Below are 57671 nucleotides of genomic sequence, written 5' to 3' on the forward strand. Positions count from 1 at the left end.
GCCTCGGGGTTCGACGTGCGGCTGCGCCGGGACAAGCTCGCCCTGCCGCTGCGCTGGCGGCGGCCCCGCCGGATCTTCGTCAACAGCATGTCGGACCTGTTCCACAAGGACGTCCCCGACGACTACATCGCCCGCGTCTTCGCGGTGATGGCCGCCTGCCCCCAGCACACCTTCCAGCTGCTGACCAAACGCCCCGCCCGGATGCGCGCGCTGCTCAACAACGACGGTTTCGCCGACCGGGCGATGGACGAGTCGCTGGTGATCAAGCCGATCGCGATGGGCGCGAAGCCGCACGGCGACATCTGGCCGCTGCCCAACGTGTGGGTCGGGGTGTCGGTCGAAAACCAGCGCTGGGCCGACATCCGGGTCCCGACCCTGCTCGACACCTGCGCGGCCATCCGGTGGATCTCGGCCGAACCGCTGCTCGGCCCGATCAACCTGGGAGCGCTGTCCACGCGGGAGGGCCCCGTCGATGCGCTGATGGGCAACCTCGACCACGCGCGCGGACCGGACGGCCGGCTGAGGGCGATGGAGAACCCGCGTCCGCTGCCGCGCCTGGACTGGGTGGTCGCAGGCGGCGAGTCCGGCCACGGTGCCCGGCCGATGCACCCGAACTGGGTGCGGTCGCTACGGGACCAGTGCGACTTCGCGAGCGTGCCGTTCCTGTTCAAGCAGTGGGGTGCGTGGGCTCCCGAATCGGTGGTCGCGAGCGAGACCGGCGCGGCGACCGCCCGCTGCGTCGACTGGGACGGCGAGGCGATGCAACGCAGCGGCAAAGGACGCACCGGCCGCACGCTCGACGGCCGCACCCACGACCAGTACCCGGCGAAGGAGGCCTGATGTTCACGCTCTACGACGAGTTCGCGGGGTTCGGCGGATCGAGCCAGGGCGCGACCGCGGTGCCGGGGGTGGAGATGCTGCTGGCCGCGAACCACGACCCGCTCAGCGTGGAAGTGCACGGGATGAACTTCCCGGACGCCGACCACTACTGCGGGGATATCGCGAAGGCCGACATCGCCGGTTTCCCGCGCGCGGACATCTTCTGGGCCTCCCCGGCCTGCCCGCCGTGGACGGACGCGCGCGGCGTGAAGCGGGATTTCGACCAGGCCACGCAGAACGCGCTGTTCGACCCCGTGACCGGGCCGCGCGCGCTGGACCCGGCGATCGCGCGGGCACGGGCGCTGATGGAAGAGATCCCGCGGTACCTGCAGGCGATGCGCCGCAAAGGGAAGCCGGTGCTGGCCGGGGTGGTCGAGAACGTCGTGCAGGTCCGCAAGTGGGCCGAGTTCTCCCGCTGGCGCAAGGAGATCGAGGCCGAGGGCTACCGCACCCGGCTGGTCGCGATCAACTCGATGCACGTGGCCGGGCCGGTCACCGGCAAGGTCGCGCAGTCGCGCAACCGGTTCTACATGCCGTTCTGGCTCGCCGACGTCGGCCGGGACCCGGACTGGGACAAGTGGCTGCGCCCCAAAGCGTGGTGCCCGAACTGCGAGGAAGAGGTGAGCGCGATGCAGTCCTGGAAGAAGCCCGGCACCGACATGGGCGTGTACGGGGTCCGCAACGGCCAGTACGTCTACCGCTGCCCGCGCGCCTCGTGCCGCAACACGATCGTCGAGCCGCCGGTGCTCGGGGCGGAAACCATCATCGACTGGACCCTCGACCCGGGGCAGCGGATCGGGGAGCGCGTCGACAGGCAAGGACGGCCGGACCCGCTGGAACCGGCGACCATCGCGCGGATCGAGGCCGGGCTGGCCCGGCACGTGCGGCCGCTGCTCGCCCCGGCCGGGGGCACCTGGCGCACCGAGGCGACGCCGCTGGACCAGCCGATGCCGACCCGCACCACGCGGGAGACCGACGGGTTGGTGGTGCCGCCGATGGTGGTGTCGGTCGCCAAACGCGCCGCCGACTCCGCCGTGGTGACCGTGGACCGGCCGTTGCGGACGCAGACCTGTCGGAGGGAGACCGCGCTGGTGGTGCCGCCGTTCATCTCGCTGCTGCGCGGCGGCGGGTCGAAGGAGACCGCCTACCCGGTCGCCGGGCCGATCCCGACCGTGTCCGCCCAGGGCAACCACCACGGCCTGGTCGGCCCGCCGGCCGGGGCACGGGACACCGCGATGCTGCTGGCCTACTACTCCAACGGAGCAGCCTCACCGGTCGATCGCCCGGTCGGCACGTTGACCACCCGCGACCGCTACGGCCTCGTCGGCGGCACCCCGCCGGTCGAGCAGTGCACGTTCCGGATGCTCGCCCCCGCCGAAATCGGGGCGGGCATGGCGTTCCGGCCCGACTACAAGGTCAAGGGCAGCAAACGCCGGATCGTGCGCGGCTACGGCAACGCGGTCACCCCGCCCGTGGCCGAAGTCCTGGTCTCGGCACTGGTCGAAACGCTGTCCGGGGAGCCGCTCGCCCCGGCCGCCTGACCAGGCCAGCCCCAAACCTTCGCTCAGCGGCACCGCACATCCACAACGCACGTCAGTGGAGGACGTTCATGTCCGCACAGCCCGACAACATCCGGAAGTTCCCGGACCGACCCGCTGGAGAGGAGGCACCCGTCCCCGTCGACCGGATCGGCGCGCCTTGGCCGGACAAACCTGCTCCGTTGTCGACCGTGCAGGCATTGTCGGTGTTTCCGCTCGCGGCGCTGCCCGCCTGGCTGGCCGACTACACCGAAGCGGTGGCCGAGATGCTGCAGGTGCCGGTCGACCTTCCCGGTTCGCTGGGCCTGGCTGTGCTGTCCACCGTGGCCGGCGGCCGGGTGACGGTGTCGGTCCGGGAGGGCTGGAACGAGCAGCCGAACATCTACACCGTGGTGATCATGGAGCCCTCGGCACGGAAGTCGCCCGCGTTCACGGCGATGACCGAGCCGATCCGCGAGCTGGAGCGGGAACTGCGGATCGAGGCCAAGCACCAGATCGAGGCCGCGCGGATGCAGCAGCAGGTCGCCCAGAGCACCCGAGACAAAGCCCAGAAGGCCGCCGCCGAGCTGATCGGTGACGACGCCGCCGACGCCGACCGGGAACGCGCGATCGCCGAAGCGGTCGACGCGGCGCTGGCCGCCGACGCGATCGAAGTCCCCGCCCAGCCCCAGCTGATCGTGGACGACATCACCGTGCAGAAGGTCGCGACCATCCTGGCCCAGCAAGGCGGGCGCCTGGCCGTGCTGTCCGACGAAGGGACGATCTTCGAGAACATCGCCGGCCGCTACTCCGGCAACGTCAACGCCGAGGTGTTCCTCAAGGGCTACACCGGCACCGAGCTGCGCGTCGACCGCGGCGACCGCAGCGAGTTCGTGTCCCGGCCCGCGCTGACCCTCGGCCTGACCATCCAGCCGACCGTGATCGAAGACCTGCCCCAGAAGCTACGCGGCAACGGGTTCCTCGCCCGGATCCTGTTCTCGCGGCCAGTGCCGATGTCCGGGCGACGCAAAGCCCGCACCGCTGCGGTCCCGGCCGACGTGGCCGCCGCCTACAACACCAAACTGCTGTCCATCGCCCACCAGCTCTACGGCTTCGACGACCCCGTCTCACTGACGTTCTCGCCCGCCGCCGACAACCTGATGGTGGAGATCCAGGAGGAGATCGAACCCAAGCTCGACCCCGCCACCGGTGAATGGGCCCACATCGCCGACTGGGCCGGGAAACTCGCCGGGCAGACCGCCCGGATCGCGGGGCTGCTGCACCTGGCCGAACACCCGCTCAACCCATGGAACACCCACGTCAGCGAGGACACGGTCGCCAACGCATGGTGCGTCGCGCGCTACTACGCCGCCCACGCCCAAGCCACCCTCGAACAGATCGGAGCCGACGGCACCGTCCGCAACGCCAAAGCCATCCTCTCCCGCATCTCCGACCCGAGCTGGCCGCTGGGCAACCGGTTCAAGCTCCGCGACGCCTTCCGCGTCACTCGCCACACGGGCATGCAGAAGATGGAGGACTTCAAACCCGCGTTCGAACTGCTCGCCGACCTCGGCCACGTCGCCGCCGAAGCCGAACCCGACCGCGCCGGGAAAACCGGCCGCAAACCCAGCCCGCACTACTGGCTCCACCCCGACTACCGCACCACCTGACCCGCACCTGCACGAACGCCCCGGGACAGAACGCACACAACGCACACAACGCGGACGCTGCCGCGTTTCCGCAGCTCACCACCTCGGGACGGGCAACTGTCACCGACGCACAGAACGCCGCACAAAACGAGCCCGTTGGACAGAACGCGCACACAACGCCCGGCAACCGGCCACCGCCGATCTCACTCGCCGTGAGCAACGAAGGCCACTGCCGGCGCTTTCGCCGCGTTCTGTGCGACGGGCCCCATTCTGTCGGCGTTCTGTGCGTCCGAACCCGACACGGCAATTACCGACCCTGACCAGCGACAACGGTGCATCCGCCACCGTTGTGTGCGTTGTGTGCGTTCTGTCCCGGACCGACCGCGTGGGCAACTGCCACGGTCACGTCACGTTGTTACCCGACCTACTGTGCGTTCTCGCGCCGGATCAGCACCGCGACGGTATGGCCGGGCGAGTGCCGGGCCCGCCATGCCGTCACCTCGACCCGCCAACCGTTCTCGCCTAAGAACACGAAATCCTCGAACGCTTCCTCGTGGAGCTGATACGGCTCGGCAACGTAAATCCACTCACCCGTACGAGAATCAGTCAGCCGGTAGGTGTGATCGCACCACGCTGCCAGCCGTGCGTGCTCAGCCTTCCCGTGGCGCTCCGCCAGAAGCGGGCCCGGACCCTCATTTTCTGGCCAGAGGCGGAACTCTCCGTCTCCGGTGTGGCACGGACACAGGGCGATCAGCCCGACTTCCGGGTCATGGTCTTGGACCGTCGATGGCTTCATAGCCGGGAGCATACCGAGAACTTTGTTGCGAACGACCGCAAATCCGACGGAACGAAAGGAAGTACAGCTCTGCCCCGTCCCGCTGCCCGCGCCGAATTAGGAAAGGTCACCACCACATGGCCAACGCCAACAGCAAACTGCTCACGCTCGCTGAAGTCCTGGAGGAACTTGGTGGAGTAGCTGTCTCGACGTTCTACGACTGGCGCGCGAAGGGTAAAGCGCCCAGGTGCGTCAAGCTGCCGAACGGCGATCTCCGTTTTCGCCGAGCAGATCTTGACCGTTGGATCGAAAGCCGTACGGAAAAGAAGGCTGCCTAATGCCAAGCTCGTACAACGTCAAGGTCTGGAACAACCAGCGGCGAAAGCATCGCAGCGGCAACTACACCTACCGGGCGCGCTGGACGGTGGACGGAAAGGAATTCAACGAGCCTTTCCGAACTTCAGGACTCGCCGATAGCTTCCGATCGGACCTCGTCACCGCTACGCGCAAAGGCGAGCCGTTCGACACGGAGTCGGGCCTGCCGCCATCGATGGTAAAGGAAGCTGCTCTCGCGGTGTCCACGTTCGCGCTGGCGTGCGATTACGCCGACATGATGTGGCCGAACGCCTCACCGAAGTACCGGAAGTCGATAGCGGGATCGCTTACGAAGCTGACAATGGGCGCGTCGAAACGCTCCCTCCCGAGGGACCCGACGTTCCGGCGCACTCTCACGAGTGTGTTCAACGCCAAACTGCGACTTGAGGCTGACCTGGAGGAGGAGATGGACATCGTCTCGAAGCTGCGTGCAGCTGGATACTCCGACGCGGCAGTGGAATGCGGCGCGGAGGCGGAGTCGAACAGTCGTCGGGCATCCGAATTCGCGAAGCCAGAGGTGCTGCGCGCGGTGCTCAACGGATTCGAGCGGAACTTGGACGGCTCGAAGGCGGCCGCCGACACAGTGCGGATCCGCCGCGCCGCTTTCAGAGGGTTCCTTGACTACGCAGTAGAGCGGGGGGTCCTGGACTCGAATCCGCTGGAGGAAGTGAAGGTAAAGAAGCGCACCTACGAACTGAAGGAGGTCGACCCGGCGTCGGTCGTCAACCCAATGCAAGGCCGCATGTTGCTGGCCGCTGTGGCCGAGCGCGATCCGGAGCTGGAGGCGTTCTTCGGCACGATGTACTACGCCGCTCTCCGTCCGGAGGAAGCTGCCAACCTCAACAAGCGCAACCTGTCGATCCCTGCGGAGGGAGCAGGCTGGTTGATCATCGACTCGGCGCGTCCCGAAATCGATGCCGGATGGACGGACTCCGGCGAAGCGTCTGAGGCAGGACCGTTGAAGCATCGGAATGTCGGGTCGAGTCGGTCAGTACCGTGCACTCCGCAGCTGACGGCGTTGCTGCACAAGCACATCGCCCGCTACGGCACCGCACCTGATGGCCGGCTCTTCCGTGGCAGCCGGAACGGCGGGCGGATCAGCAGCACCGTCTACGGCCGAGCGTGGGCAGCAGCCCGGTCATCCGTGTTCACGCCAGAGGTACAAGCCAGGCCGATCGCCAAACGCCCCTATGACCTCCGTCACGCAGCGGTTTCCACCTGGCTGTCCAGCAACGTCGAAGCCACCAAGGTCGCGAAATGGGCAGGGCACAGTCTCGGAGTCCTCATGCGCGTGTACGCGAAGTGCCTGGACGGTGGCGACCAGGCAGCTATGGACCGGATCGAGCGCGGCTACATGAGCTACTGAGCCTGCGTCCGTGATGCGTCCGCAGATCGGCCAAATCAACCGGAGTCAGCCGGAAAGAACCGGAAGAAGCAAGATCACCCCCGTGACGGGTTCGTGCTGGTCACGGGGGTGATTGGGCTGGTGTGGCAGGTGAGGGATTCGAACCCCCGAAGGCTGAGCCGTCTGATTTACAGTCAGATCCCTTTGGCCGCTTGGGTAACCTGCCATGGCCGGGCGAACCGGCCGGGAAGAAGGATACCCAACGGTCCGGACGGCCGGTCAACCGGGATGCCCCGGCGCTACGCTGGGGGTCCCTGACGAGCTGAGACAAGGTGTGAGGACACGTGGCGGATCCCTCTTTCGACGTGGTGAGCAAGGTCGACCGCCAGGAGGTGGACAACGCGCTCAACCAGGCCAGCAAGGAACTGGGCACGCGGTTCGACTTCCGCGGCACCGGAACCGGCATCAGCTGGTCCGGCGAGGAAGCCATCACGATCGAGTCGGAGACCGAAGAGCGCGCCCTCGCGGCGGTGGAGGTCTTCAAGGAGAAGCTGATCAAGCGGAACATCTCGCTGAAGGCCTTCGAAGCCGGCGAGCCCGCGATCTCCGGCAAGACCTACAAGATCAGCGGCAAGATCCTGCAGGGCATCGCGTCGGACAAGGCGAAGCAGATCGCTAAGTTCATCCGCGACGAGGGCCCGAAGGGCGTGCAGGCCCAGATCCAGGGCGACCAGCTGCGGGTGTCGGGCAAGAAGAAGGACCAGCTGCAGGAGGTGATCTCCCTGCTGAAGGGCAAGGACTTCGAGATCGCTCTGCAGTTCACCAACTACCGGTGATCCGCGGGCGCTGCGGGCGCTCCCTGTCCGCAGCGCCTCACCAGGTCGGGAAGGTCCAATCCGCCTCGAACGTTTCCACCGCCACGTAGGTGGGTCTGGCGAGCGGGAACTCCCCGGTGGTCTCGCCGATGTGGTTCACCATCAGATGCGCGTACCCGTCGGCCAGGAGCCAGACTCCGTTCGAGCCCTTCGAACCCGTGGAGAACTCTCCCCGGGCCATGCCCGGGGGCACCGCCAGCACCGCGTCGCCTTGGCCGTTGTGCGGCTTGCCCGGTTCGAGCACTGGCACTCCGCGGTAGTCGGTGATCGCCGCGGTCCCCGAGCCTGGCGGCACCGTCGTTGACGAGCAAGCTTTCCGTGCCGTCCGTGGTCACGGCGATGTGCCCGGTGCACTTCGGACAGTCGAAGGCGGTCGGGTTCGGCTTCCATCGGATACCTGATCGCCCCGACGCCAGACGGCTGCAGTGAGCACGCCGCCGTGAGCGCTACCGCCGTGCAGACAGTGGCTAGACGCCGGGCAGTGCGGCGCATCGTTCCCCTTAGCGTGCCCCGACGGGGCCTCCGGATGATCTTTCGTCACGCTCCGCCCGGTCGTTACCCGGCGGGTGCCCTGAACAGCCCAAGCGATCTCCTCGAAGGGGTGGATTCACGCGGGTGACCAGGCGAAATCGCAGGTGGCGGGGCGACCACGTGGTGTAATCGCCCGTCCGGTCGTGAGAGGAGTTTCTGGATGCGCCGCTGGACTCCCGTGCTTGCCTTCCTCACCTCGCTGGCGGTCCTCGTGACCGCGATCGCGCCCGTCGCGGAGGCCGCCGACAAGAAGCTGCTCGTACCCGGCTTCGGCTCGTACCCGCGGCTGATCCGGCTGGAGTACTCGCCGTTCGGTCGAGGGAACATCATCGCGGCGCTGACCAGCGAGGACGGCAACGGCCGGTTCGCGCCGATCCTCGAAAGCACCGACGAGGGCGCGAGCTTCCACCAGATCAGCGAGATCCGCGACCCGGACGCCAAGTTCGGCCAGTGCTGCGGAACCCTCTACGAACTGCCGCAGCGGGTCGGCCGGATGCGCGCGGGCACGCTGCTGTGGGCGGCGACCTACCGCCAAGACGCGGGTGCGCAGCGCCGGATGGGGATCAAGGTGTGGGCCAGCCGCGACGGCGGCCGCAACTGGCGGTACCTGTCCGAGGCCGCGCTGTCGCACAACCACGACGGCATCTGGGAGCCGGAGTTCACTGTGGACGCCGGCGGTACGCTCTGGCTGCACTACGCCGACGAGACGCAGGCGCCGAAGTACGGCCAGGTGCTCAACCGCGTCGCCTCGACCGACGGGATCACCTGGGGCACCAAGCAGCTCACGATGGCGATCGGGCCGTCCCGGGTCCGTCCGGGCATGCCGATCATCCGCAGGCTGCCCGACGGCCGCTACTGGTTCGGCTACGAGATCTGCAACTACCGCGACCGCTACTGCGATCCGTATTACAAAATCTCCGCCGACGGCGCGAACTGGGGCGATCCTTCCGACCCGGGCACCCGCGTCAACACCGCGAGCGGCAACTACTTCCAGCACGCCCAGACCACCACCCTCTTCCCCGGCGGCCCGAACGGCGTGCGGCTGGTGATGGTCGGCCAGATCTACACGGCCGCCGACGGCACCCCGGTGTCCGGAAACGGCCAGACGCTGCTGGCCAACGACAACTTCGGGGCCGGGAACTGGTACGAACTCCCCGCGCCGGTGCACATCAGCGGCATCTACAACAACTACTGCCCCAACTATTCGTCCACGGTGCTGCCGGTCGACGGCGGGAAGAACGTGCTGGAGATCGCCACCGAGTACGCGCACGGCTGTCAGGCGTTCTTCGGCAAGGGCCCGGCGTTCTGAGTTGAGGGAAGGTTCAGACAGCCTCGAAGCTCACTCGGTACGGTGAACGAACACCACCGCACGTGAGGAGGGGCTGTGAAGGGCATCGTGCTCGCCGGGGGCAGCGGAACCCGTCTGCATCCGATCACGCAGGCCGTGTCGAAGCAGCTGCTTCCGGTCTACGACAAACCGATGATCTACTACCCGATCTCGGTGCTCATGCTGGCCGGGATCCGGGAGATCCTGGTCATCTCGACGCCGTCCGACCTGCCGAACTTCCGCCGCCTGCTCGGCGACGGCAGCCAGTTCGGGCTGTCCTTCTCGTTCGCGGAACAGCCGAGTCCGAACGGTCTCGCCGAGGCGTTCGTGATCGGCGCGGACTTCGTCGGCGACGATTCGGTCGCGCTGGTGCTCGGGGACAACATCTTCTACGGCCAAGGCTTTTCCACGACCCTGCGCACCGCGGCGACCGATCTCGAGGGCTGCGTCCTGTTCGGGTACCAGGTGAAGGACCCGGAGCGCTACGGCGTCGGCGAGATCGACGAGAACGGCAATCTGCTGTCCATTGAGGAAAAGCCCAAGAAACCGCGCTCGAACAACGCGATCACCGGGCTGTACTTCTACGACAACGAGGTCGTCGACATCTCCCGCAGCCTGAAGCCTTCCGCGCGCGGCGAGCTGGAGATCACCGACGTCAACCTCTCCTACCTGCACCGCGACCGGGCCAAGCTGATCGAACTGAGCCGCGGTTTCGCCTGGCTCGACACCGGCACGCACGATTCGCTGCTGGAGGCCGGTCAGTTCGTGCAGGTGCTGGAGCATCGGACCGGGGTGCGGATCGCGTGCCTGGAAGAGGTCGCGCTGAAGATGGGTTTCATCAGCGCGGACGAGTGCTATGCGCTGGGCGCCAAACTGGCCAAGTCGGGTTATGGCGAATACGTGATGAATGTGGCTTCGCTCGCCGGGGCACGGCGCTGAATCCGTAGGTCCACACAGGACTGACGGGAAGGGCTCCTTGAAGGAATCAGATTCCCTCAAGGAGCCCTACCCGGACCGACGGTCAGGCCGCCTGCGGAACCTCCGAAGAAGCCGGCGTCAGAGCCAGCTCCAGCACCTCCCGCACGTTGGCCACCGCGTGCACTTCCAGCTGCGACAGCACTTCGGCCGGCACATCGTCCAGATCCGGCTCGTTCCGCTGCGGGATGATCACCGTCTTCATCCCCGCCCGGTGCGCGGCCAGCAGCTTCTGCTTGACCCCGCCGATCGGCAGCACCCGGCCGGTCAGCGAAACCTCACCGGTCATCGCGACATCGGCCCGGACCACGCGGCCGGACAGCAGCGAAGCCAGTGCGGTCGTCATCGTGATGCCCGCTGACGGACCGTCCTTCGGCACCGCGCCCGCCGGGACGTGCACGTGGATTCCCCGCTCTCGCAGGTCTCCCACCGGCAGTTCCAGCTCCGCACCGTGCGAACGCAGGTACGACAGCGCGATCTGCACCGACTCCTTCATCACGTCACCCAGCTGCCCGGTGAGCTGCAGGCCCGAAGCCCCGCTCTCCGGATCGGCCAGCGACGCCTCGATGTACAGCACGTCCCCGCCCGCGCCGGTGACCGCCAAACCCGTTGCCACGCCTGGCAAAGACGTCCGCTGGGTCGCGGTCGGCAGCGAGGATTCCGGCACGTGCCGCGGGCGGCCGAGGTAGGTTTCCAGGTCCTCGGCGGACACCGTCAGCGGCAGCGAGACCGAGCCCAAAGCCACCTTCGTCGCGATCTTCCGCAGCACCTTCGCGATCGTCCGGTTCGCGTCGCGCACCCCGGCTTCGCGGGTGTACTCGGCGGCGATCCGGCTGAACGCGTCGTCGGTCAGCACTACGTCGCCGGACGCCAGGCCGGCTCGCTCGAGTTCGCGGGGGAGCAGGTGATCCCGCGCGATGGTGACCTTCTCGTGCTCGGTGTAGCCGTCCAGCGTGACCAGTTCCATCCGGTCCAGCAGCGGGCCGGGGATGGTTTCCAGCGCGTTGGCCGTCGCGAGGAAGACCACATCGGACAGATCCAGTTCCACCTCGAGGTAGTGGTCGCGGAATGTGTGGTTCTGTTCCGGGTCCAGCACTTCGAGCAGGGCGGCCGTCGGGTCGCCGCGGTAATCGGCGCCGACCTTGTCGATCTCGTCGAGCAGCACGACCGGGTTCATCGAGCCGGCCTCCTTGATGGCCCGCACGATCCGGCCCGGCAGCGCACCGACGTACGTGCGCCGGTGGCCGCGGATTTCCGCCTCGTCCCGGATGCCGCCCAGCGCGACGCGCACGAACTTCCGGCCCATCGCCTTCGCGACGGACTCGCCCAGCGACGTCTTGCCGACCCCGGGAGGACCGGCGAGCGCGAGCACGGCGCCGGAACGCCGTCCGCCGACCGGGCCGAGGCCCGATTCCGCGCGACGCTTGCGCACGGCCAGGTATTCGATGATCCGTTCCTTGACGTCGTCCAGGCCCGCGTGGTCCGCGTCGAGCACGGCGCGCGCGGCGGCGATGTCGTAGACGTCCTCGGTCCGCTCATTCCACGGCAGCTCCAGCACCGTGTCGAGCCAGGTCCGGATCCAGCCGCCCTCCGGCGACTGCTCGGAGGTCCGCTCCAGTTTGTCGACCTCGGCGAGTGCGGCCTTGCGCACCGCGTCCGGCAGGTCGGCGGCCTCCACGCGGGCGCGGTAGTCGTCGTCGGCCGCGGTGCCGTCGAGTTCGCCCAGTTCCTTGCGGATCGCTTCGAGCTGGCGGCGCAGCAGGAATTCCTTCTGCTGCTTCTCCATGCCGTCCGCGACGTCCTTGCGGATGGTCTCGGTGACCTCCAGCTCGGCCAGGTACTCCCGGCTCCACTCGAGGGCCTTCTCCAGCCGGACGCTGACGTCGAGCGCGCTCAGCAGCTCCAGCTTCTGGTCCGTGGACAGGTACGGCGCGTTGCCGGCCAGGTCGGCGATCGCGGACGGCTCCTCGACCTGCTGGACGGCGTCGATCATCTGCCAGCCGCCGCGCTGCTGCAGCACGGAGATGACCACGGCCTTGTACTCCGAGGCGAGCTGTGCGGTGCGGTCGTCGGAGGCTTCCTCCGCGGCGTCGGCGTGCACCCAGCGGGCCGCGCCGGGTCCGTCGGCGATCCGGCCGACGACGGCGCGCGCGGTGCCGCGCAGCAGCACGGCGGACTTGCCGCCCGGAACGCGGCCGATCCGTTCGACGGTCGCGACGGTGCCCAGTTCGGCGTACTCGCCGTGCACGCGCGGGACGATCAGGACTTCGGCCTTGCTCGCCGCGCCCGAGCGGATCCCGGGGAACGACGCGGTCGCGGGGGTCTTGGCTTGTGCGGACTCCACTGCGGCCCGGGTCTCTGCGTCGCCGAGGTCGAGCGGGACCACCATGCCCGGCAGCACGACGTCGTCATCGAGCGGGAGGACGGGCAGGAGGCGGGGGTCGGACATGTGCACTCCTCGAATAGTTGAGTCTGAGGTGCTCAACTCTCCGAAGGGCGGGTTTGTTTCCCAGGGAGTGTTCGCTGGGAGAGAAGTCAGGGTTTGCGCGCGACCGCACCCCACGCGAACGGCCGGACCTCCGCCGCGAACGCGCGCACTTCGGCGGCCCGCTCCGGCGGAGCGTCGTCCCGGCAGGTGGCGACGTCCACGCCTCGCGGCGCGTCCGGCGCGGTCATGGCTTGCGCGCCACCCCGCACCAGGCGAACGGGCGAGCCTCCGCCTCTACCGCGTTCAGCTCGCGTTCCGGCCGCCAGTCCGGCAGATGCGTGATCCCCGGCTCCAGCAGCGGCCAGCCGCCGAAGAACGGCTCGATCTCTTCCCGGTCGCGCAGCCACACCGGGTTGCTCGTCTTGCGGTACTGCTCGACGAACCAGCGCAGGCCTTCCAGCGCCGGACCGCTGCCGTCGCCCTCGCTCATCTGCGAGATCGCCAGCCAGCTGCCGGACACGAGCTTGTCGCGGTAGGCGCGCACGATGGCGTCCGGATCGTCGTCCGGGCCGACGAAATGCAGCACCGCCATCAGCATCACGCACACCGGCTTGTCGAAGTCGATCAGCTCGCGAGTGCGCGGGTCGTTCAGCACGGCCCGGGGATCGCGCATGTCCGCCTGCACGATCCCGGCCCAGTCGGTGGCCGCCTCGTCCTCGAGGATCAGCGTCGCGTGCGCCACGGCCACCGGTTCGTAGTCGACGTAAACCACGGTGGCCTGGTCGTCGTCGCCGAGCGCGGCCTCGACCACCTCGTGCACGTTGCCCGCGGTCGGCACGCCGGAGCCGAGGTCGAGGAACTGACGGATGCCCGCGTCCAGCGCGGCGCGCACCACGCGGTTCATGAACTCGCGGTTCTGCTTCGCGCCGGGCCGGGCGAGCGACCACATCTTTTCGACCTTGCGGCCGAATTCCCGGTCCACGGCCCAGTTCTGCGTGCCGCCCAGGTACCAGTCGTAGACCCGCGCGGCCGAGGGTTTCTCGACATCGACGCCTTCCGGCGCTTTCGGTGCGGCGTCGGGCTTTTCGGTCACTGGGACTCCCCTCGGATGGCCTGGCGAACGCCAGACTAGCGAGAACGCACGGCGGGCCGACGCTGCCAGCCGGTCCACAGCGGCCGATAGCCCTGCGCGTACCAGAACGGCGTCGACCGAGGGTTCGCCACGGCGTGGTGCAGCAGCACGACATCCGCCCCCGCCTCGTCGAAGACCTGGTGCGCGTGCGCGGCCAGCGCGGTGCCGACACCGGACGACCGAGCCGCCTCGGAAACCGCCAGCGACGACAGGTAACCCACGCGGGAAGCGGCGACCCGGTGCCGGATCCAGCCGGTCTCGTCGGGCATCTGCAGCACGACCATGCCGAGCGGCCGGCCGTACAGCTCCGCGATCCACACCTGCGGTTCGGGCCGTTCGAGGTGATGCAGCAGTTCCTTGGTGATCAGTTCCTCGACGCCGGGACGGAGCGTGATCCGGCCGAACTGCGCGTCGTACCGCTGCAATTCGAGCTGCAGCGTGACCGCGGTGGAAAGGTCGTCCGGAGTCGCGTGCCGGATGCAGACGCCCGGCGTCGTGTCGGGTCCGGCGGCCATCCGCTGTGCCGGACGGACCGCGAGCACGCCGACCGGGGCGAAGCCGTGCCGGAGGAGTTCGGTGGCCCCGGCGGTGTCGCGGCTGGGCCGCGAGAGCACCGCGGCGCACTCCGTATCCCCCACTTGGGCGAGGGACCGCAGGTGTTCATCCCATCGAGTGAGCAGGGCGTCGAGTCCGGCAGCCGGGTCAGGACCGGCGAGCTGCACCTCCAGCCGGTGTTCGACGAGCGCCCGCCACATCGAGCGCGGGCTGTCCGGGCCGAGTCCGGTGCAGGTGCTCAGCCCGGCCGCGGTGGTGTCGCCGACCTCGGCGGAAAGCAGGACGGAATCCCCGCCGACCTCGAAGGGGAGTGGCGCGGGAAGCAGCGCGTCCACCGTGGCGATGCGCGCCGCATGGCCGGTGGCTGTCACGTCGTTGTGCATACCGCCATTGTCCGCCGATCGGGTCGGAAAAGACCCCCAGAACACTCCCCGGCAGGCGGGTTCCGGGGTGAACCGGGAGTTTCACTCCTTGGTCCACGCAGGTCAGAGAAGAACGCCCATTGTTAACCCTGGGGTGATCTCCTACTGTCTCGAAAGGGACGTCGGTACGCCCTACGGGGTAAGGTGGCGCCCTCGCCCACACCTGACGTCACGGACGAGCGCGACCGGGCAGCCGGGAAGGAAGGTCGGATGCCGGACAGCAACGCCCATCCCGGTACCGCGCCGGAGGCGATGGGCTCGGGAGGTGCTGGCTCCGCACCGGCCGAAGGCCGCTCGGACGAGAGCCGCTTCCGTATTTACACCTTCTTCGTCCTGGGTCTCGGCCTGCTCGCGGCCTTCGCCGTCGGCGCCTGGCTGCCGTTCCACGGCTCGGCGAAGCTCTGGTGGATCGGCCCGGTGCTCGCGGTCGCCTTCCTGCTCGCCGAGCAGCTCGGCATCAACGTCGACGTGCGCAGCGGCATCTCGTGGACGATCTCGTTCACTGAGATTCCGCTGGTAATCGGTTTCTTCGTCGCCCCGTTCGAAGTCGTGCTCGCCGCGCATCTCGTGGCGGGCATCGGCACGCTGCTGGCCCGCAAGGTCGCCGGCCGCGTCCTCTACAACGCGGGCGCGTTCCTGCTCGAAATCACCGGCGCGTTCGCCGTCGCCGGGGTCGTGCACCTGGCCATGGGCGGCGGGCCGACCATTCCGTGGGTCGCCGCGCTCGCCGGGACGCTCACCGCGCCGCTGGTCAGCACGCTGCTCGCGCTGGCCGCCGTGCGCGTGCTGCGCCGCCGGATGCGGGTGAGCACCGCGATCCGGCTGACCGGCCGCATCCTCGTGGTCGGTTTCGTCAACGCTTCGGTCGGTCTCACCGGCTACCTCGTCATCGCGAGCACCCCGCAGGCCTGGCCGCTGGTGCTGGCGGTGTTCCTCGGCCTGACCGCGCTGTACTGGGCTTACTCCGATCTGCTCCGCGAACAGCGGGACATGGAGGCGCTGTCGGACGTCAGCCTGATGGTCGCGCGGTCCGGGCAGCAGGCCGCGGCTCGTCCGGCCAGCCGCGGCGAGGAGCTGGTAGGCGGCGTCGACGTGCGCGAATGGGCCACGATCGCCGAGCGGATCAAGGACCAGCTGTCCGCCGGACGCGTCGTGCTCCGGCTGCGGCTGGAGCCCGACGATCCGATGCGCGTCGTGGTCGCGGGCAACGAACTGCCGCCCGCCGACCCGGCCAACGACGATCCGCTGCTGCGCCTGCCCGGCGCGCACGTCCGGCACTTCCGCATCACCGAGGCCAACCCGGACGTCCGCGCGGCGCTGCTCGAGCGCAGTGCGCAGGAAGCGCTCGTGGTGCCGCTGCGCAGCGCGAACCGGCTGCTCGGCGTCGTCGAAGCGCACGACCGGCTGTCGCGCTGGCGGGGCTTCGGCAAGTACGACGTCCAGCTGCTCGGCACGATGGCCAGCCACCTCGCGACGTCGCTCGACAACCGGCGGCTGCTCGCCACGCTCCGCCACGACGCCTACCACGACCCGCTCACCGGGCACCTGAACCGGCCCGGATTCCAGCAGGTCTCGCGGGACCCGCTGCGCGAATCGGCGGAGGTCGTGGTGCTGCGGATCGACCTCGACGTCTTCTCCACGGTCAGCGACGCGCTCGGGTACTCGTGGGCGGACCGGATGGTCGTCGCCGCGGGCACGCGCATCCGCGGCGCGCTCGGCCCGGACGTCCCGCTCGCCCGGCTCGAAGGCGCGTCCTTCGCCGCGCTGCTCGTGGACTGCACGGTCGACGACGCGCATCGCGCGGCCGAGCGGCTCCGCGTGCAGCTCTCCGAGCCGTATCCGGTGGACCGGCTCTCGGTCGAGGCCAACGCGATGATCGGCTACGCCAGCTCGGTGGACGACGCCGGCGAGGTCGACGTCGACGGCCTGCTGCAGCGCGCGGACGTCGCCGTACGCGCCACCCGCGGCGGCGAGGAAGTGCGCGGCTACGTGCCGAGCATGGGACAGATCTTCCTGCGCCGGTTCCAGATGGTCACGCAGTTCCGGCAGTCGCTCGAGGACGGCCACGTCTCCGTGCACTACCAGCCGAAGGTGACGCTGCCGAACCGCCAGGTCCAAGGCGTCGAGGCGCTCGTGCGCTGGGTCCACCCGGAGTTCGGCAGGCTCGGCCCGGACGAGTTCGTGCCCGCGATCGAGGCGGCCGGCCTGATCGGCGTGCTGACGTCGTTCGTGCTGGAACAATCGCTGAAGCGCGTGCGCAAATGGCTCGACGAGGGCCTGCGGATCTCCGCGGCGGTCAACCTGTCGGTGCGGAACCTGTCCGACGACGACTTCCCGGCGAAGGTCCAGCGCGAACTGGAACGCTTCGACGTGCCGCCGGAACTGCTGACCTTCGAACTGACCGAGTCCGGCGTGATGTCCGACCCGCAGAAGGCGCTGCCGATCCTGCGCGAACTGCACTCGCTCGGCATCGTGCTCGCGGTGGACGACTTCGGCACCGGCTACTCGTCGCTCGCGTACCTGCGCCAGCTGCCGGTCGACCAGGTCAAGATCGACAAGAGCTTCGTGCTCGGCATGGGAACCGATCTCGGCGACCTCGCGGTGGTGCGGTCGATCGTCGAGCTCGGCCACTCGCTGGGCCTGACGGTGGTCGCGGAAGGGGTCGAGGAGGACGTGGCGCGCGATCAGCTCGAGGCGATGGGATGTGACGTCGCCCAGGGCTACCTGATCTCGCGGCCGCTGCCGGAGGACCGCCTGGAGGCGTGGCTGCAGGCCCGCACGGCACGTTCGCCGGGACGCCACTCGGAGACCGTGCTGACCCTCCTGACCTGAGGTTTTGCGGTTAACCGACCCCGGTTGCACGGGTCGCCCAGGCGGGTTGCTAATCTTTCCCAGTCCTCGCGAGAGGCAAGGCCCCTTTAGCTCAGTCGGCAGAGCGTCTCCATGGTAAGGAGAAGGTCTACGGTTCGATTCCGTAAAGGGGCTCGCGAGTCCGCGAGCTATGTCCGCAAAAAACGCGGACCTGGCTCGCTTCGCGGCGTCCATCTGGGGGTCGAACCCCCAGACCCCCGCCAGGGGGCGAGCCCCCTGGACCCCCGGCCGGGTCGAGTTCGGCTTGGCGGGTTGCAGTGGGGTGGGTGTCTGAGTGGGGCGGTGTAGCTCAGTTGGCAGAGCAAGCGGCTCATAATCGCTGTGTCGCCGGTTCAAGTCCGGCCACCGCTACGCGGTAACGACGGGGCTGGCCCCCGGATCTGAGAGAGAAGGAAACGCTGTGGCTGCCACCGACGTGCGACCCAAGATCACGCTGGCGTGCGAGGAGTGCAAGCACCGCAACTACATCACCAAGAAGAACCGGCGCAACAACCCGGATCGCCTGGAGATGAAGAAGTTCTGCCCGAACTGCGGTACGCACCGGACTCACAAAGAGACCCGCTGACGCAGGCGGTCTTTTACCAGCTTCGCAAGAGCCGCCCCGGCCCACGCCGGGGCGGCTTTTCGCTGTCTACTGACCGGTTCAGGCACCCGCGCGGGGCGACGCCGGTGTTCGGTTAGCCTCTTCGCGTGCCTTTGGACCAGTCGTTCACCGGGCGGGAATACCCGTCGGACAGCAAGTACTTCGTGAGCCGGGAAAAAATCCGCGAGTTCGCCGACGCCATCGAGGACCCGAACCCGGTCTACCGGGACCCGGAGGCGGCCCGCGCCGCCGGCCACCCCGACGTGCTCGCGCCGCCCACCTTCCTCACCATCCTCAACCTGCCGAAAATCAACGGCATCGTGACCGACCCCGCGCTCGGCCTCGACTACTCCCGGATGGTCCACGGCGACCAGGGCTTCCGCTACGAACGCCCGGTCCACGCCGGCGACGAACTGGAAATCTCCGCCAAGATCGAGTCGATCATGGCGCGGGCAGGCAACGACTTCATCAACCTCCGCGCCGAAATCACCGACGCGGACGGCAAACTCGTGTGCACGACGCGGGCGCAGCTCGTGGTTCGGGGGGCGGAAGCGTGAACGTCGGCGACGAACTGCCTCCGCTGGAGGTCCGCATCACCCGCGCGCAACTGATCCGCTACGCCGGAGCCTCGCTCGACTTCAACCCGATCCACTGGAACGAGAACTTCGCGACCAAGGTCGGCCTCCCGGACGTGATCGCGCACGGCATGCTCACCATGGCCGTGTCCGGCCGCATCGTCACCGACTGGCTCGGCGACCCGGCCCGCCTCGTGGACTTCAGCACGCGCTTCACCCGCCCGGTCGTGGTGCCCGACACCGACGAGGGCGCCCTGGTCGAGGTGACCGGCAAGGTCGGCGCCCTGACCGACGAGGGACTCGCCCGGATCGACCTCACGGTGAAGTTCGAGGGCAAAACCGTGCTGGGCAAACCGCAGGCCCTCGTCCGCCCCTGAAGCCCGGCTCGGCCTTCTGGTCCGGCAAAGGTCCGTGAAGGACCCCTCGAAGGAATCTGATTCCCGCAAGGGGCCCTTCACGGACGGAACCGCATCGGGGCGGCCTCAGTGCACGCCCAGCACCGACTCCACCACGCCAGCCATCCCCGCCTCGCCCCGTGCGTTCGGATGCAGGGCCGCCGCCGAGGACGTCGGGACCAGCCCCTCGATCCACTTGACGTCCGAGTTCGCGCAGACGTCGTGGCCCTTGCTCGGCTCGGCCGTATCCGCGAACCCGGCGTCGTGAGACTTGGCCTGGTCGGACAGGACGTCGTTGAGCTTCCCGAGCGCGTCGCGCAGATACGTCACATCGCCGGTGCCCAACGGCAGGACCGGCCAGCAGCCGTCGCCATCCGGGAGGACCGTCGGGTAGCCGACGACCACCACCCGCGCCTTCGGGGCCTTCTGGTGGATCTCGTCGAGCGCCGTGCCGACCTTCTTCGCGGTCTCGCTGATCCGGTCGGCCAGTTCGTCCTTGCCGCCCGCGGTGAGCCGGTCCTTGCACGGCGAGGCGCTCTGGTGGGCGGTCACGCAGGTCTGCGCCAGTGCGATGAATCCCACATCGTTGCCGCCGATGCCCAGGGTGACCAGCGTCGTGTCCGAGGTGACCGAGTCCAACTGCGGCGGGTTCGCGCCGTTGCGCGTCGACTGGGCGTCGGTCAAGTCCTCCGTCGTCGCTCCGCTGCAGCTGACGTCCACGAACTTCGCCGGCTTCAGCTTCGCCGACACCAGATGCGGATAGTTGTTGTCCGATCGTGCGCATCCGGCCGGCGAACCCGACTGCTTCCCGGTGCGCGGCGCCGACGTATACGAGTCGCCGAGTGCGACGTACCGGCCGGTGCCGCCGCCGGTGTCCGCGCCGGACGGCGGTGCGGTCGACGAGTCGTGCTTCGACTTGTAGTAGCCGACGGCCAGCAGCGCCCCCACGACAACGAGGACGAGCAACCCGCAGCCACCGCTTTTGTTTGCCCCCACCCGACCGTTCTACCGGTCCGGCCCCTTGCCGACGACCCGCTTACGGGTGATCACGCAAAGACAGCGGCGTGCAGCTCGCCGGCCAGTTCCAGCGCGTGCGGGACGGTTTCGGCCACATAGTGCACATCGACCAGCGCCTCGGTGATGCCGTCGGCTTCGGCGGCCTTCAGCTGAGCCGCGACGTCCTCGACGGTCGCGGTGGCCGAGCCCGGCATCGGATTGATCCGCAGCACCCGGCGGAGCGACTCCGGATCCCGTCCGGCCTTCTCCGCGGCTTCCACGACCACGGCCCACTTCTGCCGCAGCATCGGGATCGGGAGCCCGGCGGGCAGCCAGCCGTCGGCGATCCGGCCGACTCGCCGCAGCGCCGCGTCCGACGCCCCGCCCAGCAGCACCGGCGGACCGGGCTGCTGCAGCGGACGCAGGCCGATCAGGGAGTCCGGGATGTCCCAGCGTTCGCTCCGGTGCCCGGCCGGGTCCGCGGTCCAGAGCGTCCGCAGCACCTTGACCAGTTCGGCCAGCCGCGCGCCGCGGTGCTCCCACGGCACACCGGCGGCGGTGTACTCGTCGCGGAGCCAGCTGAGCCCGAGGCCGACGTCGAGCCTGCCGCCGGACAGCAGGTCCAGCGACGTCAGGGAGCGGGCCAGCAGCACCGGCGAGTAGAGCGGCCCGTTGAGGGTGCTCGACCCGAGCCGCGCGGTCTCCGTCGAATTCGCGGCGATGGTGAGCGCCAGCAGCGGATCGACGAAGCGGACGAACTCCGGCGGGTACGGCCGTTCAGGTGTACCGGACGGGTAATAGGTCTTCGGGGAGACCGGGGTCAGCACCCGGTCGCCGACCCAGAGGGAGACGAAGCCCATGCGCTCGGCTTCGGCGGCGAAACCGGCGATGGCGGAGGGGTCGGCGAGCTTGCCGTACTGCGGCAGGGCCAGCCCAAGCTGGAATATGGTCACCGAGGCTCCTTGATCATCAGTTTCGCTTGCGAGTCAACGAAGATCATCTTCCGCCAGTCCGGTCTTGGCTTCCTGGCGGGAAAATTCGCCGGGGCGAAAGCGATTTCGCTTGCCGTGCCGGGAATCCGAAGCGGTCGCGAAACCGGGCGAGGCGACGGGCGCCGACGGCTTTGCGATTAATCGGATAACGGCCACGGGCCTATGTTCGCACGAACAGGTGATCTTCGCCGCGAGTTCCCGGGTGCTGTCCGAACGGCCCGGAACGACGGCCTCCGGGGTGCCGCGGGGGCGTCGAGGGGGCTGGGTTGCAAGGCGGCATCCGGCTTGCCGTAGACTTCGGAACTCGGAACGCACTACGGTCATCCCCGCCGGATGGTGGGGACGATGGAATGCGTCCTCCGGAGCCAGGGTGACCCGGCTCCACAGGGGTGTAGCTCAATTGGCAGAGCAGCGGTCTCCAAAACCGCAGGTTGCAGGTTCAAGTCCTGTCACCCCTGCGTACGGGAACTGGTGGAGCGGAGGAGTGGTCGTGAGCGACAGCGACGCCAGCGGCGAGCACGAGCAGGGCGATTCGGGCAAGCAGCCCGGAGTCGAATCCCGCCCGGTGTCCGCCGCGGCTCGGCGCGAACGCCGCGCTTCCGCTCGGCCGGCAGGCAAGTCCGAGGCACGGCCGGGCTCGACCCGTCCGTCCGGCAAGGCGGGCGACAAGGTCGCGAAGCCCGCCGACGCCAAGGGCGCGCCCACCCCCAAACGGGACCGGAAGCCCAAGAAGGCCTCCCTGTTCGCCCGGTTCACGCGGTTCATCCGCGAGGTCTGGGCCGAACTGCGCAAGGTCATCTGGCCCAACCGCAAGCAGATGGTCACCTACACCGCGGTCGTCCTGGTGTTCGTGGTGTTCATGGTGGCCCTCGTGAGCGGTCTCGATCTCGGCTTCAAGGAGCTGGTCGGGCTGGTCTTCGGCTGACGCCCGACGGGCGCGCCACCGCGCTGGCCGGGCCCCGGTCCGGCCCGGCAAGCGATCAACTGAGAGGACGGAACGTGACCTCCGACAACGGCACCGAAGCCGGTCGCGACCTGACCGAGCTTTCCGACGAGCAGGTGCAGACGGCACCCGGCGACGAGGAGTCCGCCGAGCCCGTCGAGGTGCCCGTCGCCGAGGACGAGGTCGCCGCCGACACCGACGAGTCCGCCGCCGCCGAGGATTCGGACGACGCCGACGTGACCGAGCCCGCCCCCGAGGCGGACGACCCGGTCGCCGCGCTGCGCGCCGAGCTCAAGGCCGCGCCGGGCGAGTGGTACGTCGTGCACTCGTACGCCGGTTACGAGAACAAGGTCAAGACCAACCTCGAGACGCGTACCCAGACCCTGGACGTCGAGGACTACATCTTCCAGATCGAGGTCCCGACCGAAGAGGTCACCGAGATCAAGAACGGCCAGCGCAAGCAGGTGCAGCGCAAGGTGCTGCCCGGCTACATCCTGGTCCGGATGGACCTCAACGACCAGTCGTGGAGCGCGGTGCGCAACACCCCTGGCGTCACCGGGTTCGTCGGAGCCACTTCGCGGCCGTCGCCGCTGACCGTGGACGAGGTGCTGAAGTTCCTCGCCCCGCAGGTCGAGAAGGAAGCCCCGGCCAAGGCCGCCAAGGGCGGCGAATCCGCCGCGGCCGCCCAGTCCGGCGCGCCCGCCGTCGAGGTCGACTTCGAGGTCGGCGAGTCGGTCACCGTCATGGACGGCCCGTTCGCCACGCTGCCCGCCACGATCTCCGAGGTCAACGTCGACGGGCAGAAGCTGAAGGTCCTGGTGTCGATCTTCGGCCGGGAGACCCCGGTCGAGCTCTCGTTCAGCCAGGTCTCCAAGATCTGACGGCCGGGCCATCCCGGTCGGCAGTCCCCGCGTACTGGCAGGTGTGCGGGGGACTCACGTCAGTTAAGAAGGACACAAGGTAATGCCACCCAAGAAGAAGAAGCTTGCGGCGATCATCAAGCTGCAGATCAAGGCGGGTGCGGCCAACCCCGCGCCGCCGGTCGGCCCGGCGCTGGGTCAGCACGGCGTCAACATCATGGAGTTCTGCAAGGCCTACAACGCCGCGACCGAATCGCAGCGCGGGGACGTCGTCCCGGTCGAGATCTCCGTGTACGAAGACCGGTCGTTCGACTTCAAGCTGAAGACGCCGCCGGCCGCCAAGCTGCTGCTCAAGGCCGCGGGCGTGGAGAAGGGCTCCGGCGAGCCGCACAAGACCAAGGTCGCCAAGGTCACCTGGGACCAGGTCCGCGAGATCGCGAAGACCAAGGAGACCGACCTCAACGCGCACGACATCGACCAGGCCGCGAAGATCATCGCCGGCACTGCCCGCTCCATGGGCATCACCGTGGAGTAATTGCCTCGACTTCGTTGAGGCGGCGCGATTTCGCGCTAGCTCGAGTGGGAGAGCCATGTGCTGGCTCTGCAACACCACACTGATCCACCTGACTTAAGGACAGAAGCATGACCAAGCACAGCAAGGCCTACCGCCAGGCCGCGGAGCTGATCGACAAGGCGCGGCTGTACGCGCCGCTCGAGGCCGTGAAGCTGGCGAAGGAGACCTCCAAGACGAAGATGGACGCGACCGTCGAGGTCGCGATGCGTCTCGGGGTCGACCCGCGCAAGGCCGACCAGATGGTCCGCGGCACCGTGAACCTGCCGCACGGCACCGGTAAGACCGCCCGCGTCATTGTTTTCGCCGTCGGCGACAAGGCCGCCGAGGCCGAAGCCGCTGGCGCCGACGCGGTCGGCACCGACGAACTGATCGAGCGCATCCAGGGTGGCTGGCTCGACTTCGACGCCGCGATCGCGACGCCGGACCAGATGGCCAAGGTGGGCCGCATCGCCCGCATCCTCGGCCCGCGCGGCCTCATGCCGAACCCGAAGACCGGCACGGTGACCCCCGCGGTCGAGAAGGCCGTGAAGGACATCAAGGGCGGCAAGATCAACTTCCGCGTCGACAAGCAGGCGAACCTGCACCTGGTGATCGGCAAGGCGTCGTTCGACACCGAGAAGCTGGTGGAGAACTACGCGGCCGCGCTGGACGAGATCCTGCGCGCCAAGCCGTCGTCGGCGAAGGGCCGCTACGTCAAGAAGGTCACCTTCACCACGACGATGGGCCCGGGCATCCCGGTCGACCCGGCCCGGACTCGCAACCTCCTCGCCGAGGAAGCCGCGGTCTGAGTCGCACATCACGCGAAAGGGTGGTCACGCTTCGTGCGTGACCACCCTTTTTTCGTGTCTCATGGAGATATGCCAACGACGTTCATCGCCCCCGACGGGCTCCAGCTGAGCTACACGGTCTGGGAGGGCGACGGACGGCACCGGCGTCCCGTCGTGCTGCACCACGGTTTCGCGGCCGACTCCCAGGTGAACTGGGTGAACCCCGGCGTGGTGGACGCGCTGGTCAAGGCTGGCTTCACGGTGATCGCGCTGGACGCGCGCGGGCACGGCGCGTCGGAGAAGCCGCACGACCCGGCGGCCTACGGCGAGGACATCATGGCCGCGGACCTGACCGCGCTGTTCGACGAACTCGGCCTGGACGAGGTGTGCCTGGCGGGCTACTCGATGGGCGCGATCGTCTCGCTGCTGGTGGCTACGCGTGACCGGCGGGTCCGCTGCCTCGCGGTCGGCGGCGTCGGCGCGGGAATCGTGGACTTCGGCGGCGTGGACGCCCGGGTGATCAACCGGAGCCAGATCGCGGAGGGACTGCTGGCCGAAGACCGGTCGAAGGTGCCCTCGGCGGCGCGCCCGTTCCGGCGGCTGGCCCGCCGGGCAGGCGCGGACGTCGAAGCGCTGGCCGCGGTGATGCACGCGACCCCGCACGGACCGATGCGGCTGACGAACCTCTCGGCGGCGACGCTGATCCTGGCCGGGGAATCTGACGAACTGGCGACGCAGCCAGAACGCCTCGCGGCGGGCATCGCGGGCGCGCGGCTGGTGCGGGTCCCGGGAAACCACATGGAAGCGGTGGCACACCCGGCCTTCGCGGCGGCGCTGGTGGACTTCTTCGCGTACTCGGACACGGGGGAGACCCGGTTGCCGATCAGCTCGCCCGCCTGACGAAGATCAGCCCGGGGTGGAGGTCGCCGTCGGCGGCGCGGGGCATTTCTCGGGGCCGGGCGAGTGGCCGGTGATCAACCATTGGCCTTTGTCCACTTTGGTCACTTGGAACACGCCCAGCGCCGGGCCGCCCTGCACGCTGAACGTGCAGGAATCGATCGTCACGACCGGCGGGGGAGTCGGGCCGGAAACATAGGACGGGAGCGATTCGGCGTAGTCGTTCATGTTCTTCACTTGCGCGTGGAGCTTCTCGACCGCGACCTTGCAGTCCGGCTGACCGGTGGTGTCCTTGGCGAACTTGTCCTGGATGTCTTCGCGGAATCGTCCGCAGGCGTCGTCGACCCGGCCCTGGGCGATGTTGTGGTAGACGAACCGCACCGCCTCGTTCGGATTGGTCGAGAAGATGTGGTTCGTGTGGTAGGTCCCGCCGCCCTCAGCGGCGATCTGGGCTGAGCTTTTGCCCTCGTTGCTGGGGAAGATCTGGTGGTAGCCCCAGTTGACCAGGATGCCGAGGATGACCAGGGCGATCACCCAGCCCAGGATCTTCCCGCCGAGGCGCTTCACCCAGCGCGGCACCGGGCGGCGGTTGCGGGGCGGTTCCTCGTACTCGGTCAGCGCGCCGGGCTGGTTCGGCGGGGATGGCGGCTGTCCGCCGGCGAGCGGCTGGCGGTTGCCCGCCGGGACCAAGCCCGCGTCCGGGTGCGGGGCCGGTTCGGTGCCTTGCTGGGCCTGGGTGAACCGCAGGTACTCCTGGAATCGCTGGAATTCCTGGAACTGGCGCAGCTGTTCGGGATCCAGCTGCGGCTCGGTCCCGTTCGACTGCGGAAGATTCGGTGCGGCTGGTTGGGGCGCGGTCGGCTGAGCGGGAGTGCGCGGGGCGACCTCGCCCCCGCCGGGCTGCGGCGGTGCGGGCGGTTGCGCCGAGGATCCGCCCGAACCGGGAGAGGGCGTTTCTTCCGGCTTTCCGTGATCACGCTGTTCCGCCACGTCACCAATGATGCCCGCTCCGCCGCGATTTCCCGAGACTGCCCCGGTTCTCGCAGCTCAGCAAGGGGGTGCCCGCGAACCCCGCGGAGCCATCCCGTATGCTGGTCGACGGTTCTACCAAAGACCGCTGGTTCTCTCCGGATCTCCGGGGAGCGAAGGTTCCGCAGCACGGCGGACGGCCTGCGCAGGAGGAACGAGGCTTTCACCCCAGTCGTCAAGGCTGGGCAACGCCCCGCGTCTGCTGCGCGTGGGCGTTTTTGTCGTTCGGGGGCGCCTCCGCCGAAGCCAGTGGTGACACTAGCCAAGAGAGGAGGCGACCATGGCGAAGCCCGACAAGGTGGCGGCCGTCGCCGAGATCGCGGAGAGCTTCCGCAGCAGCTCGGCCACCGTCGTTACCGAGTACACCGGCCTCTCCGTGACTCAGCTGTCCCAGCTGCGCCGCGCTCTCGGCACCAGTGCCAAGTACCGGGTCGCGAAGAACACCCTCGTCAAGCGTGCCGCTGAGGACGCCGGCCTCGAGGGGATCGAAGACCTGTTCGTCGGTCCGACCGCGATCGCCTTCGTGCAGGGCGAGGCAGTCGACGCCGCGAAGGCGCTTCGCGACTTCGCGAAGGAAAACAACGCGCTTGTCATCAAGGGCGGCTACATGGACGGCAAAGCGCTGTCCGTGGACGAGATCACCAGGATCGCCGATCTCGACAGCCGCGAGGTGCTGCTCGCCAAGGCGGCGGGCGCGTTCAAGGCGAAGCTTTCCCAGGCCGCCGCGCTGTTCCAGGCGCCGGCGTCCCAGGTGGCCCGCCTGGCTGCCGCGCTGGAGGAGAAGCAGCGCAACGCCACCGGTACCGAAGCAGCCGAAGCACCCGCCGAGAGCTGAACCACCCCACCCCGAACGTCTCGTTCGTTTTTCTGAGAGGAAGCCATCATGGCGAAGCTGAGCACCGCCGAGCTGATCGACGCCTTCAAGGAGCTGACCCTCCTTGAGCTGTCCGAGTTCGTGAAGGAATTCGAAGAGGTCTTCGACGTCACCGCCGCCGCCCCGGCCGCCGTCGTGGCCGCCGCCCCGGGTGCCGCCGCCGGTGGCGCCGAGGCCGCTGCCGAGCAGGACGAGTTCGACGTCATCCTCGACTCGGCCGGCGACAAGAAGATCCAGGTCATCAAGGTCGTCCGCGAGGTCGTCTCCGGCCTGGGCCTGAAGGAGGCCAAGGAGCTGGTCGAGGCCGCTCCGAAGGCGCTCCTCGAGAAGGTCGACAAGGAGGCCGCCGACGCCGCCAAGGAGAAGCTCGAGGCCGCCGGCGCCAAGATCACCATCAAGTGATCCCGGGCGCGCAAGCGCCTGCAGTTCCACCGCGAAAGGGGTGGGCATCCGATCCGGGTGCCCGCCCCTTTCGCTGTCCGCGGCAAAAAAATTCGCACAGTCGCCGAACCGGGCCGCAAGCGTCCTCGTTCAGGCGAACGAGTGGCCTGCCGAGCAACCTCGGGTCACCCCCTGTTTGCCGTGTTTCCGCCGGTTAACCCGTCAGGGTGAGCGGCGGTCGGCCATCTGGATCTGCGGCCGAACGTGACGTGCACTACGGTGCTGCCAGCGGTCGCCGTACTGGATCCCCGTCGCGTGAGGCGTGCACGGGGGCTGGCCAGAGTACAAAACTGGTGAGTAACCTGTTCGCGCTCAGCTCGTTGCACCTGGTTGAAGCGGAGTTCGCCGCGCGAGCTCCGCCGCTGCCAGCGGCGACGGGGCGGCGGTGCGCGACGACGCGGAACAGCTCCTGGAGGTGCGATGGGTGCCGAGGTGGTCATCGAAGGTCTGACGAAGTCCTTCGGAAAGCAGACCATCTGGCGGGACGTGACGCTGACCCTGCCTCCCGGCGAGGTCTCGGCGATGCTCGGCCCGTCCGGAACCGGCAAGTCCGTGTTCCTGAAGTCGATGATCGGGCTGCTCAAGCCGGACCGCGGACGGTGCGTCATCAACGGCGTCGACATCGTCACCTGCTCCGAGCACAAGCTGTACGAGATCCGGAAGCTGTTCGGCGTCCTGTTCCAGGACGGCGCGCTGTTCGGCTCGATGAACCTCTACGACAACGTGGCCTTCCCGCTGCGGGAGCACACGAAGAAGTCCGAGACCGAGATCCGCCGGATCGTGCTGGAGAAGCTCGAGATCACCGGTCTGGCCGGCGCGGACAAGAAGCTCCCCGGCGAGATCTCCGGCGGTATGCGCAAGCGCGCCGGCCTCGCCCGCGCTCTCGTGCTGGACCCGGAGATCATCCTGGTCGACGAGCCGGACTCCGGTCTCGACCCGGTCCGCACGACCTACATCTCGCAGCTCTTCCTGGACGTCAACGCCCAGATCGACGCGACGTTCCTGATCGTGTCGCACAACATCAACCTCGCCCGCACGGTGCCGGACAACCTCGGCATGCTGTTCCGCAAGGAACTCGTCATGTTCGGCCCGCGCGAGGTGCTGCTGACCAGCGACGAGCCGGTGGTCGAGCAGTTCCTCAACGGCCGCAAGCTCGGCCCGATCGGCATGTCCGAGGAGAAGGACAGCGCCCAGATGGCCCGCGAGCAGGCCGAGGCCGCCGCCGGGCACGGCGACGTGCTCAACGAGGACGTGCGCGGCGTCGTGCCGCAGATGCAGGTCAGCCCGGGCGTTCCGGAGCGGGCCGGAGCGAAGCGGCGGATGGACCGCGTCATGCGGATCCTGCACACGCTCCCGCCGAGCGCGCAGGAGGGGATCATCGAATCCCTGACGCCCGAGCAGCAGCGGTACTACAACGTGCGGCCCAACCCCGGCGCCTTCCACCACCAGCGCGGCCCGGAGGACACGCAGCAGCTCCCGCCGGTCAGCGCGCCGGGCCCGGTGCCCGACCAGCACCAGGGACAGCTTCCCGCCGACCAGGTCGCGCGCATTCCCGGCGCGGACGGCCGGTCGCCCCGGCACGGGCAGGGTGGCGCGTGACCACCACCTCGGCCAAGATCCCCGGCTACGGCATGCTGCGGGAGACCGGGAACCTGTTCGCGCTCGGCCTCGACATCATCCGCGGCATCTTCCAGCGCCCGTTCCAGTTCCGCGAGTTCATCCAGCAGGCCTGGTTCGTCGCGAGCGTGACGATCCTGCCGACCGCGCTCGTCGCGATCCCGTTCGGCGCGGTCATCTCGCTGCAGTTCGGCGCGCTCGCCCGCCAGCTCGGCGCGCAGTCCTACACCGGTGCGGGTTCGGTGCTGGCGACCGTGCAGCAGGCCAGTCCACTGGTCACCGCGCTGCTGGTGGCCGGCGCGGGCGGAAGCGCGGTCTGCGCGGACATCGGCGCGCGGACCATCCGCGAGGAGATCGACGCGATGGAGGTGCTGGGCGTCTCCGCGGTCCAGCGCCTGATCGTGCCGCGCACGCTCGCCATGATGCTCGTCGCGCTCCTGCTCAACGGCATGGTCAGCGTCATCGGCGTGCTCGGCGGCTACTTCTTCAACGTCGTGCTCCAGGGCGGCACCCCGGGCGCGTACCTGTCCAGCTTCTCCGCGCTCGCGCAGCTGCCCGACCTCTGGGTCGGCGAGATCAAGGCGCTGATCTTCGGCTTCATCGCCGCGGTCGTGGCGGCTTATCGCGGCCTGCACCCGAGCGGCGGCCCGAAGGGCGTCGGCGACGCGGTGAACCAGTCGGTCGTCATCACGTTCCTGCTGCTCTTCGTCGTGAACTTCGTGATCACGCTGATCTACCTGCAGCTCGTGCCCGGAAAGCTGGACTGACCATGACGTTCCTCGCGGGGGCGAAGCGGATCGCCAACCGGCCGCTCGAGACCCTGGACACGCTCGGCGACCAGATGTCGTTCTACGGCCGGGCTTTGCTGTGGACGCCGCGCACGCTGCGCCGCTACACCAAGGAAGTGCTGCGGCTGCTGGCCGAGGTGAGCTTCGGCTCCGGCTCGCTCGCGGTCATCGGCGGCACGGTCGGCGTGATGGTCGGCCTGACCCTGTTCACCGGTGTTCTCGTCGGCCTGCAGGGCTACTCGGCGCTGAACTCGATCGGCACCTCGGCGTTCACCGGCTTCCTCACCGCGTTCTTCAACACCCGCGAGATCGCGCCGCTGGTCGCCGGGCTGGCGCTGTCGGCGACGGTCGGCGCGGGCTTCACCGCGCAGCTCGGCGCGATGCGGATCTCCGAGGAGATCGACGCGCTCGAGGTGATGGCCGTGCCGAGCCTTCCGTACCTGGTGACCACGCGGATCATCGCCGGGTTCGTGGCCGTGATCCCGCTGTACGTGATCGGCCTGCTGAGCTCGTACCTCGCCTCGCGGCTGGTCGTTATCTATATCTACGGACAATCCGCGGGTACCTACGACCATTACTTCGACCTGTTCCTACCACCACAAGACGTGCTCTATTCGTTCATCAAGGTGCTGATCTTCAGCGTTTTGATCATTCTTTCGCACTGCTACTTCGGGTACCGGGCCAGCGGCGGGCCCGCCGGGGTGGGCGTGGCCGTCGGCCGCGCGGTGCGGCTTTCCATCGTCACGGTTTCGGTCGTGAACTTCTTCATCGGTTTCGCGATTTGGGGAACCGACGTCACGGTGAGGATTGCGGGATGACCACACTACGGCGCAGGTTGCTCGGCCTGCTGCTGGTGGCGGTGCTCGTCGGCGGGATCGCGCTCAGCATCGCGATGTACGACAAGGCGTTCAGCAAGTTCGTCACGGTGAAGCTCGACGCGGGCAGCATCGGCAACCAATTGCTCAAGCAGTCCGACGTGAAGGTCCGCGGTCTGATCGTCGGTTCGGTGCAGGACATCAAGGCCACCGAGAACGGCGCGGAACTGACGCTGGCGATGGACCCGGAGTCGGTGAAGCTGATTCCGGAGAACGTGTCCGCGCGCTTCCTTCCGAAGACGTTGTTCGGCGAACGCTACGTGTCGCTGGAGATTCCGAAGGACCCGTCGGCCAAAACGCTTTCCCAGGGCGACGTGATCACCCAGGACCGCACTTCGAGCGCGATCGAACTGGAGCAGGCGCTGGAGCACCTGATGCCGGTGCTGCAGGCGGTTCAGCCGCAGAAGCTGTCCAGCACGCTCAGCGCGATCTCGACCGCGCTGCAGGGCCGCGGCAAACCGCTCGGCGAAACGCTTTCGCAGCTCGGGCAGTACATCGGCGACCTGAACCCGCACGAGCCGGAACTGCAGCACAACCTGCAGGCGCTCGCGGAGTTCTCCGGGCACCTGAGCAACGCGACGCCGGATCTGGTGCAGAGCCTGGACAACCTGAGCACGACGACGCGCACCGTGGTCGCCGAGCAGGCGAACCTCTCGAGCCTCTACGGCAACCTCACCACGGCGTCGCAGGACCTGCAGTCGTTCCTGGAAGCGAACTCGCAGAACCTGATCAGCCTCGCCAGCACCGCGCGCCCGACCGCGGAGCTGCTCGCGAAGTACTCGCCGGAATACCCGTGCGTGCTGAAGCAGATGGCGAAGGTCGTGCCGGTCGCGGACGCGGCGCTGGGCAAGTACAACGGCAAGCCCGGCTTGAACGCGACCATTGAGGTCGTCGTGAACCGCGGGCCGTACAAGCCGGGCGAGGAACCGCGGTTCGAGGACAAGCGCGGTCCGCGCTGCTACGACCTCAACCCCGCGCCGGACCCGTTCCCGCAGGAGCCGCCGGACGGCCCGTTCAAGGACGGCACCAAACAGGGTCCGGCTCCGAAGACCGTGGGCGAGGGCCTGAACCCGGCCAACTTCAAGGGTGACGCGGCCGGGCTCAACGGCGGCGGAGCCTCGGGCGGCAACCCGGTCAACACCGCGGCCGAGAACAACTTCCTCGCCGCGCTGGTCAGCCCGGAGATGGGGATTCCGCAGGGACAGTTCCCGGGCTGGGGCTCGCTGCTCGTCGGCCCGCTCTACCGGGGCACGGAGGTGACGGTCAAGTGAGGGGACTCGCCGCACCGCTGATCAAGCTGTCGATCTTCGTGGTCGTCACGGTGCTGTTCACGACAGTGCTCGGCATCAGCATCGCGAACATCAACACCACCAGCACCAGCACCTACTCCGCGCGGTTCACCGACGCCACGCTCCTGCTGCCGAACGACGACGTGCGCATCGCGGGCGTCCGCGTCGGCCAGGTCAAGGACGTGAAGATCGTCGACAAGCGCCAGGCGCAGGTGGACTTCGAGGTCGACTCCGGGCGCAAGCTCCCGGCAGGCGTCACGGCGCAGATCAAGTTCCGCAACCTGGTCGGCCAGCGCTACGTCTCGCTCGGCGAGGGCGACGACACCAGCGGCGCGACGCTCAAGCCGGGCGACACGATCCCGCTCGAGCGCACCACGCCCGCGCTGGACCTGACCGAACTGTTCAACGGGTTCAAGCCGCTGTTCACCGCGCTGAACCCGGACGACGTCAACAAGCTGTCCTACGAGGTCATCCAGGTGCTGCAGGGCGAGGGCGGCACGGTGGAAAGCCTGCTGTCCCACACAGCCTCGCTGGCCACCACGATCGCCAACAAGGACCAGGTGATCGGCGAGGTCATCGACAACCTCAACTCGGTCCTGGACACGGTCAACCAGCACACCCCGCAGCTCAACGACCTGATCGTGAAGCTGCAGCAGCTGGTGTCCGGCCTGGCCGCGGACCGCAAGCCGATCGGCGACGCGATCGAGGGGCTGGGCAACCTGGCCACCACGACCGCCGGTCTGCTGACCGACGCGCGGGCGCCGTTGAAGGACGACATCGCCGCTCTGGGCAAGCTCACCACGAACCTGAACCAGAACGAGCCGCTTGTCGAACACTTCATCCAGTTCATGCCGAAGAAGGTCAGTGCGCTCACGCGCACCGCCGACTACGGCTCGTGGTTCAACTTCTACTCCTGCGAGATGACCGGGACGGTCGGCGCGCCGCCGCTGCTGCCGCCGACGAACTTCACGCTCGCGCCGGTGAGTCGGGACAGGTGCAAGCCATGAAGTCCTTCCAGAAACGCAATCCGATCCCGATCGCCCTGGTCGGCATCGCGGTGATGGCGCTCGGCCTCGTCGCCGCGCTGAACTCCGACGACCTGCCGGTGATCGGCGGCGGCACCACCTACAGCGCGGACTTCTCCGAAGCGGCCGGGCTGCAGAAGGACAACGACGTGCGGATCGCCGGCGTGAAGGTCGGCAAGGTGTCCGACATCAAGCTCGACGGCCCGAACGTCAAGGTGTCGTTCAAGGTCAAGGACGCCTGGATGGGCGACAAGACCACGGCGGCGATCAAGATCAAGACGCTGCTGGGCCAGAAGTACCTCGCGCTCGACCCGCAGGGCAACGGCACGCTCGACCCGGGCAGCCCGATCCCGCGCGACCGCACGATGTCGCCGTACGACGTGCTCGACGCGTTCCGCGGCCTGTCGCAGACGGTCGACGCGATCGACACGAACCAGCTGTCCAAGAGCTTCGAGGCGATCACCCAGACGTTCTCGAACACCCCGCAGGACGTGAAGGGCGCGCTGTCCGGGCTGTCGAAGCTGTCGGACACGATCGCCAAGCGCGATTCGCAGCTGGCGAACCTGCTGGCCAACACGCGGGAGGTGTCGCAGACGCTGGTCGACCGCGACGCCGAGGTGCAGAAGCTGATCACCGACGGCAACCAGCTGCTCGACGAGATCGGCAAGCGCGAGCAGGCGATCAAGACGCTGCTCGACGGTTCGAGGCAGCTCTCGACGCAGTTGCAGGGCCTGGTCGACGACAACGACGGCCAGCTGAACCCGGTGCTCACCCAGCTCGACCAGCTCACGTCGATGCTGCAGCGCAACCAGGACTCGCTGGCGCAGGGAATCCAGAAGTTCGCGCCGTTCATCCGGGTCTTCAACAACACGATCGGCACCGGGCACTGGTTCGACAACTACATCTGCGGCCTGGTGCTTCCTTCGGTCGGCCCGCTCAATCCGGAGGGGTGCAACTCCAAATGACCGACACCCGCTTCGGCCAGTCGCTCATGCGCGGCATGACGATCGCGATCGTGCTCGCGCTCGTGGTGGCGGGCGCGCTCTGGTGGACCCTCAAGGACGCCGGCCGCAACCACCTGACCGCGTACTTCTCCGGCGCCGTCGGCCTCTACGAGGGCAACAGCGTCCGGATGCTCGGCGTGGACATGGGCACGGTGACCAAGATCCAGCCGATGGGCAACCAGGTCCGGGTCGACCTCGAATACGACCGCTCGGTCGCGGTGCCCGCCGACGCGAAGGCGCTGATCGTGGCCCCGTCGCTGGTCAGCGACCGCTACATCCAGCTCGCCCCGGCCTACACCGGCGGCCCGCGGATCTCCGACGGCGCGACGATCGGCCTCGACCGCACCGAGGTGCCGCTGGAGGTCGACCAGCTCGCCGCCAGCCTCGCCAAGGTCAGCGAGACGCTGGGGCCGAACGGGGCCAACAAGAACGGCTCGCTGTCGGACCTGCTGAACACCGCGGCGAACAACCTCGACGGCAACGGCAAGGCGCTGCACGACACGATCACCAAGCTCGGGCAGGCGTCCGGAACGCTGGCGGGCAACAAGGACGACCTCTTCCAGACGGTGCAGAACCTGGGCAAGTTCTCCCAGACGCTCGCCAACAGCGACGGCCAGGTGCGCCAGTTCGAAAGCCAGCTCGCCGACGTGAGCGGATTCCTCGCCGGGGAGAAGGACAATCTCGCCCAGACGGTGCAGCAGCTCGGCACCACGCTGCAGTCGGTGCAGGGTTTCATCGAACGCAACCGCGGCCGATTGAAGTCCAATGTGGACAAACTGGCCAGCGTGACGAAGGTGCTGGTGGACCAGCGCAGCTCGCTCGCCGAGATCCTCGACGTCGCGCCGGTGGCACTGGAGAACATCGTCGGCGTCTACAACGGCTCGTCCGGCACGCTCGACACGCGGCCGAACCTCAACGAGCTGACCCAGCCGCCGCTGGTGATGGTCTGCAGCCTGCTCAAGCAGACCTCGGTGACCAAGCAGCTGCTCGGCAACGCCTGCGACGGCATCGCCAAGGTGGTCGACGGCGCGGTTCCGCTCCCGTCCACCGCGCAGGTCATCCAGGCGATGCAGAACGGCCAGCTGCCGCCGCTGCCGCTCCCGCTGCAGGGCCAGGTCTACGGGACGCAGGGGAGCTGACGTGAAGCGACTGACGAAGTTCGCCGCGGGCGGGGCGCTCGCCACGGTGACCGCGCTCGTGCTGAGCGGCTGCTCGTTCAACGGCGTCTACGACGTCCCGCTGCCCGGCGGGGCCGACCTCGGCAGCCATCCGTACACGGTGAAGATCCAGTTCAAGGACGTGCTCGACCTCGTCCCGCAGTCCGGGGTGAAGGTCAACGAGGTGCCGGTCGGGCAGGTCAAGTCGATCGGGCTGACGCCGGACGGCTGGCACGCCGAGGTGACCGTCGAGGTCAACGGCGACGTCAAGCTGCCCGCCAACGCGATGGCCAACGTGAAGCAGTCGAGCTTGCTCGGCGAGAAGTACGTGGAGCTGGCCTCGCCGGGCGGGAACGAGGCGACCGGGCAGCTGGCGAACGGGGCGACCATCCCGCTCGCGCGCACCGGCCGCGACGTCGAGGTCGAGGAGGTGCTCGGTGCGCTGTCCCTGCTGCTCAACGGCGGCGGCGTGGACCAGCTCAACACGATCACCAAGGAGCTCAACAACGCCACGTCCGGCCGCGAGCCGGACATCAAGGCGCTGCTCAACAACGCGAACGAGCTGGTCACCAACCTCGACAACCAGTCGGCCAACATCACCCGCGCGCTCGACGGCCTCAACCGGCTGTCCATGACGCTGCGTGACCAGAAGGACAAGCTGGTCGGCGCGGTCGACAACCTCGGGCCCGGGCTCGGGGTGCTGGAACAGCAGCGTGGCCAGCTGGTGACCATGCTGAACGCGCTCAACAACCTCTCCGGGGTCGCGACTGACACGGTGAACCGGAGCAAGGCGGACCTGGTGGCGGACCTGAAGGCGCTCACGCCGACGCTGCAGAAGCTCGGCGAGGCGGGCAACGACCTGCCCAAGGCGCTGGAGATCCTGCTGACCTACCCGTTCACCGACCAGGCCTACAACGACGTCAAGGGCGACTACTTCAACCTGTTCGCCAAGATCGACTTGAACCTCAAGGACGTCATCGACAACCTGGGCCGCAGCAGGCAGAACGGGCTGAACGGCCTGATCCCGGCTCCCGGGCTGACCGGCGGCGTCGAGGGCACGCCGTCGAACCAGCCGCCGCCGCTGTCGTTCCCGGGCAGCCAGCCCGCGCAGCAACAGCAGCCGGCTCCGTCTTCGACCGGCGGCCAGGGCGGCGGACAGCCGTCGCAGGGCGGGTTGTCCGGCCTGTTCGGGGTGCTTTCCGGAGGTGCTGGCTGATGTTGCTGCGCAGGACGAAAATCCAGCTGGTGGTCTTCGCGATCATCTCGGTCGTGGCCATCGTGTACGCGCTGATCCGGTTCGCCGGCCTCGGCACGGTCTTCGGCAGCAGCGGCTACACGGTCAAGCTGCAGCTCAACGAATCCGGCGGGATCTTCACCAACGCCGAGGTGACCTACCGCGGGTTCAACGTCGGCCGCGTCGGGCAGCTGCGGCTGACCCAGACCGGGCTCGAGGCGGACCTGAACATCGACCCGTCGGCCCCGCGCGTGCCGTCCGACCTCGACGCGGTCATCGCCAACCGGTCCGCGGTCGGCGAGCAGTACGTGGACCTGCGGCCGAAGAACGACCAGGGCCCGTACCTGGCGAGCGGTTCGGTGATCCCGGCCGCGCGCACCACGACCCCGGTCAGCACCGACCGGCTCCTCGGCGACCTCGATTCGCTGTCGGCCTCGGTGCCGACCGACTCGCTGCGGAAGGTCGTCGACGAGTCCTACGACGCGTTCCGCGGCACCGGCGGCGACCTGCAGAGGCTGCTCGACACCGCGCGCAGCTTCACCACCACCGCGCAGCAGTACCTGCCGCAGACCGTGCAGCTGCTGCAGGCCGGCGGCCAGGTGCTGGACACGCAGAACGACGAGGCGTCGAACTTCGCGTCCTTCTCCAAGAGCCTCAACCAGCTCAGCGGGACGCTCAAGAACTCCGACGGCGACCTGCGCAAGCTGATCGGCGTCACCCCCCAGGTGGCGACCCAGATCAGCGAGGTCGTCAAGGAGACCGGGCCCGGTCTCGGCGCGCTGACCGCGAACCTGCTGACCACGGCCAACCTGACCGTGACCCGGCTGGACGGTCTCGAACAGGGCCTGGTGACCTACCCGGCACTGGCGGCCGCCGCGCCGTCGGTGGCCCCCGGCGACGGGACCGCGCACCTCGGCCTGGTGCTGAACCTGTTCAACCCGCCGTCGTGCACGAAGGGCTATCTGCCCTACAGCCAGTACCGTCCGGGGTCGGACACCTCGCCCCGGCCGGAGGACGACAAGGCCTACTGTGCGGAACCGAAGGGCAGCCCGATCAACGTCCGGGGTTCCCAGAACGCGCCCTACAACGGCGTGCCGGTGCAGCCGTCGCAGCAGGACATCGCGGCGAACCAGAACCGGCCCGCGCAGCAGCTGCAGGAGCAGCGCGACGCTCAGGTGCCGGGCGTGGTCGGCAGCCCCGGGGTGTCCCTGAACAGCATGGGCTCGCTGCTGGGGCTCGGCTGACTGGGATTTGATGACTGTTACCTACTCTGGAGTGTTATGAGTGCCGAGCACGCGGTCGCCGAGGAAGAGGTGACCGCTGAGACGCCCGAACCGGCAACGGCGGCGGCGAAGGAAAAGTGGACGCTTCCCGGATCGCCGCGCGTCTGGCTGCTCGGGTCCGGGGCGTTCGCTCTCGCCGCGCTGGTGGTGGCGATCGTGTTCGGGATCATGTGGCTGGTCGCGGAGATGGACGGCGACCGGGACCTCGCCGCTGCACGCGACGACGTGCTCAAGGAGGGCGCCGCCGCGGTGCTGGCCTACACCCAGGTCGACTACCAGCATCTCGACGACTACTTCGCCAAGCAGAAGTCGGTGTCGAGCGACGACATGGCCAAGCAGATCGCGCAGGCCCAGCCGAACTACTCGAAGGCGCTGACCGACCAGAAGGTCAAGGTCACCACGACGATCCAGGACATCGCGGTCGAGGAGCTCAACGACCACGACGGCAAGGCCAGCTTCCTGGCCGCGATCAGCACGGACACCTCGGCGGGCGGCAAGAACGCCACCAAGGCGCTGCGGCTCGAGGTCCAGATGACCCGGGTCGGCAGCGACTGGAAGCTGTCCGGGATCGACCAAGTGCCGCTCGTCGCCGCCGGCCAGTAGCTTCACCCGCAGATCGGAGTTCCGCAGTGCCCCCCTCCCGTCGCCAGCCACCGCGCAGCAGCACGCCACCGGCCCGCAGGCCGAAGGTCGCCGGGCTGCGCAAGCCGTCGGACCCGGCGGCGCCGGCGGCCTCGCCCACACCGCGCCCCCGGCCGCGGCCGCTCCCTGACGCCGACCCGGCCGAGGTGACCCAGGAGCTGCGGATCCCCCGCGGCGGACTGGCGCGTCCGGCGGAGCCGGAGACCGAACCCGCCGAAACCGAGGTCGCGGGGACCGCAGTCGAGGAAGACGCCGCTGAACCCGAGGCTTCCGCGGTCGCCGAGAAAGCCCCGGCCGAAGAGATCGACGCGCTCACCGGCGAGACCGTCGAGGAAGAGAAACCGGCCCGGCCGAGCCCGCGACGGAAGAAGCGGGACACCGGTTCGGAGAAGCCCTCGGACGTCGAGGAGGCCGAGACCAAGGCACGCACGCGCGAGGACGCCGCAGCCGCGGTTCCGGCGCAGCGGTCCGTGGTCAGCCGCAACACCGTGCGGGTCGCGCTGCTGCTGGTCGTCGGACTGGCTCTGGTGGCCGCGGCGGTCATCTTCCAGGTCAAGGGCTCGGACGCGGCCGATTCGACGAGCAACCGCGCGGTGCTCGACGTGGCGAAGACCGCGCAGGTCAAGGACCAGGTCTCGAAGGCCATCGAGACGCTGTTCTCCTACGACTTCAACAACATCAAGAAGACCGAGGACGCGGCCAACCAGCTGCTCGCGACCGACCAGGTCAAGGCCAGCTACAACGCGCTGATGGGCCAGGTCAAGAAGCTCGCGCCGGAGCAGAAGGTGGTCGTGACCTGCAAGGTCACCCGCAGCGCGGTGATCCGGCTGAACGGCGACCTCGCCCGGGTGATGCTGTTCATCGACCAGACGTCGACGCGCGCGGACACCAAGCAGACCGCGGCCGGCACGGCGCAGATGCACGTGGACGCCCAGCTGCAGGGCAACACCTGGAAGATCACCGACATGGACACCTACAAGGCCGCCGGACCGGCCGCTGGCGCACCCGCGCCGTCCGCCCCGGCTTCGGCCCCGCCGTCGAAGTAGAGGCGGTCTCAGCCAGGCGTCACGGCCCGTTCCCGGAAGCTCCGGGGGCGGGCCGTTGGCGTGCCAGCGTCCGGTAGGCCGTCCGGAGCGGCTCCTGCGTCAGCTCGTGCGGGGTTTCCGGCGGGGTCAGAGGTTCGGGGACGGAAGCGGCCAGCCGGTCCAGCAGAGCGACCGTGAGGCCGTCCAATTCGGCGCGCAGCACAGACAGGTCGGGGCCGGCGGACGGCCGTTCGTCGGGATGCGCGGTCCAGCGCGCGAAAAGCCGATGCTGCACCTGCTTGCTCGCCGCGATCTGGTCGGAGAGGAAGTCGGCGGCGAGGTCCGGGTCGAGGCCCAGGTCGCGGGCGAGGGCCCGGACGCGGGCGAGCTCGCGCTCTTCGCGGACGGGATCGTCGACGGGCCGTCCAGCCCCGAACTTCGCGGCGGCGACCTGCTCGCTGATCACCAGCCTGCGCAGGATCAGCTCGGGAAGCGAGTCGGCTGTCACCGTCGTGCACACCCCCGCCGGAACTCGTGATCCATTCGGCAGTTTACCCAGTGAAGGCGTGAAGAAGTGGCTACTCTTCGCCGGTGAACGCGGATCTTGCCTTGGCCTGTCTGCGCGGTTTAGCCCTGGGGGACGCCTTCGGCGCTCGCTGCACTTTGCCCGGAGACCACCCCGAGGTGGTCGCCCGCAAGCTGCCCGAGGAGCCGTGGCTCTGGACGGACGACACCGAGATGGCTTGCTCGCTGTACGCCGTCCTGCGCCGCTGCGGCCGCGTGGACCAGGACGCGCTCGCGGCCTCGTTCGCCGCGCACTACGACCCGGACCGCGGGTACGGGCCGGGAACCGAACGCCTGCTCGCCCACATCCGCCGGGGCGAATCCTGGCGAGCGCTGGCCAGCCAGTCTTTCGGCGGCGGCTCGTGGGGCAACGGCGGAGCGATGCGGGCGGCGCCGCTGGGCGCGTTTCACGGCGCGGACCTACCCCGGGTTTTGCAGGACGCGGAACGCTCGTCGGTCGTGACGCATTCGCACTTCGAAGGCGTCGCGGGGACGGTCGCGGTGGCTGTGGCGGCGTCGCTCCGCGCGGTGACACCTCAGTTGGGCGGGGCGGAGCTGCTGCAAGGGGTGTTGCCGTTCGTGCCGCCGGGAAAGGTGCGTACGGCGCTGGAAACGGCTGTGCGGCTGATCGACGCGGATGCCCGGACGGCGGCCGCCGAACTCGGCGTCGGGCGCGAGATGGCCGCGCACGACACGGTGCCGCTGGCCTTGTGGGCCGCGGCTCGGCACCACCGCAGTTACGAGGACGCACTCTGGACGGTCGCGCAGGTCGCGGACGACGTGGACACCGTCGGCGCGATCACCGGCGGAGTACTGGCGGCGGGGGAGCACCGGTTGCCTGAGGAGTGGGTGCGGCGGGCCGAGCCGCTGCCTGGGTGGCTGTAGAGCATTGGCGGGCTGGAAGCTCAGCCGGTCCGCGCGAGGCCTGCAGAGCTCAATCCCGCGGCCTTCGTTCCCAGATCCGGCAGATGGAAACGCCGCCGAAGCCCAGTCCGTTTCCCGAAAGAACCCCACTCTCCCGGCCAACATCGGGCCCGCGACCGCTCGTGGAATGTGATCCATCCCGCGCCCGCCACACCGATGCGGAAACCGCCGCCGGAAACCCGGCAGGGCCGCCCACCTGCACCGCAGCCCGGCCGACCTGGGCGACCGTCCGCGGGTACCCGGCGGTAACCTCGACGCCCGCGGGAACGGTCACCCTGTGCTGTCCGCCTTCGACGCTGCGCCAACCGGCGGGACCGCCGCGCGGCATCTTGACTCCAAAGCCGCGTGGGTTCACGCTTACTGCCAACGGTCACGGCCGGGGAACGCGAACCTTGCGGGAGGGGCGCGAAAACCCGGTGCGAACCGGGAGCCGAGGACGCAGTGACGCTCAGGGAGACGCACTGCCCGAAGGTGACGCGATGCAGGCTGGGCCCCGTCTGGAGTGCCCCCTGGACAGACCGCGCCATCCGGGCTAGACTGCCTCTTTGCGCTGCCCTCTTTCAGGCTGCCCGGAGCCGGTAGTTAGGATAGTGGGCACACGGCACCCCTGACAGTCCGCGACAGCTGTTGCCATCGCGGCTGCTCACCGCTCATTGTCCCCGGAAGGACGCATCTTGGCAGTCTCTCCCGCGAACCAGGCCACTGCTGCGACCACCTCGGCTGAATCCCGCGCGCAGGCCACGGGAATCCCCGGAGCGCCCAAGCGGGTCTCCTTCGCGAAGATCCGCGAGCCACTCTCCACCCCGAACCTGCTTGACGTCCAGATCCAGTCGTTCCAGTGGTTCACCGGCCACGAGGCGTGGTTCGAGCGCCGCGTCAACGAAGGCGAAGAAAACCCGGTCGGCGGTCTGGAAGAGGTCCTCAACGAGATCTCGCCGATCGAGGACTTCTCGGGCTCGATGTCCCTGTCCTTCTCCGCTCCGCGCTTCGACGAGGTCAAGGCCTCGATCGAGGAGTGCAAGGACAAGGACATGACGTACGCGGCCCCGCTGTTCGTCACCGCCGAGTTCGTCAACAACAACACCGGCGAGATCAAGAGCCAGACGGTCTTCCTGGGCGACTTCCCGGTGATGACCGACAAGGGCACCTTCATCATCAACGGCACCGAGCGGGTCGTCGTGTCCCAGCTGGTGCGTTCTCCGGGCGTGTACTTCGACAGCAGTGTCGACAAGACGACCGACAAGGACGTCTTCAGCGTGCGCGTGATCCCGAGCCGCGGCGCGTGGCTCGAGTTCGACGTGGACAAGCGCGACACCGTCGGCGTCCGCATCGACCGCAAGCGCCGCCAGCCGGTCACCGTGCTGCTGAAGGCGCTGGGCTGGTCCACCGAGGCGATCCGCGAGCGCTTCTCGTTCTCCGAGACGCTCCTGGCCACCCTCGAGAAGGACCACACCGCGGGCACCGACGAGGCGCTGCTCGACATCTACCGCAAGCTGCGCCCGGGCGAGCCGCCCACGAAGGAAAGCGCGCAGACGCTGCTGGAGAACCTGTTCTTCAAGCCGAAGCGCTACGACCTGGCCAAGGTCGGCCGCTACAAGGTCAACAAGAAGCTGGGCCTCGACACCCCGTACGAGACCGGCACGCTGACCGAAGAGGACATCGTCTCGGCCATCGAGTACCTGGTCCGGCTGCACGCCGGCGAGGACAAGATGACGAGCTCCGCCGGCGTCGAGGTGCCGGTCGAGACCGACGACATCGACCACTTCGGCAACCGCCGCCTGCGCACCGTCGGCGAGCTGATCCAGAACCAGATCCGGGTCGGCCTCTCCCGCACCGAGCGCGTCGTGCGCGAGCGCATGACCACGCAGGACGTCGAGGCGATCACGCCGCAGACCCTGATCAACATCCGCCCGATCGGCGCGGCGATCAAGGAGTTCTTCGGCACCTCGCAGCTGTCGCAGTTCATGGACCAGAACAACCCGCTGTCGGGCCTGACGCACAAGCGTCGTCTTTCGGCCCTCGGCCCGGGCGGTCTGTCCCGTGAGCGCGCCGGCATGGAGGTCCGCGACGTCCACCCGTCGCACTACGGCCGGATGTGCCCGATCGAGACGCCGGAAGGCCCGAACATCGGCCTGATCGGCTCGCTGTGCTCGTACGCGCGGGTCAACCCGTTCGGCTTCATCGAGACGCCGTACCGCAAGGTCGTCGAGGGCCAGGTCACCGACCAGGTCGACTACCTGACCGCGGACGAGGAGGACCGTTACGTCAAGGCGCAGGCCAACGCGCCGCTGACCGACGACGGCCACTTCGTCGAGGAGAAGGTCCTCGGCCGCCGCAAGGGCGGCGAGGTCGAGCTGATCGACCCGCTCGAGATCGACTACATGGACGTGTCACCGCGGCAGATGGTCTCCGTCGCCACCGCGATGATCCCGTTCCTGGAGCACGACGACGCGAACCGCGCGCTGATGGGCGCGAACATGCAGCGCCAGGCTGTTCCGCTGCTGCGCAACCAGGCTCCGTACGTGGGCACCGGCGTGGAGCTGCGCGCCGCGGTCGACGCCGGGGACGTCCTGGTCGCCGAGCAGGCCGGCGTGGTCGAGGAGCTGTCCGCGGACATCATCACGATCATGCACGACGACGGCACGCGGAAGAGCTACGGACTGTACAAGTTCCGCCGCTCCAACCACGGCACGTGCTTCAACCACCGGCCGATCGTCAACGAGGGCGACCGGGTCGAGCAGGGCCAGGTCATCGCCGACGGCCCGTCCACCGAGAACGGTGAGATGGCGCTCGGCAAGAACCTCCTCGTCGCGGTCATGCCGTGGGAGGGCCACAACTACGAGGACGCGATCATCCTCTCCGAGCGCCTGGTGCAGGACGACGTGCTGACGTCGATCCACATCGAGGAGCACGAGATCGACGCCCGCGACACCAAGCTGGGCGCCGAGGAGATCACCCGGGACATCCCGAACGTCTCCGAGGAGGTCCTGGCCGACCTCGACGAGCGCGGCATCATCCGCATCGGCGCCGAGGTCCGCGACGGCGACATCCTGGTCGGCAAGGTCACGCCGAAGGGCGAGACCGAGCTGACCCCGGAGGAGCGCCTGCTCCGCGCGATCTTCGGCGAGAAGGCGCGCGAGGTCCGCGACACCTCGCTGAAGGTGCCGCACGGCGAGACCGGCAAGGTCATCGGCATCCGGGTGTTCTCCCGCGAGGACGACGACGAGCTGCCCCCGGGCGTCAACGAGCTGGTCCGCGTCTACGTGGCCCAGAAGCGCAAGATCCAGCCGGGCGACAAGCTCGCCGGCCGGCACGGCAACAAGGGTGTCATCGGCAAGATCCTGCCGGTCGAGGACATGCCGTTCATGGAGGACGGCACCCCGGTCGACATCATCCTGAACACCCACGGTGTGCCGCGACGGATGAACATCGGCCAGATCCTCGAGCTGCACCTGGGCTGGCTGGCCTCGCAGGGCTGGACGATCGAGGGCAACCCGGACTGGGCGAAGAATCTGTCGCCGGAGCTCTACGACGTCGCGCCCGGCACGAACACCGCCACCCCGGTGTTCGACGGCGCGAAGGAGGAGGAGCTCACCGGGCTGCTCGGGGCGACCAAGCCGAACCGCGACGGCGAGCGCATGGTCAAGGAGAACGGCAAGGCCACGCTGTTCGACGGCCGCTCCGGCGAGCCGTACCCGTACCCGGTGTCGGTCGGCTACATGTACATCCTGAAGCTGCACCACCTGGTCGACGACAAGATCCACGCCCGCTCCACCGGCCCGTACTCGATGATCACCCAGCAGCCGCTGGGCGGTAAGGCGCAGTTCGGCGGCCAGCGCTTCGGCGAGATGGAGTGCTGGGCGATGCAGGCCTACGGCGCGGCTTACACGCTGCAGGAACTGCTCACGATCAAGTCGGACGACGTGGTCGGCCGCGTCAAGGTGTACGAGGCGATCGTGAAGGGGGAGAACATCCCCGAGCCGGGCATCCCGGAGTCGTTCAAGGTGCTCCTCAAGGAGCTCCAGTCGCTGTGCCTCAACGTCGAGGTGCTCTCCAGCGACGGCGCGGCGATCGAGATGCGCGACTCCGACGACGAGGACCTCGAGCGCGCGGCGGCGAACCTCGGCATCAACCTGTCCCGCAACGAGTCGCCCTCGGTGGACGACGTCGTGCACTAGCCCGCCTCTCCGGCGTTTCCAAGTGTGGTCGCGTTTTCGAGGACCGTCGCGCTGGGAGGGGTACCGTGGCCGGCTGCCGTCACGGTACCCCTGAGGTGCGGTTGATCCCGGGACCACAAAGGCTTTAATCCTCAAGGAAAGAGGGAAGAAAAGACGTGTTGGACGTCAACTTCTTCGACGAACTCCGGATCGGTCTTGCTACTGCCGACGACATCCGTCAGTGGTCCTTCGGCGAGGTCAAGAAGCCGGAGACCATCAACTACCGGACCCTCAAGCCGGAGAAGGACGGGCTCTTCTGCGAGAAGATCTTCGGTCCGACCCGGGACTGGGAGTGCTACTGCGGCAAGTACAAGCGCGTCCGGTTCAAGGGCATCATCTGCGAGCGCTGCGGCGTCGAGGTCACTCGCGCCAAGGTGCGCCGTGAGCGGATGGGCCACATCGAGCTGGCCGCGCCGGTCACCCACATCTGGTACTTCAAGGGCGTTCCGTCGCGCCTTGGCTACCTGCTGGACCTGGCGCCCAAGGACCTCGAGAAGATCATCTACTTCGCGGCCTACGTGATCACCGGCGTGAACACCGAGCTGCGGCACAACGACCTGCCGACCCTCGAGAACGAGATCGGCGTCGAGCGCAAGAACCTCGAGACGAAGCGCGACGCCGACATCGAGGCCCGCGCGCAGAAGCTGGAAGCCGACCTGGCCGAGCTGGAGGCGGAGGGCGCGAAGTCCGACGTGCGCCGCAAGGTCAAGGAGGGCGGCGAGCGCGAGATGCGCCAGATCCGCGACCGCGCCGGTCGCGAGCTGGACCGTCTCGAGGAGGTCTGGACGACCTTCACGAAGCTCGAGCCGCGTCAGCTGATCGCCGACGAGCTGCTCTACCGCGAGCTGGTCGACCGGTACGGCGAGTACTTCACCGGCGGCATGGGCGCGGAGGCGATCCAGAAGCTGGCGACCGAGTTCGACGTCGCCGCGGAGGCCGACAGCCTGCGCGACACCATCCGCAACGGCAAGGGGCAGAAGAAGCTCCGCGCGCTGAAGCGGCTCAAGGTCGTCGCCGCGTTCCAGGCGACCGGCAACGACCCGCGCGGCATGGTGCTCGACGCCGTCCCGGTCATCCCGCCGGACCTGCGTCCGATGGTGCAGCTCGACGGTGGCCGCTTCGCCACGTCGGACCTGAACGACCTGTACCGCCGCGTGATCAACCGGAACAACCGGCTCAAGCGGCTGATCGACCTCGGCGCGCCCGAGATCATCGTCAACAACGAGAAGCGGATGCTGCAGGAGGCCGTCGACGCGCTGTTCGACAACGGCCGCCGCGGGCGTCCGGTCACCGGTCCGGGCAACCGGCCGCTGAAGTCGCTGTCCGACCTGCTGAAGGGCAAGCAGGGCCGGTTCCGCCAGAACCTGCTGGGCAAGCGCGTCGACTACTCGGGTCGTTCGGTCATCATCGTCGGTCCGCAGCTGAAGCTGCACCAGTGCGGTCTGCCGAAGGACATGGCGCTCGAGCTGTTCAAGCCGTTCGTCATGAAGCGGCTGGTCGACCTGAACCACGCGCAGAACATCAAGTCCGCCAAGCGGATGGTGGAGCGTTCGCGGCCGCAGGTGTGGGACGTGCTCGAAGAGGTCATCACCGGCCACCCGGTGATGCTGAACCGCGCGCCGACCCTGCACCGGCTGGGCATCCAGGCCTTCGAACCGCAGCTGGTCGAGGGCAAGGCGATCCAGCTGCACCCGCTGGTCTGCGAAGCGTTCAACGCGGACTTCGACGGCGACCAGATGGCGGTGCACCTGCCGCTGTCGGCCGAGGCGCAGGCCGAGGCCCGGATCCTGATGCTGTCGGCGAACAACATCCTGTCGCCGGCGTCGGGCCGTCCGCTCGCCATGCCGCGTCTGGACATGGTCACCGGCCTGTTCCACCTGACCCGGCTGAACGAGAACGCCGAGGGCGCGGGCAACGCGTACTCCTCGCCCGCCGAGGCGATCATGGCGTTCGACCGCAAGGCGCTGAGCCTGCACGCCCCGGTCAAGATCCGCATCACCGACCGTCAGCCGGCGAAGGCCGACGAGGCGGCGCTCGCGGAAAAGGGCTGGGAGCCGGGCAAGCCGTGGCTGGCCGAGACGACCCTGGGCCGCGTCCTGTTCAACGACCTGCTGCCGGCGGACTACCCGTTCATCAACGAGCCGATGCCGAAGAAGCGGCAGGCGGCCATCGTGAACGACCTCGCCGAGCGGTACTCGATGACGCAGGTCGCGCAGACGCTGGACAAGCTCAAGGACGCCGGTTTCTACTGGGCGACCCGCTCGGGCGTCACGGTCGCGATCTCGGACGTGCTGACCCCGGTCGGCAAGAAGGCCATTCTCGACGAGTACGAGGGCAAGGCCGACCAGGTCGAGAAGCGGTACCAGCGCGGTCAGCTGTCCCACGCCGAGCGCAACAACGAGCTCGTCAAGGTGTGGACGCAGGCGACCGAAGAGGTCCACAAGATCATGGAGACGGCGCTGCCGGACGACAACCCGATCGCCATGATCGTGAAGTCGGGCGCCGCCGGCAACATGACGCAGGTCCGTTCGCTGGCCGGTATGCGCGGTCTGGTGTCGAACCCGAAGGGCGAGTACATCCCGCGTCCGATCAAGGCGAACTTCCGTGAAGGCCTGTCGGTGGCGGAGTACTTCATCGCGACGCACGGCGCCCGGAAGGGTCTGGCGGACACGGCGCTCCGTACCGCGGACTCGGGTTACCTGACCCGTCGTCTGGTGGACGTTTCGCAGGACGTCATCGTCCGCGAGGTCGACTGCGGCACCACGCGCGGCATCATGATGCCGATCGGCGAGGACCTCGGCGACGGCAAGATCGTGCGCGACCAGCACGTCGAGACCTCCGTGTACGCGCGGAACCTCGCGACGGACGCGGTGGACCCCAAGGGCAACGTCGTGCTGAACGCGGGCGACGACATCGGCGACCCGGCCATCGAGAAGCTGCTCTCCAGCGGCATCTCGAAGGTCAAGGTCCGCTCGGTGCTGACCTGCGAGTCGGCGGTCGGGGTGTGCGCGACCTGCTACGGCCGTTCGATGGCGACGGGCCAGCTCGTCGACGTCGGCGAGGCGGTCGGCATCGTCGCCGCCCAGTCGATCGGTGAGCCGGGTACGCAGCTGACGATGCGTACGTTCCACCAGGGTGGTGTCGCCGGTGACGACATCACGACCGGTCTGCCCCGTGTCACCGAGCTTTTCGAGGCTCGCGTGCCGAAGGGCAAGGCTCCGATCGCGGACGTCGACGGCCGCGTGCGGATCGAGGAGAGCGAGCGGTTCTGGAAGATCACCCTGATCCCGGACGACGGGTCGGAGGAGATCGTCTTCGACAAGCTGTCCAAGCGGCAGCGGCTCGCGAACACCCCGAACGGCCCGCTGGGCGACGGCGACCACGTCCACGTCGGACAGCAGCTGCTCGAGGGCACGCCGGACCCGCACGAGGTCCTGCGCGTCATGGGCCCGCGCGAAGCGCAGATGCACCTCACGGACGAGGTCCAGAAGGTGTACCGGGCGCAGGGTGTGTCGATCCACGACAAGCACATCGAGGTCATCGTGCGGCAGATGCTGCGCCGCGTGACGATCATCGACTCCGGTGCCACGGACTTCCTGCCGGGCGAGCTGCCCGAGCGGACGAAGTTCGAGGCGACGAACCGGGCCGCGGTCGCCGAGGGCGGCGAGCCGGCTTCGGGCCGTCCGGTGCTGATGGGCATCACGAAGGCGTCGCTGACCACGGACTCGTGGCTGTCGGCGGCCTCGTTCCAGGAGACCACGCGAGTCCTGACCGACGCGGCCATCAACGGCCGCAGCGACAAGCTCGTGGGCCTCAAGGAGAACGTCATCATCGGTAAGCTCATCCCGGCCGGTACGGGCATCAACAAGTACCGGAACATCCAGGTGCAGCCGACCGAAGAGGCGCGGGTCGCGGCGTACGCGATCCCGTCCTACGACGACGGCTACTACACCCCGGACGTGTTCGGTTCGGGCACCGGTGCCGCGGTTCCGCTGGACGACTACGACTTCGGTCGCGACTTCCGCTGATCCGCTCCGCTTGAACGAAACGCCCCCGGCTTCGGCCGGGGGCGTTTCGCTTTCTCGGGCTTCAGGCTGCGGAGGGGACGCCGATCCGGTCCAGGAATTCGGCGATCAGGTCGATGCGGGTCAGGAGGGTTTCGGGGCCGAGCTGGTCCCGGTACACGGCATAGCACCAGCCGCGGTCGAGTCCGATGATGTTCGTCAGCTGGTCGCGGTTGCGGCTCAGCCAGTCCACGGTGTCCGGGCTGACCGCCCGGGCAGCGAACTCGGGGTCGCTGGTGTAGCCGGTGAGCTCGTTTTCCGGCAACGGGAACTGTTCCCAGCGGCCACCCGAAGGCGAGCTTCGCGCTTCCGCGCCGAAAATCTTGTGCTGATGGTTCGTGAGGTCCTTCGTCCGCCCGAAGATCCGCACCAGATCAGGCCTGCCCGGGCTGTGGGCTGAAGGCGGCCGGCGGGAAGTTCTGCACCGGATGCGGGAGTGCACTGCCGCCGACTGTCCATTGTGGATAATGCGGCAAGGAAGCCAGGGCGGGTGCGGTGTTCTGCTCGGATTGCGGGCATCGGCTCTGACTGGTCAGGTCCGGGCGAGGGCTTCGCGCTTCTTTCTCGTCCGGCGGGGAACGCTGGGGAAGTAAGTGCGTTTGATCAGGAGGAGCCCGGGAAGGACCCAGATCAGTGCGCCCAGGACATCGAGGGCCGAGTACATCGAGCCGAGCTGGTAAGCCGGGTGTCCCCAGAGCGGGCCGACCGCGACCTCCACGACGGTGCCGCGAGCGGGAAGCTCGGAACGGGACCAGTCGGCGGTGATTTCGCGGATGCCGCCGTCTTGCTCGTAGGTCGCGTCGATCTCGGCCCGGTCCGCAGTGCACGACAAGCCGCCGGATGTGGTCACGCAATGCCGGGTGCCGCCTTCGCTGACCCGGGTGACCGTCGCCTGCACCTGCGGGGCGAGCCTGGTCAGCACCGCGATCGAGTTGACTGCCGGTCCCACGCCGATGGCGAGCAGGGCTAGTGCGATGAGCGTGCGTGCGGTCAGCGAAATCGAGGTGACTGGCTGCCGGTCGCGGGCATCGCGCCTGCGGTTCAGCGGAGTGCGGAGGAAGCCGCCGCGCTGGCCGATCCACGCGTCGTAGCGGGTGTCCGCACTGGTGGAGATGGAGCGGAAGTGCCGGTCGTTCGCCCACTTCTCCCAGACGCGCGACGGAACCGCGGCGGCAAGCACCGCGAGCTTGCGGGAGTTGTCGAACATCCGGTCTTCGGTGAGTCCGCCGGTGTCGGTGGTCCAGAGCGCGTCCTCGCGGAAGGCGACCTGGTGCACGCGGAAAAACCGGTCGTTCAGGAGCAGTTCGCGGACCTCGCCGGTCAGCATTTCCCGGGCGAAATCCGGATCCGAGGTGTAGACGGAAAACCGGCGGTCGAATTCGGGATCGGTCTCGAATTCGTGCAGGGTGGTGTCCGGACGCAGCCAGCTGAACTGATTGCGGGTGATCCGCATGTCTTCCAGCGGAGTGAAGTGCTCCGGGGCGAAGGCTTTGAGCTTCGGCGAGATGGTCAGCGCGGGTGCCTTCGGGATGCGCAGCTCCACGACCGAGCAGATGGAACCGAGCGCTTCGGCGAGCTTCGACTTCCGGCGGAAGTTCTCGTCCCGGTAAGGAGATTCGGTCGAATACTCGATGCCGAGCAGCCGGTGCCCGTGGTGAGTGAACTCGACCGTGGCCCGGCTCGGCCAGGGGTCGGGATGGTCACGCGGAACGGCGAGCCCGTGCCGGGGAAGGAAACCGAAGCTGGCTTCGCCGCTGGAGTCGACGCGCTTGACCCAGTGCTGCTGACGCCAGCCGCGCCAGGTGAGCAGTGCGGCGACGACCAGCGGCACGCCGTACCAAGCCCACTGCGGCACGGACATGCTGGCGAAGAACCAGTACAGCGTCGTGAGGGAAACCGTGATCCCGCACAGAAGATGGAAGATCGCCGCCAGAACCGAGCTGCGACGCTCGGCCCAGGCGGCGATCCAGAGCAGCACGAAGGACAGCGCGTAGCCGCCGAATAAATAGCCAGGGACAATCATCTCGTCCGTCACGCGGCGACCTTACATGTCGAGGTTTTCGCGGGTCTCGTCCTCGGAATGGGGGCCTGCCTTGTCCGTGGCTTGGCCCGACTTGTGAAGGTCGCGGGAATTGCTGATCGTCTTGTCCGCGATGTCGTACAGGCCCTTCCCCACGTAGGCGGAGCCCTTCTTCATATCGGCCGGGTTGACCCCGAACGTCTGCTTGAACGCCTCGCCCGGCACGTTCTTGAGCGTGTTGAGAGCTTCCTCGCCGGTCGCCTTCAGCCTGGTGCCGATGCTTTCGGACTTGCCGAGGATGCCGTCGATCGCCTTCTGCTCGCCCGGCTTGATCATCGTGCCGCCCGAGGTCAGCTTCGAACCCTGCTTGATCATGTCGTCGGTCCACTTGCCGAGGAACGCGATGAATTTGTCGAGCAGCTTTCCGAGCTTGCCGAGATGCTTGGTGACCTTGCCGATCACGCTGGCGACCTTGGCCACCGACGCCGACATCGCCGCGGCGACCGACGAGCCGAGGCTGACGACGGAGGCGGCGAGCGCGGGCAGCCACAGGTAGATCAGCCAGCTGACCAGTTCGGAGATGATGGCCTTGATGACCTCTTCGATGACGGTCATCACCATCGACCACATCTGCAAGGTCTCGGCGACCGCACCGGCACTGGAGCCGATGCCCTTGATGCCTTCGGAGAACTGGGCCAGCGCCTTCTTCGCGGCCTCGCCGCCTTCGCCCTGCCAGTCCTTGAGCGATTCGTCGCCCTTCTTGACGAAGTCGTCAGCCAGAGCGACGAAGCCCTTGCCGATCTCGACGAAGTTGCCCGAGGCTTCCTTGAGGGCAGGACCGTCGCCGGTGACGAAGTGCAGGGCGTCCTGAAGAGGCTGGATCAATTCGATCAGCATGTTGAGGCCGTTGCTGACCAGCCAGCCGACCGGGTCGAGCGCGAAACTCACCGCGTCCGCCGCCGCGCCGGCGACGAAACCCGCGCCGTCCTGGAGCAGCTGCCCGCTGGCGGCGGCGACATCCCCGACATCCTTGGCATCGCCGAAGTTCTCGATGGCACCCGAGACCGTGCTGTAGCCCTTGCCTACGAACGGCGTCTTCTTGATCGTCTCTTGGACGTTGTGCCCGAAACCGTCTTCGTGCTTGATCTTTACGCCGTCGGCGACGCTGTCCTGTCCCATGAGTTTCCCCTGCTCAGAGCGGTCCGTCGATCTTGGCGTTGAACTTGCCGAAGGTCATGACGGTGTCCTTCTCATGTCCGTCGTAGATCTCCGCGGCTTTGTCGAGCTTGCCCTGCAGCCCTTCGAGGCCGTTCTTCATCGCGTCGAGCAGCTGCTTCAGCTCGTCGAGTTTGCTGGTGTAGGTCTGCTTGGCGACCAACCCGATCAGGCCCCACGACTTGTCGCCCACGTCAGCCTGGCCCACGAGATTCCCGAACTTGCCCGCTTCGCTCTTGTAGTGGTCGAGCCCGGTCGAGTACTTCGTGATCGCGGTCGTTACGACGCTGTGGGTCACCGGTGGTCCTCCTCGTCGTTGAACAAGTTCTTTAGGAACTGATCGCCCGCCGACGCCGAGGGCGGCGCCGGCGGAGGTGCCTGAGGCGCCCGGCGGTCGTCGCGAAGCAGGTCATTGTTGGCGAAGTCCTCGTCGTCCTGTACCGGTCCTGCTTGTCGCGGCTGCGCCTCCGGGAGGTTGGACTCCAATTCCTCCACGGTGGTTCCCAGACCAGCCGCCTGTGCTTCGAGGACCTGCTCGGACACGTTCAGCCCGAAGGCCGTGCCCACGTGCTCGTCGACGATCCCGGCCTGCTTGCGCGCGGACTCGGCCACCGCCTGGTGCAGCGTCGCCAGGATCGTGGACGCCAGCTGGTCCGGCTGCTGGCGGAGCGCGTCCGGGGAGAGCCGGAGGTCCTTGACCGAACCGCTCGGGCCCGCGACCACGGTGACCGACCGGTCTGGCGACATAGCCTGCGCTTCGAGCGCGTTCAGTTCCTCCTGCATGTCGCCGACCTTCGCGAACTGCGCTTCGGCCTGCTTGAGCTTCGTCTGGAACTTCTCGAACTCCGCGACGAGTCGGTCCATCTCTTCGGACACGGCGGTCACACCTTCCCTGCACCTCGCTGATGCGCGGGATTATGCCGCTTCTGTCTGCTTCGCGCTTAAGGAGTGAGAAATCCGGGGCGGATGATCACCGCAAGTCAGCGATCCGGCTCGCTAAGGCCGAGACTCGGCCTGACGGGACTCTTGGAGCTGGCGCAGGATGCGCACCCGGCGGGGAGCCTTCGGGCGGAAGATCATCTTGAAGAAAAGCAGCCCCAACGCGACCGGGAGCAACGCGACGAGGATGGTCGACGCGACGGCGTCGCTGTTCTGGAACACCGTGTTCCACCAGATCGGGCCGATCCGCACCGGGACCACGTCGCCGCGCTCGGGCAGCTGGCCGACACGCCAGGTGGTGACGACCTCGTGGGTCTGGCCGCTGTCCTCGTAGGTGCCGCGGACCGCGGGGGACTGGCTGTCGCAGATCTGGGTGCGGTTGGGTCCGCAGGAGCGGCCGGCATCGCCCGCGGTGGAATCGAGGACGGTGAGCTGGACTTCGCTGGCCAGACCGGCGGCCGCGGCGATGCCGTTGGCGATCGGCAGCAGGCCGAGCATCACCATGGCCGCGGCGAGCAGGGAGCGCGTGAGCACCGTCGTGGGCGAGAGCGGTTGCCGGTCCATCGCTTCGCGGTACCGGTTCACCCGGTTCCGCACGAAACCCCGACTCTCGTCGAACCAGAGGTCGTAGCCAGTTTCGGCGCGGGCGGTCACCCGGGCGAACTCGGTGCCGGGCCAGAGGTTCGGCGTCACAGCCGCGGCGAAGATCGCGAGGTGGCGCGCGTTGCCGAGCAGCCGGTCTTCGTTCAGCCCGTCGGCTTCCGCGGTCCAGAGCGCGTCCTGGTCGAACACGACCTCGTGGACCCGGAACCACAGGTCGCTCAGGATCAGCTCACGGACTTCCGGGGTGAGCACTTTGGCGGCGAACTCGGGATCCTCGGTGGTGACCTCGAAGCGCCGGTCGAATTCCGGGTCCACCGCGACCTTGTGCGGCTCCCCGGCCAGGACCTCCCGCGGTTGCACGGACGGCTTCAACGACGGTTTCGGGGTGCCGACCTGAATGCGGGTGATCCGGGCGTCCTCGAACGGGGTGGTGTAGTCCGGTTCGAACGCTCCGACCTTCGGTGTGATCAGCAGCGTCGGGCTGGCGGGGATCCGCAGTTCGATCATGGAGTAGATGCCGCCGACGCGGTCGGTGACCCGGCTGGTGGCCGAATCCGGCTCGGTGAGCGGGTATTCGACGCCGAGCAGCCGGTGGCCCTGGTGCTCGAGTTCGAGGACTCGCCGCAGCGACAGGCTGTCCCGCTGGTCGAACGGGACGGTGCGACCTCGCTTCGGCAGCACCCCGAAGGTCACCTCGTTCGTGACGCCGAGGCGGCGGAGCGAATCTCGTTGCCGCCAGGACTGCCAGAGCACGAAGGCGACGAACACCACCGGCAGCGCGATCCAGACCGCCAGCGGCGCGCGGACCTCCATGCTGACGGTGAACCAGGTCAGCGTCGTGCCGAGGAAAACGAGGCCGCAGGCGATGTTGCTGATCGCCGAGGTGACTGTGCCGCCGCCCTCGGTCCGGCCCGCGATCCAGAGCAGGACGAACGCGGTCAGGTAGCCGAGAACGATGTACCAGGGAAGCGGTTCTGCCATTTATTCGCCCATGTCGAGGTTGTCGCGGGTTTCTTCGGCGGTTTTGCCGTCGCCGACCGACGGGTTCTTGGCGTAGTCGACGATTTTGCTGCCCATCTTGTAGGCTGCTTTGCCCTGGCTGCCCGGGCCTTTGGACAGGTCGCCGGGGCTGGATCCGGTGACCTCCTTGACCGTTTCCTCATACAGCTTCTTGGGCAGGCTCTCGGCGGCTTCCTTGGCCGCGTCGCCGAACAGCGCGGCCCTGGTCTTGGTGACCTTGGCGACCACGCTCGCGACCTTGGCGATCGACGTGGTCATCACCATCGGCCACATCTGAAGCGTGTCCGCGACCGCACCCGCCGCGGTGCCGATGCCCTTGATGCCCGGGGAGAACTGGGCGAGTGCCTTCTTCGCGGCGTCGCCGCCTTCGCCTTGCCAATCCTTGAGCGCTTCGTCGCCGTCCGTGACGAACTGGTCGGCCAGCGTGACGAAGCCTTTGCCGATCTCGGTGAAGTTCTCGGACGCGCGTTTGAGGCCAGGGCCGTCGCCGGTGACGAAGTGCAGGGCGTCCTGCAGCGGCTGGACGAGTTCGATCAGCATGTTCAGGCCGTTGCTGACCAGCTAGCCGACCGGGTCGAGCGCGAAGCACGCCACGTCGACGGCCGCGCCCGCGACGAAGCCGGTGCCGTCCTGCACCAGCTGGCCGCTCGCCACCGCGATGTCCCCGGCGTCCTTGGCCGAGCTGAACTTGTCGACGGCACCGGAGATCGTGCTGTAGCCCTTGCCGACGATTGGCGCTTCTTCGCCAGGTCGGACGCGTTCTGGACCAGGCTGTCGTCGTAGCCGTTGACTTTTCCTTCGACCCGGTCCGCGACGCTGTCCTGTCCCACGTCTTCCCCTCCCTCGTCCCCGTAGCGGATTATGCACGTTTCGTCCCGATTCGCGCCTTCGGGTCGCGGCTCGGTCGGCGGCGAAGGACCGAGAGTTCCCGAGATTTGGTCACGAAAAGGTAACGAACATATCGGGCGAACAGCCCCGCCCGCGACGCCGAAGCGGCGAACATACGGTGGGCCGAACGGAGCATCGCAGGTCAGCGCCGCCGCTTTTGCCCGGTGCGCCGGGCGGGCCAGGCAAGTCGGCCCAGTTCGTGGGATATTCACCCCTTCGGTCGATGTTCCCACGATTGATCACCGCATTGACAGTGCGTGCGGTTCGCCAGAGTATTTCGCGCATGTCCTTTCCGGTTGCCCTGGTGTGGCGTCTGCACGTGGATCTGCGCCAGCAGGCCAGTGCGCTGTGTAGGGATTCCTGACCTTTTCTCCCGGCCGTATCCGGCTGGCTGATTTCTCTTGCCCCGCAACGGGTTTCTCGTACCCGAGGGGATGAACGCTTTCTCTGTTCGGCGCGGGTTTCGCGCGGGTTTCGTGCTGCCCGCGGAACGGGGAAAGAAGTGCCTTCCCGGGCGCTTCACGGGAACACAAACAGGGAGACACAATGCGATTCAGCTCCTCCTCGGGCGCCCCGCCCCGATGGCGGAAAGCGCTGACCGTCGCCGGCGCGGTGGCGCTCGCGATCGGCGCGGTGACCTACACCGGGTCCAGCACCAGCGCCTACGCCGACGTCCAAGTGGTCACCGACGCCAAAACCGCGTCCGACGGCAAGCAGTACTGGGTGCAGAACCACCTCGTCAGCAAAGACCTCGCCGCGCAAGCGCGTTCCGCCGACGGCACGCCGAAGAAGTGGCTGCTGGTCTGGGCCGGCGACGAGAACATCGCCGACACCGCGGTGAAGGACGTCAAAAACCTGCCGGGTTCGCTCGGCGGCGGCCTCGGAAAGGCCAAAAATGCCTTGCCCGGCCCCGATTTTCTCGCGGTGATCGACGCGACACAGGGCTCGCCGACGTACGGCAAGGTGGTGAACACCGCGACCGTCGGGCCGCTCGTCGAGAACGAGCCGCACCACATGCAATACGTGTGGCACAAGGGCGACACGATCTACGCCGGTGCGTTGTTCGCCGCGGCGACGTACGCGTTCGACGTCAGTGCGTTGCCCCAGTTGAAACTCAAGGGCATCAGCCTGCCGACGCAGACGCTCGGCGGTTCCGTGCCCGACGCGTACTGGGTGCTGAAGGACGGAACCGCGTACGGCACGTACATGGGCGGTCCGGTCGTGCCCGGTCCGTACGCGTACCAGGACGGTTCCACGCAGATCGGAAACGGCTTCGCCGGGAGTCCGGGCGAGGTCGTGCACTTCGACAAGAACGCGCAGGTGCTGTCGCAGAATCCGGCGGCGACCCCGCAGGGCGACAACGCGAAGCTGTGCGACAACCTGCCGCAGCTGGGCAAACCGTCCTGCGCGAACCCGCACGGCGTCCAGGCGCGCGAGGACCTCAACACCCTCGTCACCAGTGACTACGCCGAACCGCGGAACATCATTCTCGACCCGGTGAAGCAGCCGTCGCCGTACCTGCGGCGTCCGACGATCCGCACCTGGGACATCTCCGACCGCAACCACCCCAAGCTGAAGGCGGTGTCCTACCTGCAGGACGGCCCGCGGGCGAACCCGGCGGACCCGCTGCATTCGGAAAGCCGCGCGGTCATGGAGACCACGGTGACGAACCTGCCCGGCCACAAGGGCGCGTTCG

Annotated in this window: 51 protein-coding genes, 4 tRNA genes and 1 pseudogene (2 of these 56 cut by a window edge); 38 read left to right on the forward strand and 18 right to left on the reverse strand. The window is 68.1% G+C overall.

The genetic code is table 11. The features are described 5' to 3' along the window. From H5411_RS11080 to H5411_RS11090, 3 genes are all read left to right on the forward strand, one after another. On the forward strand, positions 1-840 hold the 3' portion of the coding sequence (locus H5411_RS11080) for a DUF5131 family protein (protein WP_101436060.1). It extends 141 nt beyond the left edge of the window; 840 of the gene's 981 nt are visible here — the last part of the coding sequence; its start codon lies off the left edge, out of view; the stop codon is at positions 838-840. Then, positions 840-2420 (forward strand): DNA cytosine methyltransferase, encoded by a 1581-nt coding sequence (locus H5411_RS11085; RefSeq protein ID WP_244194616.1) that lies wholly within the window; start codon positions 840-842, stop codon positions 2418-2420. Before H5411_RS11080 ends, H5411_RS11085 begins: the two co-directional genes overlap by 1 nt. A 68-nt stretch (positions 2421-2488) precedes the next feature. Further along, the gene (locus H5411_RS11090) at positions 2489-4066 is read left to right on the forward strand and encodes a YfjI family protein (RefSeq protein ID WP_101436059.1); all 1578 of its coding nucleotides are present in this window, start codon (positions 2489-2491) and stop codon (positions 4064-4066) included. Between the two features lie 403 nt (positions 4067-4469). Here H5411_RS11090 and H5411_RS11095 read toward each other — a convergent pair whose 3' ends face one another. After that, a complete protein-coding gene (locus H5411_RS11095) occupies positions 4470-4841 on the reverse strand; it encodes a hypothetical protein (protein WP_101436058.1) in 372 nt (123 codons plus the stop codon). Between the two features lie 116 nt (positions 4842-4957). Here H5411_RS11095 and H5411_RS11100 point away from each other — a divergent pair, with 116 nt between their 5' ends. Together H5411_RS11100 and H5411_RS11105 are read left to right on the forward strand one after the other, a co-directional pair. Further along, the gene (locus tag H5411_RS11100) at positions 4958-5158 is read left to right on the forward strand and encodes a helix-turn-helix transcriptional regulator (protein ID WP_101436057.1); all 201 of its coding nucleotides are present in this window, start codon (positions 4958-4960) and stop codon (positions 5156-5158) included. Continuing rightward, positions 5158-6561, forward strand: coding sequence for a tyrosine-type recombinase/integrase (locus H5411_RS11105; RefSeq protein ID WP_101436056.1), 1404 nt, complete (start codon positions 5158-5160; stop codon positions 6559-6561). The genes H5411_RS11100 and H5411_RS11105 overlap by 1 nt, the downstream gene beginning before the upstream one ends. Before the next feature lie 123 nt (positions 6562-6684). Here the strand turns inward: H5411_RS11105 and H5411_RS11110 are convergent. Continuing rightward, positions 6685-6766 (reverse strand) — tRNA-Tyr (locus H5411_RS11110). A 118-nt stretch (positions 6767-6884) separates the two neighbouring features. Here H5411_RS11110 and H5411_RS11115 point away from each other — a divergent pair. Continuing rightward, entirely contained in the window at positions 6885-7376 is a 492-nt protein-coding gene (locus H5411_RS11115) for a YajQ family cyclic di-GMP-binding protein (protein ID WP_101436055.1), read from the forward strand. Positions 7377-7413: 37 nt separating this feature from the next. Here the strand turns inward: H5411_RS11115 and H5411_RS11120 are convergent, their stop codons facing one another. Further along, positions 7414-7710, reverse strand: coding sequence for a hypothetical protein (locus H5411_RS11120; protein ID WP_183123717.1), 297 nt, complete (start codon positions 7708-7710; stop codon positions 7414-7416). A gap of 396 nt (positions 7711-8106) precedes the next feature. Between H5411_RS11120 and H5411_RS11125 the strand changes: the two genes are divergently transcribed. Together H5411_RS11125 and rfbA are read left to right on the forward strand one after the other, a co-directional pair. Further along, positions 8107-9255 carry a sialidase family protein gene (locus tag H5411_RS11125; RefSeq protein ID WP_183123718.1) on the forward strand — a complete coding sequence of 383 codons (1149 nt, stop codon included), beginning with the start codon at positions 8107-8109 and terminating at the stop codon, positions 9253-9255. 75 nt (positions 9256-9330) lie between these two features. Then, positions 9331-10212 (forward strand): glucose-1-phosphate thymidylyltransferase RfbA, encoded by an 882-nt coding sequence (gene rfbA, locus H5411_RS11130; RefSeq protein ID WP_101436052.1) that lies wholly within the window; start codon positions 9331-9333, stop codon positions 10210-10212. An 82-nt stretch (positions 10213-10294) separates the two neighbouring features. Here the strand turns inward: rfbA and lon are convergent, their stop codons facing one another. The 4 genes from lon to H5411_RS11150 form a co-directional block, all read right to left on the reverse strand. Continuing rightward, on the reverse strand, positions 10295-12697 hold the full coding sequence (gene lon / locus H5411_RS11135; protein WP_101436051.1) for an endopeptidase La: 2403 nt from the start codon (positions 12695-12697) through the stop codon (positions 10295-10297). Positions 12698-12783: 86 nt separating this feature from the next. Continuing rightward, the gene (locus H5411_RS11140; protein ID WP_158242468.1) at positions 12784-12924 is read right to left on the reverse strand and encodes a hypothetical protein; all 141 of its coding nucleotides are present in this window, start codon (positions 12922-12924) and stop codon (positions 12784-12786) included. After that, the gene (locus H5411_RS11145; protein WP_101436050.1) at positions 12921-13769 is read right to left on the reverse strand and encodes an SAM-dependent methyltransferase; all 849 of its coding nucleotides are present in this window, start codon (positions 13767-13769) and stop codon (positions 12921-12923) included. Before H5411_RS11145 ends, H5411_RS11140 begins: the two co-directional genes overlap by 4 nt. A 35-nt stretch (positions 13770-13804) precedes the next feature. Beyond that, on the reverse strand, positions 13805-14746 hold the full coding sequence (locus tag H5411_RS11150; protein ID WP_183123719.1) for a GNAT family N-acetyltransferase: 942 nt from the start codon (positions 14744-14746) through the stop codon (positions 13805-13807). Between the two features lie 249 nt (positions 14747-14995). On the opposite strand from H5411_RS11150, the gene H5411_RS11155 reads away from it, so the two are divergent. The 6 genes from H5411_RS11155 to H5411_RS11180 all read left to right on the forward strand — a co-directional run bounded on the left by H5411_RS11155 (position 14996) and on the right by H5411_RS11180 (position 19191). Then, complete coding sequence (locus H5411_RS11155) at positions 14996-17617, forward strand: putative bifunctional diguanylate cyclase/phosphodiesterase (RefSeq protein WP_101436048.1); 2622 nt, start codon at positions 14996-14998, stop codon at positions 17615-17617. Between the two features lie 80 nt (positions 17618-17697). Next, a tRNA-Thr gene (locus H5411_RS11160) sits at positions 17698-17770 on the forward strand. A gap of 164 nt (positions 17771-17934) precedes the next feature. Continuing rightward, positions 17935-18007: transfer RNA gene (locus H5411_RS11165), tRNA-Met, on the forward strand. 49 nt (positions 18008-18056) lie between these two features. Further along, entirely contained in the window at positions 18057-18221 is a 165-nt protein-coding gene (gene rpmG, locus H5411_RS11170; protein WP_005152047.1) for a 50S ribosomal protein L33, read from the forward strand. Between the two features lie 125 nt (positions 18222-18346). After that, positions 18347-18796 (forward strand): MaoC family dehydratase N-terminal domain-containing protein, encoded by a 450-nt coding sequence (locus H5411_RS11175; RefSeq protein WP_167441911.1) that lies wholly within the window; start codon positions 18347-18349, stop codon positions 18794-18796. Then, on the forward strand, positions 18793-19191 hold the full coding sequence (locus H5411_RS11180) for a MaoC family dehydratase (protein WP_167441910.1): 399 nt from the start codon (positions 18793-18795) through the stop codon (positions 19189-19191). The genes H5411_RS11175 and H5411_RS11180 overlap by 4 nt, the downstream gene beginning before the upstream one ends. Before the next feature lie 105 nt (positions 19192-19296). Here H5411_RS11180 and H5411_RS11185 read toward each other — a convergent pair whose 3' ends face one another. Together H5411_RS11185 and H5411_RS11190 are read right to left on the reverse strand one after the other, a co-directional pair. Beyond that, the gene (locus H5411_RS11185) at positions 19297-20205 is read right to left on the reverse strand and encodes an SGNH/GDSL hydrolase family protein (RefSeq protein WP_101436045.1); all 909 of its coding nucleotides are present in this window, start codon (positions 20203-20205) and stop codon (positions 19297-19299) included. 50 nt (positions 20206-20255) lie between these two features. Next, entirely contained in the window at positions 20256-21158 is a 903-nt protein-coding gene (locus H5411_RS11190) for a TIGR03619 family F420-dependent LLM class oxidoreductase (RefSeq protein WP_101436044.1), read from the reverse strand. Positions 21159-21582: 424 nt separating this feature from the next. Between H5411_RS11190 and H5411_RS11195 the strand changes: the two genes are divergently transcribed. The 6 genes from H5411_RS11195 (at position 21583) to H5411_RS11220 (ending at position 25241) form a co-directional block, all read left to right on the forward strand. Then, positions 21583-21655, forward strand: a tRNA-Trp gene (locus H5411_RS11195). Between the two features lie 32 nt (positions 21656-21687). Continuing rightward, positions 21688-22122: a preprotein translocase subunit SecE gene (gene secE, locus H5411_RS48920; protein WP_158242467.1), complete on the forward strand. Its 435-nt coding sequence runs from the start codon at positions 21688-21690 to the stop codon at positions 22120-22122. A gap of 74 nt (positions 22123-22196) precedes the next feature. Beyond that, positions 22197-23021, forward strand: coding sequence for a transcription termination/antitermination protein NusG (gene nusG, locus H5411_RS11205; RefSeq protein WP_101436042.1), 825 nt, complete (start codon positions 22197-22199; stop codon positions 23019-23021). Positions 23022-23103: 82 nt separating this feature from the next. Next, positions 23104-23535 (forward strand): 50S ribosomal protein L11, encoded by a 432-nt coding sequence (gene rplK / locus H5411_RS11210; RefSeq protein WP_037360170.1) that lies wholly within the window; start codon positions 23104-23106, stop codon positions 23533-23535. A gap of 107 nt (positions 23536-23642) precedes the next feature. After that, on the forward strand, positions 23643-24362 hold the full coding sequence (gene rplA / locus H5411_RS11215; RefSeq protein ID WP_101436041.1) for a 50S ribosomal protein L1: 720 nt from the start codon (positions 23643-23645) through the stop codon (positions 24360-24362). Positions 24363-24431: 69 nt separating this feature from the next. Then, on the forward strand, positions 24432-25241 hold the full coding sequence (locus H5411_RS11220; RefSeq protein WP_101436040.1) for an alpha/beta fold hydrolase: 810 nt from the start codon (positions 24432-24434) through the stop codon (positions 25239-25241). 6 nt (positions 25242-25247) lie between these two features. On the opposite strand, the gene H5411_RS11225 is transcribed toward H5411_RS11220, so the two are convergent. Further along, a complete protein-coding gene (locus H5411_RS11225; RefSeq protein ID WP_183123720.1) occupies positions 25248-26228 on the reverse strand; it encodes a hypothetical protein in 981 nt (326 codons plus the stop codon). A 319-nt stretch (positions 26229-26547) separates the two neighbouring features. On the opposite strand from H5411_RS11225, the gene rplJ reads away from it, so the two are divergent. From rplJ to H5411_RS11290, 13 genes are all read left to right on the forward strand, one after another. After that, complete coding sequence (rplJ, locus tag H5411_RS11230; RefSeq protein ID WP_101436038.1) at positions 26548-27102, forward strand: 50S ribosomal protein L10; 555 nt, start codon at positions 26548-26550, stop codon at positions 27100-27102. Positions 27103-27150: 48 nt separating this feature from the next. After that, positions 27151-27543 (forward strand): 50S ribosomal protein L7/L12, encoded by a 393-nt coding sequence (gene rplL, locus H5411_RS11235; RefSeq protein ID WP_009072216.1) that lies wholly within the window; start codon positions 27151-27153, stop codon positions 27541-27543. Between the two features lie 459 nt (positions 27544-28002). After that, on the forward strand, positions 28003-29181 hold the full coding sequence (locus H5411_RS11240) for an ABC transporter ATP-binding protein (protein WP_101436037.1): 1179 nt from the start codon (positions 28003-28005) through the stop codon (positions 29179-29181). 32 nt (positions 29182-29213) lie between these two features. Beyond that, positions 29214-29966: an MlaE family ABC transporter permease gene (locus tag H5411_RS11245; protein ID WP_051165981.1), complete on the forward strand. Its 753-nt coding sequence runs from the start codon at positions 29214-29216 to the stop codon at positions 29964-29966. Positions 29967-29968: 2 nt separating this feature from the next. Further along, on the forward strand, positions 29969-30805 hold the full coding sequence (locus H5411_RS11250; protein WP_101436036.1) for an MlaE family ABC transporter permease: 837 nt from the start codon (positions 29969-29971) through the stop codon (positions 30803-30805). Beyond that, positions 30802-32133 (forward strand): MCE family protein, encoded by a 1332-nt coding sequence (locus H5411_RS11255; protein ID WP_101436035.1) that lies wholly within the window; start codon positions 30802-30804, stop codon positions 32131-32133. The genes H5411_RS11250 and H5411_RS11255 overlap by 4 nt, the downstream gene beginning before the upstream one ends. Continuing rightward, entirely contained in the window at positions 32130-33158 is a 1029-nt protein-coding gene (locus H5411_RS11260; protein WP_101436034.1) for an MCE family protein, read from the forward strand. Before H5411_RS11255 ends, H5411_RS11260 begins: the two co-directional genes overlap by 4 nt. Then, positions 33155-34141, forward strand: a complete 987-nt coding sequence (locus H5411_RS11265; RefSeq protein ID WP_101436033.1) for an MCE family protein — start codon at positions 33155-33157, stop codon at positions 34139-34141. Before H5411_RS11260 ends, H5411_RS11265 begins: the two co-directional genes overlap by 4 nt. Continuing rightward, the gene (locus H5411_RS11270; protein ID WP_101436032.1) at positions 34138-35319 is read left to right on the forward strand and encodes an MCE family protein; all 1182 of its coding nucleotides are present in this window, start codon (positions 34138-34140) and stop codon (positions 35317-35319) included. Before H5411_RS11265 ends, H5411_RS11270 begins: the two co-directional genes overlap by 4 nt. 10 nt (positions 35320-35329) lie before the next feature. Beyond that, on the forward strand, positions 35330-36553 hold the full coding sequence (locus tag H5411_RS11275; protein WP_101440829.1) for an MCE family protein: 1224 nt from the start codon (positions 35330-35332) through the stop codon (positions 36551-36553). Continuing rightward, on the forward strand, positions 36553-37815 hold the full coding sequence (locus H5411_RS11280; protein WP_101436031.1) for an MCE family protein: 1263 nt from the start codon (positions 36553-36555) through the stop codon (positions 37813-37815). The genes H5411_RS11275 and H5411_RS11280 overlap by 1 nt, the downstream gene beginning before the upstream one ends. Before the next feature lie 36 nt (positions 37816-37851). Next, the gene (locus tag H5411_RS11285; RefSeq protein ID WP_183123721.1) at positions 37852-38457 is read left to right on the forward strand and encodes a hypothetical protein; all 606 of its coding nucleotides are present in this window, start codon (positions 37852-37854) and stop codon (positions 38455-38457) included. Positions 38458-38642: 185 nt separating this feature from the next. Continuing rightward, positions 38643-39542 carry a hypothetical protein gene (locus H5411_RS11290; protein WP_101436030.1) on the forward strand — a complete coding sequence of 300 codons (900 nt, stop codon included), beginning with the start codon at positions 38643-38645 and terminating at the stop codon, positions 39540-39542. 19 nt (positions 39543-39561) lie between these two features. On the opposite strand, the gene aroQ is transcribed toward H5411_RS11290, so the two are convergent. Beyond that, complete coding sequence (gene aroQ, locus H5411_RS11295) at positions 39562-40029, reverse strand: gamma subclass chorismate mutase AroQ (RefSeq protein ID WP_167441909.1); 468 nt, start codon at positions 40027-40029, stop codon at positions 39562-39564. A gap of 83 nt (positions 40030-40112) precedes the next feature. On the opposite strand from aroQ, the gene H5411_RS11300 reads away from it, so the two are divergent. The 3 genes from H5411_RS11300 to H5411_RS11310 all read left to right on the forward strand — a co-directional run bounded on the left by H5411_RS11300 (position 40113) and on the right by H5411_RS11310 (position 49254). Then, on the forward strand, positions 40113-40970 hold the full coding sequence (locus H5411_RS11300) for an ADP-ribosylglycohydrolase family protein (protein WP_101436029.1): 858 nt from the start codon (positions 40113-40115) through the stop codon (positions 40968-40970). Positions 40971-41683: 713 nt separating this feature from the next. Next, positions 41684-45187, forward strand: coding sequence for a DNA-directed RNA polymerase subunit beta (rpoB, locus tag H5411_RS11305; RefSeq protein WP_101436028.1), 3504 nt, complete (start codon positions 41684-41686; stop codon positions 45185-45187). Positions 45188-45342: 155 nt separating this feature from the next. After that, complete coding sequence (locus tag H5411_RS11310; protein ID WP_101436027.1) at positions 45343-49254, forward strand: DNA-directed RNA polymerase subunit beta'; 3912 nt, start codon at positions 45343-45345, stop codon at positions 49252-49254. A gap of 61 nt (positions 49255-49315) precedes the next feature. On the opposite strand, the gene H5411_RS11315 is transcribed toward H5411_RS11310, so the two are convergent. After that, complete coding sequence (locus H5411_RS11315; RefSeq protein ID WP_183123722.1) at positions 49316-49660, reverse strand: hypothetical protein; 345 nt, start codon at positions 49658-49660, stop codon at positions 49316-49318. A 98-nt stretch (positions 49661-49758) separates the two neighbouring features. Between H5411_RS11315 and H5411_RS49275 the strand changes: the two are divergent. Beyond that, positions 49759-49818, forward strand: a pseudogene (locus tag H5411_RS49275) (zinc-ribbon domain-containing protein); the annotation flags it as partial. Between the two features lie 4 nt (positions 49819-49822). Here the strand turns inward: H5411_RS49275 and H5411_RS11320 are convergent. The 6 genes from H5411_RS11320 to H5411_RS11345 all read right to left on the reverse strand — a co-directional run bounded on the left by H5411_RS11320 (position 49823) and on the right by H5411_RS11345 (position 55627). Beyond that, positions 49823-51325 (reverse strand): hypothetical protein, encoded by a 1503-nt coding sequence (locus tag H5411_RS11320; protein ID WP_101436026.1) that lies wholly within the window; start codon positions 51323-51325, stop codon positions 49823-49825. A gap of 9 nt (positions 51326-51334) precedes the next feature. Next, the gene (locus H5411_RS11325) at positions 51335-52489 is read right to left on the reverse strand and encodes a hypothetical protein (protein ID WP_101436025.1); all 1155 of its coding nucleotides are present in this window, start codon (positions 52487-52489) and stop codon (positions 51335-51337) included. A 13-nt stretch (positions 52490-52502) separates the two neighbouring features. Continuing rightward, positions 52503-52823 (reverse strand): hypothetical protein, encoded by a 321-nt coding sequence (locus H5411_RS11330; protein WP_101436024.1) that lies wholly within the window; start codon positions 52821-52823, stop codon positions 52503-52505. Then, a complete protein-coding gene (locus tag H5411_RS11335) occupies positions 52820-53401 on the reverse strand; it encodes a YbaB/EbfC family nucleoid-associated protein (RefSeq protein ID WP_101440826.1) in 582 nt (193 codons plus the stop codon). Before H5411_RS11335 ends, H5411_RS11330 begins: the two co-directional genes overlap by 4 nt. A gap of 120 nt (positions 53402-53521) precedes the next feature. Next, positions 53522-55048, reverse strand: coding sequence for a hypothetical protein (locus tag H5411_RS11340; protein ID WP_101436023.1), 1527 nt, complete (start codon positions 55046-55048; stop codon positions 53522-53524). After that, positions 55049-55627, reverse strand: a complete 579-nt coding sequence (locus tag H5411_RS11345; protein ID WP_244194614.1) for a hypothetical protein — start codon at positions 55625-55627, stop codon at positions 55049-55051. Positions 55628-56521: 894 nt separating this feature from the next. Between H5411_RS11345 and H5411_RS11350 the strand changes: the two genes are divergently transcribed. Then, a protein-coding gene (locus H5411_RS11350) for a selenium-binding family protein (protein ID WP_244194613.1) crosses the window boundary here: on the forward strand, positions 56522-57671 show its 5' portion. Its footprint extends 713 nt past the window's final position; 1150 of the gene's 1863 nt are visible here — the first part of the coding sequence; it begins with the start codon at positions 56522-56524; its stop codon lies off the right edge, out of view.

The sequence above is a fragment of the Amycolatopsis echigonensis genome (assembly GCF_014174495.1).
Lineage (GTDB): Bacteria > Actinomycetota > Actinomycetes > Mycobacteriales > Pseudonocardiaceae > Amycolatopsis > Amycolatopsis echigonensis.

Coding starts and splice junctions, on each gene's coding strand:
- H5411_RS11085 (WP_244194616.1), top strand. CDS start 840: ATGTTCACGCTCTACGACGAGTTCGCGGGGTTCGGCGGATCGAGCCAG.
- H5411_RS11090 (WP_101436059.1), top strand. CDS start 2,489: ATGTCCGCACAGCCCGACAACATCCGGAAGTTCCCGGACCGACCCGCT.
- H5411_RS11095 (WP_101436058.1), bottom strand. CDS start 4,841: ATGAAGCCATCGACGGTCCAAGACCATGACCCGGAAGTCGGGCTGATC.
- H5411_RS11100 (WP_101436057.1), top strand. CDS start 4,958: ATGGCCAACGCCAACAGCAAACTGCTCACGCTCGCTGAAGTCCTGGAG.
- H5411_RS11105 (WP_101436056.1), top strand. CDS start 5,158: ATGCCAAGCTCGTACAACGTCAAGGTCTGGAACAACCAGCGGCGAAAG.
- H5411_RS11125 (WP_183123718.1), top strand. CDS start 8,107: ATGCGCCGCTGGACTCCCGTGCTTGCCTTCCTCACCTCGCTGGCGGTC.
- lon (WP_101436051.1), bottom strand. CDS start 12,697: ATGTCCGACCCCCGCCTCCTGCCCGTCCTCCCGCTCGATGACGACGTC.
- H5411_RS11140 (WP_158242468.1), bottom strand. CDS start 12,924: ATGACCGCGCCGGACGCGCCGCGAGGCGTGGACGTCGCCACCTGCCGG.
- H5411_RS11150 (WP_183123719.1), bottom strand. CDS start 14,746: ATGCACAACGACGTGACAGCCACCGGCCATGCGGCGCGCATCGCCACG.
- H5411_RS11155 (WP_101436048.1), top strand. CDS start 14,996: ATGCCGGACAGCAACGCCCATCCCGGTACCGCGCCGGAGGCGATGGGC.
- rplK (WP_037360170.1), top strand. CDS start 23,104: ATGCCACCCAAGAAGAAGAAGCTTGCGGCGATCATCAAGCTGCAGATC.
- rplA (WP_101436041.1), top strand. CDS start 23,643: ATGACCAAGCACAGCAAGGCCTACCGCCAGGCCGCGGAGCTGATCGAC.
- H5411_RS11220 (WP_101436040.1), top strand. CDS start 24,432: ATGCCAACGACGTTCATCGCCCCCGACGGGCTCCAGCTGAGCTACACG.
- rplJ (WP_101436038.1), top strand. CDS start 26,548: ATGGCGAAGCCCGACAAGGTGGCGGCCGTCGCCGAGATCGCGGAGAGC.
- rplL (WP_009072216.1), top strand. CDS start 27,151: ATGGCGAAGCTGAGCACCGCCGAGCTGATCGACGCCTTCAAGGAGCTG.
- H5411_RS11240 (WP_101436037.1), top strand. CDS start 28,003: ATGGGTGCCGAGGTGGTCATCGAAGGTCTGACGAAGTCCTTCGGAAAG.
- H5411_RS11245 (WP_051165981.1), top strand. CDS start 29,214: ATGCTGCGGGAGACCGGGAACCTGTTCGCGCTCGGCCTCGACATCATC.
- H5411_RS11250 (WP_101436036.1), top strand. CDS start 29,969: ATGACGTTCCTCGCGGGGGCGAAGCGGATCGCCAACCGGCCGCTCGAG.
- H5411_RS11255 (WP_101436035.1), top strand. CDS start 30,802: ATGACCACACTACGGCGCAGGTTGCTCGGCCTGCTGCTGGTGGCGGTG.
- H5411_RS11265 (WP_101436033.1), top strand. CDS start 33,155: ATGAAGTCCTTCCAGAAACGCAATCCGATCCCGATCGCCCTGGTCGGC.
- H5411_RS11270 (WP_101436032.1), top strand. CDS start 34,138: ATGACCGACACCCGCTTCGGCCAGTCGCTCATGCGCGGCATGACGATC.
- H5411_RS11280 (WP_101436031.1), top strand. CDS start 36,553: ATGTTGCTGCGCAGGACGAAAATCCAGCTGGTGGTCTTCGCGATCATC.
- H5411_RS11285 (WP_183123721.1), top strand. CDS start 37,852: ATGAGTGCCGAGCACGCGGTCGCCGAGGAAGAGGTGACCGCTGAGACG.
- H5411_RS11325 (WP_101436025.1), bottom strand. CDS start 52,489: ATGGGACAGGACAGCGTCGCCGACGGCGTAAAGATCAAGCACGAAGAC.
- H5411_RS11340 (WP_101436023.1), bottom strand. CDS start 55,048: ATGGCAGAACCGCTTCCCTGGTACATCGTTCTCGGCTACCTGACCGCG.
- H5411_RS11345 (WP_244194614.1), bottom strand. CDS start 55,627: ATGCTGATCGAACTCGTCCAGCCGCTGCAGGACGCCCTGCACTTCGTC.